This window comes from Microcoleus sp. D3_18_C4, assembly GCF_036702355.1.
In the GTDB taxonomy this organism is placed as follows: domain Bacteria; phylum Cyanobacteriota; class Cyanobacteriia; order Cyanobacteriales; family Microcoleaceae; genus Microcoleus.
Window position 1 is genome coordinate 90,711 of record NZ_JAUBTF010000011.1, and the last position, 54,406, is coordinate 145,116.

Genomic DNA, 54,406 nt, shown 5'->3' on the forward strand with positions numbered 1-54,406 from the left:
TCCTGTCGAACCAGATGAAACAGCAATGAAATCGCAAGTTTCTAATTTACCGTGGTAGCACAACTGAGGTAGCGGGTGAGAGCGTAAATAATTCTCTTTGGTAATTAGGGGCAATTTTTGGAAGTCTTCAAAGGTTTTAATTGAGGCGGGATTGATGTTATGTTCAGTTAGGAAAGTCTGGTAAGCTGGTACTGTGGCAGCGACTTTTTGGAAAAGGGCGATTGCCCCGGATTCGGCAACTCGATTCTGCTGGTGTTGCAATCGTTCCTGAAGCGGCGCCCTTAAAAACTCTTCAAAAGCCCCCATTGCTCGCTGACGCTGTTCTGGCTGCATGATTTGCTCCTTAAAATGGGTATTTAGCACCTCGATCGCTCAAGATTCAATTAGTAGCGCTAACACCCGATCGCACATTGGGCTGGACACTAAAAATTTGAACACATTTTGAGGTCGCTCGAAAATATGGCGCAGTAGATAAACTTCCATAGCACGAAACCGCTGTTTTCACAATAACCACAGGGGATAGCCAAGCTGCCGATCGACTAATAAACACTGATACACTGTGGCAAGATTAATTCAGCGATCGCCCAAAACTCCCAGTCTCAGTCAAGCGTGAAAATCCGACGCAGCAAGTTCCAATGAACAATCCCATCTACCCCGGCATAACTCTCAACAATCACTACCGCATCGTCCGCGAATTGGGACACGGAGGCTTCGGGCGCACCTACCTAGCAGAAGATGCCCACCGATTTAACGAACCCTGCGTTTTAAAAGAATTTGCGCCCCAAGTACATGGAAGTTACGCTTTACAAAAATCCGAGGAACTGTTCGAGCGGGAAGCGGGAGTGCTCTACAAGCTGCAACACAATCAAATCCCGCGCTTTCGCGAACTCTTCCGCGTCAGTATCAGCGATCGAGGCTACCTATTTTTCGTCCAAGACTACGTGCCTGGCCAAACTTACCGCTTTTTGCTCGACGCCCGCAAGCGTCAGGGTTTGCGGTTTATAGAAGCAGAAATCAATCAATTACTGCTGCAGATTTTGCCCGTGCTCGAATACATTCACTCTTTGGGAGTGATTCACCGCGACATCTCCCCGGACAACCTGATTCTGCGGAGTTCTGACGGGATGCCCGTGCTGATCGACTTTGGCGGAGTAAAACAAGTCGCCGCCACCGTAGAGTCTCTATTCGCTGAGGCTAACGGCACTCCCGCCCCCGCGACTCGCATCGGCAAGCTCGGCTATGCTCCCGTCGAACAGATGCAGATGGGCATTGTCTCTCCCCACAGCGATTTGTACGCTCTGGCGGCCACGGTTTTGGTGTTGCTGACTGGGAAGGAACCCCATCAATTGATCGACAGCCATACCCTGAATTGGAACTGGCGGGGGGAATGTTCTCTGTCTCCGAATTTGTCCCTGGTGCTGGATAAAATGCTTGCTCAGCAGCCGAGCCAGCGTTACTCCTCGGCTCGCGAGGTAATGCTCGCTCTCTCCGGCAATCCGCCGTTACAGCCACCTTTGCCACCAGCCCCGGATTTTGGGATCACCCAGCCACCAGATTTCTCGCCTATACCCGTGCCCGCTCCCACACCAAAACTGCCGGGAACTCCGGTGCGAATTGCTGCTATTGGCAATCAGCAAAAGATGCCTGCTTGGAAAATGGTTTTGTTTGTGGTGGCTGTGCTATCAACTATGGGGGGAGTTGGCTGGTTTGCGGGCAATTCTTTGTTAAATCTGCAATCAAAAGTGCAGAAAGTTTCCCAGCCTCCAAGCCCGAAGCAGCAGCAAGAAGATGCTTTGCAAGATCGCTTTGTCAAGCTCAAAATTGACGATCGATTCTATAGCGGTTACGTCAACCTTGTGGACGAGACTTTTTATGCCAAATACCCGGAATTGGGGGGACGATTGTTAAAAGAAGGCGATGAAGATCGCCAATGGCGCGAAAGGTGGCAGAAAATCGGCGACGAGTTGCTCGATAAGCTGGAAAATCTCAGCAGCAACGCTAGAGCGCGGTTGGGCACTTACGACACCACTGATATCGATCGCTGGAAAACTGAGGTTAACAAGCTGAATTTGAGTAGTCGGGCTTTGTACGATTTGGCTGATGCTAGGTTCTTTTATTGGTTTCCACAACAGCCGCGCGATCGCAATATCATTGGTTTGCCGATCGGACAAATTTGGCAAGCAATTACCGCCGACGAACTCGAAGCCTTACAAGCTGGAGCAACTGTTGAAAGCGTTGAATTTGACCGCCTATCGAAGAGCAAAAGCCTCACAGGGAATCTCAAACCCGGAGAAGGGAAAGCTTACATTGCCAGGTTCGCTCAAAATCAAACTTTGCGCGTGAATTTGCAAGCACCGCGCAAATCTACCCTACTGTCAATTTATACTCCGGGGCGGACAAAGGGCGCGCGAGCTTTGCTGGAAGATGCAGAAGGACTTAGTTGGTCTGGATTGCTGGATGATGCTGGTTTTTATGAATTCGTGGTAGTTTCTCAAGCATCTGAGCCGATCGCTTACGAGTTGAACCTGACGGCGGAATAACTGCTATTGACGCTCTCTATCCACCCAGGCAATAATAAGGTAATACCAATCAGGTAAGTTTTCCTGTTCAAACAAAGAATATGCTGAGATTCGCGATCGTAGCTTTAGTGACTTTTGGATTAGTATTAGTGACTGCACTAGGTTTACATCCGGCCAATGCGACAGTCAGCAGTCCCGAATTTTATGCTTGGAACTTTGCCTCTGTAGGCAGTAGCGAGCTGGTTTGTAAAAAGACCGTGGTAGTTCCGCAAGACCGGATAATTCCGTCATCATCCATGCACGCTGTCAGTATCACTTCTGCAATTGTAGATTCCAAGTTTTGCGCGAATTCCACTCAGCCTGTGAATTTAGGCCGTGGATAATAGGATTTCCGGTTATATAGCAATCCTAAATCATGTGTGAACTTCTTACTCCCTCCCCGAACCCAAGGGGAGGGTTGGGGTGGGGTAAAAAAATTACGACTCCGGCAATGATTGCTATAGAACCATAATTAAGTTTTCCGTTAGTCGATTTTAGATGTTAGATTTACTTCACAGATGAATCTGGGAGATTGAACCTTAATCTAAAATTTTTATCTCTCCACTACTGTTGTCTGAAAGCAAGTATATTTTTTTGGATGAATCAGGATGCTGCATCCTGATTCATCCATGGAGAGAAAACTCTAGTTTTTAGTACAAACACGGACTAATTATGAACAATTAACCGGACATCATATAAGTGATAGCCTGAGTAATTTTCGCCATCGGCGCACTGAAACTGTTCGCTAATTTTTTTTATGAAAAATATTGGGTATTTTGTAATAAAAGTTTATCAAAGGAGTCGGGCGCAGCAGTTTTCTGCTCTTGAAAGAGAGCGAAATCTTCCCAATTTAGGCAGTTCTTTGATTGTGACTTAAGAACCGAGGGAAAATATTCAGCCATTTGGCTAATCATTTATTGGCTAATTGGCCCAATTACTAATTCCCTAGTTTGAGTATGCTAGAGTTAGTCAGGTTCAGATATATAGTGCCATCTGTTATCTAAGTATCATGCTCAAAATTTTGGTAATTGAGGACGACGAATTAATCCGGGAAACTCTTCTGCAACTCCTGGAATCTCACAGCTACCGGGTCATTGCGGCAGAGAACGGTCGAGCTGGGGTGCAGATGGCACTTTCGGAGATACCGGATTTAATTTTGTGTGACGTGCAGATGCCGGAACTCGACGGTTATGACGTGTTGCGGACTCTGCGGCAAAACTCGCTAGCTGCAACAATTCCATTTATTTTCCTCACGGCTCAAAGTGACAAAACCGATTTTCGTCGGGGGATGGAATTGGGGGCAGACGATTACTTGACAAAGCCGTTTACCAAAGCTGAATTGCTGGGAGCCATTGCTTCTCGCGTCTTGAAACGGCAAACTATTACTCAACCGCTAACAGTCGCACTTCACCAAGCAGAAGCCAGACTCAAAGATTTAGTTAACGACTCCACCAAGGTTACAACCCTCTCTCCGGAAAAGTTTGCTCTCGAAGCTTTGCTGCGCCACGCTTTGGCACAAGGTGAGTTTCAGGTATACTATCAGCCGCAGGTGAATATTGCGACCGGTCAAGTTATCGGCGCCGAAGCTTTAGTGCGCTGGCAAAATCCCGATCGAGGTATAATTTCTCCCTGCGAATTTATTCCCTTAGCAGAAGAAACAGGTTTAATTATTCAGATTGGGGAGTGGGTACTGCTTTCAGCTTGCGCTCAAGCCGCTAGTTGGCTAGCGGCGGGGTTTTCGCCCTTTACAATATCAGTAAACTTGTCGGCTCGGCAGTTGTCAGACCCGGAACTCAAGGCGCGAATCGTCCAAATATTGGAAACTACAGGCTTAGAGCCTGCTAATTTAGAATTAGAAATGACCGAAAGCGCTTTGGTGGAAAATGCCACAGTAGCAGGCGCTACTTTAAACCAACTAAAAGCTCTAGGAATTCGGATTGCTATTGACGACTTCGGCACCGGTTACGCTACTTTAGGATATCTTAAGCAATTTGCTTTTGACAGTTTAAAGATCGATCGAATTTTCGTCCGTAATGCCAACGAAGATACTCAAAATGCTGCTATTACTACAGCAGTAATTTTACTGGGTCACAGTTTGAATATGACTGTAATTGCTGAGGGAGTGGAAACAGAAGCAGAACTAGATTTTTTGAAACAACATCAGTGCGATATCATGCAGGGGTATCTGTTCAGTCGCCCCGAACCAGCAGCGATAATTGAAAGTATGTTGGTTGCCGACCCGAGTTTGTTCGCGCCGCCCCCAGCAGCACCTGGTCGCGTTGTTCCTTTTGTACCTGTGTCCGAACCCGAAAAATCTAAAAACCTTTCAATGTCGGGTCTAGGAATAGTGTAAGTGTCACCAAAATTTCTGTTTTATAGGATAAAATTCTTTCTTTTACCTTCTATTTTCGGCATAAAAGTTGACGCTTCTTCATAAAAAGTTGTACCTTTTGATGATAGGCCAATCAAAGAAAGAGATTGTTCCCCATATTGCTCTACTGCTTCCCCTTTTAGGCGCTAGGCGCCGCTAATTGGATTATTTGAGAAATTGTGGCGTCTTGAAATTGCAAGCCTTTATTAAGTTGCAGCAGGTAAACTCAATTAAGTTCCTACTTTGGGACTGGCAGTTTCAATAACTGTCCAACTGGAATTGGTGCAAGCCTGTCATGGAAAGAATATTAGTGGTGGACGACGAAGCAGACTGTCAAACAGTCTTAGCAATGTACCTGGAAAGTCAAGGATATCGGGTGGAATGCGCTAATTCAGGGGTTGAGGCGCTCTCGATGTTTGAAAATGCCCCCCCAGATTTGGTAATTTCAGATGTCATGATGCCGGAAATGGACGGGTTTGAGTTTTGTCGCCGTTTGCGAACTACCCGTTTGGGACAGTTAGTCCCCTTTATATTTTTGTCGGGTCAAGGCGAGTTGGAGTCAAAAGTTGAAGGTCATTCGATCGGCGGTGACGATTATCTGGTAAAACCTTTTCAGTCTGAAGAAATTTTAGCTAAGGTAAAAGCGCAGTTAGAGCGCTCTCACCGCATTCACGCCGAAATTGTCCGACTGCTGCAAACTTCTAGCGGTAGGGCGGTGGAACCACAATTTGTGGCAGTATTGCCAGCACCTGCACCTTTGCCTTTAACACCAGCCGAGGAAAGAGTTTTTTGGGAGGTTATCCAGGGTTATACTAACAAACAAATTAGCGATCGGCTGTTTATTAGCCCCCGGACTGTGCAAGCTCATTTAGGCAGCATTTTCAGCAAATTACAGTTAGAAAATCGTGCCCAGCTTGTGAGATTTGCCCTAGAAAGAGGATACAAACCACCTCAAACTTAGCTCGGATCTCAACTTAGGGTGCGCCAGCCAGCCAGGGGATTTTAGATTTTAGATTTTAGATTTTAGATTTACTCCCCAGATGAATCTTGGAACTAGAGTCTAAAATTTTTCTTCCACATTCAAAACACAATAAGGAAAATTAGTTATCACGCAAACCCCTGGCCCCAAATTCGTACCTCGCAAGTTGGCACGTTCCAAATCAGCCTGCCGCACATTATTCGCCGCCTCAATATTTGTCCCGGTCAATTGAGCCCGAGGAAGCCTAGTATTTGACAAAATAGCATTCTGCAAATTAGTATCGCGCACATCCGCGAAAGACATATCCGCTCCGCTTAAATTCGCACGATTCAAATTAACTCTAAACAACAGCGACCGCCTTAAATCGGCATTCGACAAATTAGCTTGCAGCAGATAAGCTTCCCCCAGATTCGCATTAAAAAGTTTAGCACCGCGCAAATCCGCACTCGTCAGATTCGCTCGCCCCAAAAAAGCATTAGACAAATCCGCATTTCGCAGATTAGCACCATTCAATTCAGCACCGTACATCTCGGCATTAACTAAGTTAGCATTTGCCAAATTAGCCTCACTTAAATCCGCTTCTAGCAAATTAGCTTCATAGAGATTTGCTCCGCTTAAATCCGCTCCTCTTAAATTAGCTCTGTACAAGCTAGCCTTGAACAAATCAGCATTTCTTAAGTCACAGCCCTCGCACTCTTTAGTTTCCAGCAATTGCCTAACATGATCGGGATTTTGAGCCTTAACGGGAGCTGTCAGCCCAAACAAAGCTAAACTTGCCGTTACAGTTGCCAAGAGTTTAAGTTTCACAAACAAACCTCACTGCTACTTCAAACAAATTATACTAGCAAACTGTAGAATTTAAACCCATATCCTTCTCTCTTTTCTCTTACTCTGCGTTCTCTGCGCCCTCTGCGGTAAACCCTCAAAAAAATGATTCGCAGCCAAGAATATAGACCTGCTGACAGCAAGGCGGGCAAAGCCCGCCCTACTTAACTTAATTAAGCTTCATCTAAAGCAGCAACACCAGGCAATTCCTTACCTTCAAGTAGCTCCAAACTAGCACCGCCACCAGTAGAAATGTGGCTCATTTGTTCGCCTAAATTCAACTGTTCAACAGCCGCCACCGAGTCACCACCACCGATAATTGTGGTAGTACCAGTTTTAGTAAGTCCAGCCAAAGAATGAGCGATTCCTTCAGTTCCCACCGCAAACTTCTCCATCTCAAACACGCCCATCGGCCCGTTCCAGATGACAGTTTTGCAATCGGCCAAAGCATCTTGGAAAGTTTTTACTGAATCCGGGCCGATATCCAAACCCATCCAACCGTCGGGGATGCTTTCTACAGGAACAGTTTGAGTGTTAGCATCAGCAGCAAACTTGTCAGCAACTACCACATCAGTAGGTAACAGAAAAGCAACTCCCCGTTCCTTCGCCTTAGCTTCCAAAGACTTAGCCAGTTCCAGCTTGTCATCTTCCACCAAAGACTTGCCAACGTTCAAGCCGCGAGCTTTGTAGAACGTGAAAACCATGCCACCGCCCAACAGCAGTTTGTCGCACTTTTCGAGCAGTTTTTCGATGACTCCAATCTTGCTGGAAACCTTAGAACCGCCGATTATAGCAGCTAAGGGACGCTGAGGATTGTCGATCGCACTGCCGAGATATTGCAGTTCCTTCTCCATCAAAAACCCAGCCACAGAAGGACTCAGATACTTAGTAACGCCCTCAGTAGAAGCGTGAGCCCGGTGAGCAGTACCAAAAGCATCATTGACATACAAATCGGCCACAGAAGCTAACTTCTTAGCAAATTCCGGGTCATTTGCTTCTTCTTCTGGGTAGAAGCGGACATTTTCCAGCAACAGCACATCGCCATCTTGCATCGCGGCGACTGTAGCAGCGACTTCATCACCGATGCAGTCGTCAGTCTTTTTGACCTCTTTGCCCAACAATTCCGACAGGCGCACAGCAACCGGCGTCAAGCGCAACTTCTCTGTCACACCCTTGGGACGGCCGAAGTGGCTGCACAAAATCACCTTAGCGCCCTTGGACGCTAAATCTTGAATTGTCGGCAGAGCCGCCCGGATGCGAGTATCATCGGTGATATTGCCGTTGTCGAGCGGCACGTTAAAGTCCGCCCGCACCAATACCCGTTTGCCCGATAAGTCCGATGCCGATAAATTTGCTACAGTTTTTTTTGTCACAGGATTAACCTCCTAATATGTGTGTTTTTGTCGAATTCCGTTGAAATGGCGGCACTGGTAACTTGCACCCCGGCCTCGGACGCATTCAACCGCGCCCGTACAAAAAACGGAAGATGGAACAAACGGCACTGATTGGCTTAACCTAAACATTTTATCGGAGTCCGTGTCCCGGAGATGTGCAGTATGTTCAAGACAGTCTTATTTCCTGTAGATCAAAGCCGAGAAGCCCGCGAAGCTGCCGAAAAGGTGGTCAATATCGTAAAAACCTACGGTTCTCGCTTAGTTATTCTCTCGGTAGTCGAACCCCCAGCCGAGGAGGCCGACGCCCCCGCGCGAGAGGTGATGACTTCCCCCGAAGCAGTCGCTAAACTTCTTTCTGAGGCCCAATCGATGTTTTCCCAGCAGGGAATTGAAGCTGAAATCATCGAACGGGAAGGCAAACCTGCTTTCACGATTTGCGATGTGGCTGACGAAATTGGGGCCGATTTGATTGTGATGGGCTGTCGGGGGATGGGTTTAACCGATGATGGGGCGTCTGACAGCGTTACCAATCGGGTGATCAATCTGTCTCCTTGTGCAGTTTTGATTGTGCCTTAGTTATTAGTTATTAGTCATTAGTCATTAGTCACGTGTTGTATCATGTCCGACTAAATAAACGTAGATTCTTGAGGGGCGGGTTCACCTGTATCTATATATGTAAATCCAGGGTATGCTTAAACCCGCCCTGACACAGCGACTAATGGCTGCTGACTAATGACTGCTGACTAATGACTGCTGACTAATAACTAATAACTAATAACTAATGAAAATTCACTGGTATCCCGGTCACATTGCCAAAGCTGAACGGGCATTAAAAGAACAGTTAAAGCGGGTAGATGTGGTGCTAGAAGTCCGAGATGCCCGCATTCCATTGGCTACTTATCACCCCCAAATGCCGAGTTGGGTGGGCGGCAAGCCGCGAGTCTTGGTCATCAACCGCATGGATATGATTACACCTCGATCGCGCGAGGCGTGGGAAACATGGTTTGAGGCCCAGGGGGAAACGGCGTATTTTACCAATGCCGAGCACGGTCAAGGAGTAGACGCTGTGGCGGATGCCGTGCAGGATGCTGGGGTGCAGCTAAATAAAAGAAGGTTCGATCGAGGTATGCTGCCCCGTCCAGTCCGTGCAGTGGTGATGGGCTTTCCCAATGTGGGAAAATCTGCTCTAATTAATCGGCTGTTAGGGCGGAGAGTGGTGGACAGTGCCCGCAGAGCTGGAGTAACTAAATCGCTCCGATGGATTCGCATTTCTGACGAAATTGAATTATTAGACGCGCCTGGAGTGATCCCAACCCGAATTAACAATCAAGAAAATGCCATAAAATTAGCTATTTGCGAAGATATTGGCGAAGCAGCTTACGACAATCAGGTAGTAGCAGCAGCGATGGTAGATTTGCTCCAAGGGCTGGAGGCGGCTGATGACACGTTGATATCACTATCTGGTTTCAAATCCAGGTATAAATTAGATCCAGCATCTAGTAATGGTGAAGATTATTTGCACGAGGTCGCAAAAGACAAGTATAAAGGAGATGTCGAACGAACGGCGCGGCAGATGTTAAACGATTTTAGAACTGGTGTTTTGGGTCAACTTTCTTTGGAGTTGCCGCCGGCTTGATCAGACTCGTAACCTACAACTAATCAGAAATGGTATTCAATAGAGAGTTGCTGACGCTGATAATGTGAACTTCGTCTCCTATGTGTAATATTTTTTCTGCTGGTTGAGGTGCGAGTCGCGTGTTAACTATCAGCCGACTAAAGTGATTGAAATGCCCTTTTTTTACCAGGTCAGGCATGATTTCCTTCTGCTTGGCTGCTAGTATATTTTTAAAATTTATATCGCTTGCTTGCGCCGCATAATTTCGCGTAGATAAGAGATATGGCTGACCGGGATTAATAGCTTCAAATATTACTGTTCCTATTTTAAATCTAACAATTTCATCGGATTGTGAGAAAAGTTGGTCTTCCCAAAAAGCCGGGACATCTCCTATTTCAATATTAGCTCGCAAGCGCTGGCGCATCTCGTTAACGCAAACTCTCGGAAACCAAGATGCAACTTCGGCAATTGTTTCGGTACTAATAATGCTTGGCCCTGGTGCAGCGAGATTGTCGGGAAAACCAGTCAGCAAGTTTTCAATCAACTTGACGGGGAAACCGAAGTAGTTGCTCAACCAAGATTCTATTCCCAAGCGTTCTCTATCTACATGAAAAAATATTTCTTGTTCAGTGCCTTGAATTTTCAGACCGGCAATTCTCTTTTTGATGTCAAAGGATAAGCGTAGAAAACGGACTCCGCTGTTGTGCTTAGTGTTAACCAATTCTCCTGCTGCATCGCAGATTGCAAAAGAACGATCGCCTTCTAGAGCTCCGCTGGCTAGAATAGTGGCTTGACTGACTGCTATGCCGTCAAGGGACTTGACCGGATAGATATGAATGCTGGCGACGTAGGACATTTCGAGCCATTGGTAAATAATTGTCGTTTTAGATATATTCTAGCATCCCCTGCCGGTAGAAGGATGACGGCAGTTGACTTTACTAAATAAAATATGAATGAAATAAAAATGGGCCACTTTTTTGAATGTTACATTGTGCCGGAACACCTTGTACAGAAAAATCAAAGAAGTCTGACTGAGCTTGTGGTAGATATTATGGTATAAAATAGAAAAAATTGAACCGAGTTTTAAGCAATGACTGAAAGCGGAAGTAGAAGCATGATTTCGCGACGCAATTTAATGTTGAGGGCTGGTGCAGGGATGCTAGCGGCAAGCTTGGCACCTGCGTTTTTACAAGCCGAAGCAGCACAGGCAGAGGCAATCTCTGGCATTACTCCCGACGGTGCTTTCAAGAAATTGATGGCGGGGAATCAACGCTACATTCAGCAAAAACGGACATTTCCCGACCAAGCTCGATCGCGAGTTGTAGAAGTAGCAAAGGGTCAACATCCGTTTGCAACCATCCTGGCTTGTTCTGATTCGCGGGTTGCTCCCGAAATTATTTTCGACCAAGGATTGGGGGATTTATTTGATATCCGAGTAGCTGGCAATTTTCTCGACGATGTGGTGCTCGGAAATATAGAATATGCAACCTTAGAATTAGGCGTGCCCCTATTAGTAATTCTGGGTCACGAACGCTGTGGTGCTGTCAAAGCAGCTTTAGATGGCAAAGCTGTGCCGGGTCACATTAGCACTTTGGTGGCAGCGATTAAACCAGCAGTTGATTCGACCAAAGGTCAAAAAGGCGATGCCTGGGATAACGCAGTCAGAGCTAATGTGAAAATGAATGTAAATAAGTTACAATCCTCCTCGCCTATTTTAGCTAAAGCAGTCAAAGCGGGCAAGCTTAAAGTGGTTGGGGGCCGCTACGATTTGGATAGCGGCAAAGTAGAGATAATTGCTTGATTTTGCTGGTAATTTTCAGAATTTGTAGGGTAGTGCCTTTCTTTGCCTACCCTTGGGGAGCGAGGGGAAACCATAGGGGATTGCCCCTAAGAATTATTGGGTAACGATAAAGTAGATATGCAAGTTTAAAGTAAACCCATTTCTTGCAGTCCCCGGCGCAGGCGTTCTGCTTCAAATGGGCGGCGCTGTTCGTGAAGGGCGATCGCTCTTTTGAATTCTGCTAAACTCTCTGGCATTTTGCCAATTTTCAGCAGCGCTACTGCCAAGTTTTGATGAGCTTCCGCGTGTTCTGGATCGATTTTAATCGCTTGTCTGTAATAGGCGATCGCATCTGCTAAATTTCCGGCTGCCTTCAGCGTCAGTCCTAAATTGTAGTGACCTGCTGCAAAATTGGGGTCAATTTTTAAAGCTGCTTTGTAAGCTTTTTCAGCAGATTTCAAATCTCCTTCCTCTTTGAACAAATTGCCCAAATTATTGTAAGCACCCAACTTGAGCGGCGGGAACACATTGGTATTAATTGCAGCTTGATAATGTTCTTTTGCTTTGGCAAACTGCTGCTGCTGGCGATAAGCAATTCCCAAATGATAGTTCAGTTCGTAAACAATAGAATCATCAATTGCCTCGGCAGTCAAGCCTTTGGTTAATAAATTAATTCCCCGCCCGATTTGCCCGGTTTCTACATACAAAGCGCCTAATTTGCTACAAGCATAAGCATCGTTTGGATAATAAGCGATATAGCGTTCCATTGCTGCTTGAGCTTTTTGGAATTTACTTTTTGCGGCGATCGCATCTTTTTGATAACCAGAGTGCCAAATCGCCACATCGGGGAGAGAAACTATTTTCCATTGTGGTTCCCTCTGCAAAATCTCAGCCACGCTGTCGTCTACCATTGCGTGGTAGGGGCGAGAAAAGCGGATATCGAGGCGATTGCGAAACAAGCGCGACACTAGGGAATAGGGAGATTGAGAGGCACCGATTTCTTGGCGGATGAGATTGATTAGCAGCAGCCGATCGCTCGCAATTGCCTGCTTAATTTGAGGCACAATCTCCGGTACCAAAACCTCATCGGCATCCAACACCAAAATCCAGTCGCCCTGGGCGTGCTTCAGGCACTCATTGCGCGCCGCTGCGAAGTCGTCGCACCATTCAAAGTCATAAACCCTCGCCCCGGATTCTCTGGCAATTTCACGGGTGCGATCGCCCGATCCCGTATCCACCACAACCATTTCGTCAACAACACCCTTAACGCTGTCCAAAGTCCGCGACAGTGTTGCCTCTTCATTCTTCACAATCATGCACAGAGTCAGATCCATCGGGCGCAAACTTTCCTCATTTCACAAAATTATTGTAATTTTTTTACCAGTAAAACACAAAAAGTCCCAGAAAAAATTCTCCTATTTCCTTTTTGCTTTGAGCATAAGTACCTTTCTTCCCTCGAAAAAGTGGGTTAACTCTTTTGAGATATTAAAAAGCCTCAAACTCGGACGATTAATGAGAAATCCTACCACTTCCGGTTCATCCCTGCGGTAGAGGTAAGAGCGGGATAGGGGTTGTTATTCTAAGAACATAAGACAAGGCACAAGAAAAGTTTAAGTATTCAGGAGAAAGAGAAATGGGAATTATTGCTTGGATCGTTTTAGGACTGATTGCCGGTGCGATCGCCAAAGCCATTTATCCGGGAAGTCAAGGCGGCGGTTTTCTGGCAACAACAGGTTTAGGAATTTTGGGCGCGCTAGTGGGAGGTTATCTAGGTCAAGTCTTACTGGGGACGAGCGGGGGAGCATCCTTCGGAGCATTGACTTTACCCAGCATAGCTTTTGCAGTCGTAGGCGCGATCGTTTTACTATTCATCTGGGGATTGTTAACTCAGCGTGCTGCATAACAAATATTGCCAATTCCCAGTCGATCGACTTTTAAGGTATTCATAAACCCGGTTTCTTCAAGAAACCGGGTTTTTCAGTTGTTTGTAGGTGCGTCAGCCTACTTTTACCAAATCCGGGTTAAAAACCCCTATCAGACTCAGCGCTTACAACGGTTCCAGAGCCAAACTTTCGTCCGAACAGAGGGGGACTGAAGAATAAACAGGTAAAAATCCCGGATTTGGTATCATCAATTAATTAATCAATCCGCAAGTTGAAAGGCAAGCGAACATAAATCCCCTGCGGGTCGTTCATAGACTTGATCACAGCCAAGTCATCTTGCATTTTCTTAAATTCCGCCGTTAGCGGGTCGAGTTTGGCGGCTCGTTGCAACACGTGAACGCCGGAAATTCTTTCCAAAATTCGCTCCTCCAAAGTGCGGCGTTTTGGATATTCTTCCAACTTCCAATCGTCGCCGAGTTTAGCTTGCTTAGCAGCTTCTCTCACAGCATCTTCAAGGCCGCCAATTTCATCGACCAAACCCAACTGTTTCGCAGCCGTACCAGACCACACTCTGCCTTGAGCAATTTCTTGTACCTTGTTTTTCGGCAGTTTGCGGGAGTCGGCGACTTTAGTAATAAATCGATCGTAAATGCGATCGACTACCCTCTGAATATTCGCCAATTCTTGAGGATTTTTCGGACGGGAAACCGTGTTAGTATCCGCAAAGCGGGCGGTTTTCACCACGTCCCAAGTTAGGCCGTTGTTAGCAGCCAACTTTTCGACGTTGAGCAACATTCCAAAAACGCCGATCGAACCGGTAATCGTACTGGGTTCGGCAAAAATGCGGCTGGAACCCATCGCAATCCAATAGCCACCAGATGCTGCTAAATTGCCCATCGAAACGATAACAGGTTTCTTTTTCCCCGTCAGCATCACTTCGCGTCCAATGACTTCGGCCGCCGTCGCGCTGCCTCCAGGACTGTTGACCCGCAAAACCACTGCTTTTACGTCGTCATCTTCTCGGATTTTCCGCATTTCTTTAGCGATGCGATCGCCTCCTACTTCAGTCGGGCCCCCTTCGCCGTCTACAATCTCTCCTTCAGCGTAAAGTATAGCAATTTGGTTTTTCTTGTTAGCGCGAGTTGAGTTTTTATCCTCAGCAACTCTTGCGTAGTTTTTCAAACTAATTTGCTTGAAAGATTTGTTTTCGCGATCGGTTCCTGTGAGTTTTTTGAGTTCGGTCGATATTTCGTCAAAGTATACAACTTTATCAACTAACTTGTTTTTGAGAGCTTCGTCAGCCATCAAAGTTCCGCCCTTATCTGCAAGCGCTTGCAGTTGCGGAACAGTCACTTTGCGGCTCGGAGCGACAGTTTTCAGGTATTCTCCCCACATATCTCCGAGCAACTTTTGAGTTTGCTGGCGATTTTCGGGACTCATTTTTGTGAGCAAAAACGGCTCAACGGCTGACTTGTATTTGCCGACGCGAGTCACTTGCACTCCCACGCCGTATTTTTCCAAAGCACCCGTGAAAAACATTCCCTGACTGCTAAAACCGTTGATTTCCAAAGCGCCGTAAGGGTTGACGGCAATTGTATTAGCAACAGAACCGAGGTAATAATCTCGCTCATTCCAGTCCATCTGGTAAGCAAAAATGGGTTTTTTGGCATCTCGGAAACGCTGCAAGGCCGATCGAACTTCTTTGAGATTGGCAAACCCGCTGCTGCTCGAATCCGAGCTGCCTTCGAGATAAATGCCAACGATTTTCGGGTCTTTTTTCGCATATTCGATCGTGTCTAAAACAGTCCGCAGCGTCACTGTATCGCCGGAATCTTCCGAAAGCACTTCTTCAATCGCCGCGCCAGTGCTACGGCTCGGTTTGCTGTCGGTGATATTTGAAGAAAGGTCTAATACCAATACAGACTTATCTTTAACTTGCGGGCCTGAATCTTTAGACGACGATGCCGCCATAGCAATTAGCAGTACCAGTCCCCCCAATCCGATGCTGCCCAGCAGCAGCAGTCCTAGGAAGGTTCCCAGTAAACTTGCACAGGTATATTTTAGGAAATCTTTCATTAGATAATTGGTAATTAGTTATTAGTCAATAGTCAATAGTCAATAGTCATTAGTTAGAGTATATCCGGTGAGAGTGGAATGATACCGAGACGAGCGTCCCGCTCGCACTGGAATCGGAATGATATTTTTCCGATGCCAGCGGAAACGATATTATGGGTAATTCCTGCAACTAGGATTTAGCAATTATCCTCGGTGGTAGTTATTAGCTAATGACTTTTGAGTGCTGACTAATGACTTTTGAGTGCTGACTCACTTTTATCTTAACCTTTCCAAAACCCCAGAATGTTTTAACTCATCCAAATTACGGCAGCCCGTACAGAACATCACGGTGCCGATTTCTGCAATTAAAGCCTCAGCTAGGAGGGCTGCCGCTGATTCCGATTCCGCTGCAGCTTGTAGAAACGGCCGCGCCAGTCCCGCAATATCCGCGCCAAGAGCGAGAGCCTTCGCTGCATCCAATCCATTCTGCAATCCTCCAGAGGCAATCAGAGGAACATCCGGCGCTACGGCGCGGGTGCTGACAATGCACTCGGCTGTTGGTATTCCCCAGTCGGCAAAGGTTGCGCCTAACCTGCGCTGCTTGCCATCTTTAGCTCGCTCTCCTTCTATTTTCGCCCATGAAGTGCCTCCTGCTCCGGCAATGTCGATCGCACCTACCCCGGCTGCGAGCAATTTCTTTGCCATTTTTCCTGAAATACCGTTGCCGACTTCTTTAGCAATAACTGGTACTGGTAATTTATCGCACAATTTGGCAATTTTATCTAGCAGTCCTTTAAAGTTAGTATCGCCTTCGGTTTGAACGCACTCTTGCAGCGGATTGAGGTGCAAAATTAGTGCGTCTGCTTCTAGAATATCAATAATTTTTTGGCACTCTTCCAAACCGTAATTGTAGTTTAATTGAACGGCTCCGATATTGGCAAACAGGAGAATATCGGGAGCGCGGCGACGGACAGCAAATGTAGGAGCGAGTTGAGGATTTTCTACAACGATTCGCTGGGAACCGACTCCCATTGCTAGTTTGTATTCTTGAGCAACATCGGCGAGGCGATAATTGATTGTCTGGGCTAATTCTGTGCCACCGGTCATCGAGGAAATTAGCAGGGGAACGGCTAATTTTTTGCCGAGAAATGTGGAGGTTAAATCGATTTCGGTGCGATCGAGTTCTGGCAAACAGCAGTGATCAAAACGGTAGCGTTCTAGGCCGCTGGTAGTTTCGCGAAATTGTACGTCTTCTTCGAGGCAAATCCGCAGGTGGTCTGCTTTGCGAGTTTCGGTTTGCGAGGGGGAGGTTAGCGGCAAGTTCACAGTGGCTATTTGGGGAAAGAGTTGTGATTTGGGAATATAGCAATTTTATTTCATTTTTGATTTTTTTAATGAACCGCAGAGATCGCAGAGAGCGCAGAGGAGAAGAAAAGAGAGATGTTCGTAAATCCTGCCAGGGTTGCTGTATTATCCAGGAACTGTCATTGGCATTCCGTTATCGGAAGGTTTTAATTTTAGTAAAAAAGGAACTGCTTTTTGCACCCAGGCTTTGACTGACGGGTAATTTGCCGCATCTTCTCCGAAACAAATGTCCAGCATATCGGTGTGAATTATCCCCGGATTTAAAGGAACTGCTGCCATACCTGCGGGCAATTCTTGAGCGAGCGATCGGGTAAGTCCTTCTATTGCCCACTTGGAAGCGCAATAGGGAGCGACTTCCGGCGAAGTTGACCTTCCCCAAGCAGAACTAAAGTTGACAATTATGCCATTTTTTCGAGCAATCATTGCCGGGACAAAGTGGCGAATTACATTAGCTGTACCTTTAATATTAACATCTACTAGCTGGGAAAATTCTTCGCTGCTGACTAACCAAAGCGGCGCGGGATTGTTGATTAAAGCTGCATTGTTGATGAGCAAATCGGGCGGCTCCTTTTTCGCCGTCATAATTTCTGTGGCCCAAGCTTTTACTCGATCGTCGTTGGTGACATCCAAACAAGTAAAATGGTGCGGCGCACTATATTTTTGGTTGAGTTTTTCCACCGCTTCGGCAGAACGGGCGCATCCCACAACTGTATGTCCCAATTCAATAAACTTTTCGGTCATGGCAAGACCGAGACCGCGACTGACTCCGGTAATTACAATTAATTTTGTCATTGATTTGCTGAATTTTGACATTAAGTAATACAATACATATTGACTGGCTAATTGACAAATCGATCGCAGGGAGAAAGCATGAAAGTAAAAGCAGCAGTTGCTCGCAGTGCCGGCCAACCTTTGAGCATTGAAACGGTTGATCTAGATGGGCCGCGGGCTGGAGAGGTGCTGGTGGAAATTAAAGCCACGGGTGTTTGTCACACTGATGCTTATACTCTTTCCGGTGCCGATCCAGAAGGCTTGTTTCCAGCTATTTTAGGCCACGAGGGAGCCGGGATTGTCGCAGAAGTGGGGCCGGGAGTAACGAGTGTCAAAGTGGGCGATCGGGTAATTCCTCTCTACATTCCCGAATGCCGCAACTGCGAATATTGTTTGAGCCGCAAAACCAATCTCTGTCAAGCAATTCGCGTGACTCAAGGCCAGGGAGTGATGCCCGACGGCACCAGCAGGTTTTCCATAGACGGGCAGAAACTTTACCATTACATGGGAACTTCTACCTTTGCTAATTATACAGTATTGCCGGAAATTGCAGTAGCAAAAATTCGCGATGACGCTCCTTTTGATAAAGTTTGTTTGATCGGCTGCGGCGTAACAACTGGCATCGGCGCTGTCATAAATACTGCGAAAGTAGAGCCTGGTTCTAATGTGGTAGTTTTCGGTTTAGGCGGCGTGGGCTTAAATGTAATTCAAGCGGCTCGCATGGTGGGAGCTAACATGATTGTCGGCGTAGACTTGAATCCCGACAAGCGAGAGATGGCGGAAAAATTCGGCATGACTCACTTTGTCAATCCTCGCGAAGTGGAAGGCGATTTAGTGCCTTATTTAGTAGATTTAACCAAAGGTGGAGCTGATTACAGTTTTGAATGTATCGGCAACATTAATGTGATGCGCCAAGCTTTAGAATGCTGCCACAAAGGTTGGGGTGTGAGCGTAATTGTTGGGGTAGCGGGAGCCGGTCAAGAAATTAGCACCCGCCCGTTTCAGCTAGTAACTGGTAGGGTTTGGAAAGGGACGGCTTTTGGCGGCGCGAAAGGCAGAACTGATGTTCCTAAGATTGTTGATTGGTACATGGACGGTAAAATTGATATTGACAGTCTGGTAACTCAGGTAATGCCCATCGACAAAATCAATGAAGCCTTTGAATTGATGCACAAAGGTGAATCAATTCGCACAGTTTTGACATTTTGAACAAAAATCTTTCTCTCTTCTCTCTTCCTCTGCGCCCTCTGCGGTAAAAAAAAATCTAATTCAAAAATGAAATAGAATTAACATGATATCAGAATCCCTTAAACTGCAAAAAGAACAGAAATGTTTCGGTGGCAAACTCGGCTTTTACAGCCATCAATCCTCCGCTTGCAACAGCGAGATGAAATTTGCAGTTTACCAGCCGCCGCAAGCTTTATCTCAACCCGTACCAGTTTTGTATTTTCTATCAGGCTTAACCTGCACAGAAGAGAACTTTATGGCAAAAGCGGGGGCGCAACAATTTGCGGCAAAATACGGGTTAATGCTGGTTACGCCCGACACCAGTCCACGCAATACAGGCATCCCCGGCGAAGATGACGATTGGGATTTAGGAAGTGGTGCGGGTTTTTATGTTGATGCGACAGCCGCACCTTGGAATGCTCACTATCGAATGTACAGTTATGTCGTTGATGAATTGCCGAATTTAATCGCCGAAAATTTTCCAGCGATACCGGAAAAACAGGGAATTTTCGGTCATTCGATGGGCGGACACGGGGCTTTAATTTGTGCTTTGAAAAATGGCTCTCGCTATCTTTCAGTTTCCGCTTTTGCGCCTATTTCCGCGCCAATGCGCTGCCCTTGGGGACAAAAAATATTCGGGTACTACCTCGGTGGCGACAAAGAACTCTGGAAGGCTTGGGATGCTAGCGAATTGGTGCTTGAGGCGCAATACAACTCTCCGATTCTGATTGACTGCGGCACTGCTGACTCGTATCTGGCTGACGGGCAGTTGTTGCCGGAAGTGTTCGCGGAGGCTTGTGCAAAAGCGGGACAGCCACTAACTTTAAGGATGCAGGAAGGTTACGATCATAGCTATTATTTTATAGCTACTTTTATGGAAGATCACATTCGGCATCACGCGGCTGTTTTGTGCGGGTAGTTCCTAGCAGGAAGCCGGCAAGATGCCTGCTCCACAACAACTGGTTCTTAGGCTCTACCGGGGAACCGATATCCAGAGGCTCTGCCTCGAAAGGCTGCCATGAAATGTGGAGGCACAGCCTCCTGATCTGCTTTACCAGGCAGAGCCTGGTAACGAGTGACAAGTAAAATAGGAATTACGCACGGGGGCCCAGAAACCGGGTTTTTCATGCGTCTACTTCGTGGCAGCCCTAGAACAGATAAAATGTGGAGGCAGAGCCTCCTGATCTGCTTTACCAGGCAGAGCCTGGTAACGAGTAAACTCGCTTCTACGAGCACAGGTATTTTCGGTTAATTAAGATCAATCGGAAATACCCAGTCTTTATAATTGCTGTCGCGATTTTCGATAATCCCGGTTAGTTTGTCCAAAATCTTTTCGGTGATGGGTCGATTTGGGGGCAATTGATAGTTTTCTACTCTGTTAATTGGCGTAATTTTGGCTGCGGTTCCGCAGAGAAAAATTTCGTCTGCAATCAACAGTTCCGATCTATCAACGGGTCTTTCTATGACTTCAATTCCTAAGTCTCTGGCGATAGTTATAACGCTGTCTCTGGTAATTCCTTCGAGAATATCTTGCTCGAAACCCGGAGTAACTAATTTACCGTTTCTGGCGACAAATATGTTCATTCCTGAAGCTTCGCTGACTTTTCCCTGAGTATTCATCATAATAGCTTCGTCGAAGCCGGATTGTACTGCTTCTGTTTTAGCTAAAGCTGAGGTGATGTAAGCGCCGCTAATTTTACCTCTTAAGGGCAAACTGCGGTCTTCTTGGCGATACCAAGAGCTAATTCTACAGTTGACTCCTTCTTTGGGCAAATAGTCGGAAAGTTCTAATCCGTAGACAAAAAAGTCTGTGTCTACGTTGTGCAGTCTGGGGGCAATTCCTAAACTGGATGTGTAGATAAAAGGGCGGATATAAAATGATTTTGTGGGTTTGTTTTTTTGGACAAAATCAATAATTATTTGTTGGATTTTGCTGGCGGGTAAATCGCAGTGGAGGAAGCTGGCACTTTGACTTAATCTTTGACAGTGACGGTCTAATCTAAATAGCAATATTCGATCGGCATTTTGGGGGTCGGGAATTCCCCGCAACCCGCCTAAAACTCCGGTTCCGTAGTGCAGTGCGTGGGTTGCTATGGAAATTTTGGCGTCGGTAAAGGGGAGAAATTGGTTTTGAAAGTAGGCAATTGGTAGAAAACTATCCATGATTCAAGCTGGCGATGAGTTGGGCAGTCCGCGAGGAAAGCTGAATTTGGTTATATTACCATAAGTTATACCATTTGAGATTTGAGATTGAGAAGGACTGATTTCATAAGGGTTTGAAGCTCGCCTACAGTTGGATTGTTGTTTAAGACTGGTATTATTCTTTTGTTGTGATATCGATTTATAAAATAATATCAAGAGCGGTCAGTTTGGTTGATAATTGTTTTGGGAAAAAGTGCGATAGACTACAAACAAAAATCAAGCAAGGGGCAACTATGGCACGTAAATGTTTCATTATTGAAATGGGGATGGGTATAGACCAGCACGGGCAGGAACCGACTGTAGCCTGTGCAAGGGCTGTACGAAATGCGATCGCCCATAATGCTTTGCTGGGGGTCTGGGAAGTGGCGGGTTTGACTGACCCCAATCAGATGATTGTTGAGGTAAAGGTGGCTGTTCCTTACCCGGAACAAGTGCGCGCCGAGGAGGTGTTGGCGGTGCTGCCTTTTGGCAGCAAAACTCTGATTGTGGAGCAAGGAGGCATGATTGTCCCAGGAAGGGCGATCGCCTCTCTGAATGATAAAAATGATGAAATGCTAATCGCTGTGGCGGCTGTGACTGTTTTTGTGGACACTGAGGACTAATTAATATCAAATCCGTTAGCATCGGAATAGTAAATTCGAGTTCACTGTTGACTGTTGACGGTTGACTGTTCACTGTTCACGGCGTCAACAGTCACCAGTCAACCGTCAACATCATAAGGAGTGTAACCGGAAATGATCTAATTTGGTGTTGTTTGAATAAATCGCCCGATCGCACTTGCTTGTTTTCGCGATCGGGCGATCGAACGCCTATCTGTTAACAAATGATTAATTTAGACTCTGTTGTAGGGTGCGTCATGAGATATGGCATGAAATATCGTAGAAAATCTGAGGCTTGAGGCACCCTCCAATAGGTTGGTTGCACGGTAAGGTTTATTTGCGCCTACGTACTTAATTTTGAAGTTTTAATTGATAATTTTTAATTTTTCAGGCGACCGGGTATGTAAGCAATCCAGCAAAACCATACGATTAATAACAGCCAGGTTGCTGTAATATTGTTGCCCAACAAGTTGCGGAGAAAATCTTCCATTTTTCTCAAAAATTATAGGGTTTAAAATAATTTATTACTGTTCCCTCTCCGAACACAAAAGGTAGAGTCCGATCGCATAAAAGCCGATCGCACTCTACCTCCTCTACCTCCTATTTGGGCTTGCTGGTATCTGCCAACATTTGGTTAACCATTTGCAAGTGCGCCTGAAGGTTCGGCAACTTCTGGGTGGCCCAAGCCTTCAAGTCTGGATCTTGTCCCTGTTGAGATTGAGCCTGAAACAAAGCAATAGCCTGAGTGTGGCTGTCGATCATAGCCTGCTTGTAAGCGGTGTCAAAACTTGTACCGGATAGTCCGGAAAGTCGATCCATCAAAGCTGTGTTCTGGCTGCTCATTTCGGTTGGCAGTTTTACGCCTTTTTGCATTGCTACCTGCATCAGTTCTTGATTAGCCTGGGTGTGTTCCTCAACCATTTCTTGCCCGTATTGTTTCACACCTGCACTAGAACCGCGCTGCACTGCCAATCTGCCGAGTTCCACTTCCAGCATACCAATTTGACCTGCTTGCATGACAAAGTTTCTGTCTTGGCTGCTGAGAGAATTAGGCGAAGTTTCGCCACCTGTTGGAGTGTTGGGAGAACGGCTGGGAGTGTTGTTGATGGGGCTATTTGGAGAACGGCCGGGAGTGTTGTTGGTGGGGGTATTTGGAGTGTTGGGAGAACGGCCGGGAGTGTTGTTGGTGGGGGTATTTGGAGTGTTGGGAGAACCGCCAGGATTGTTGTTGTTAGGATCTGTAACAGAAGGTCCCGGAGAATTAGGATCGTTTAAGTCGCTATCAGCAAGCTCAAAAACTCGATCGCCCGACTGGTTGAAGCCGTGAGTCTGGCGGTTTAATTCTGCGAATCCCGGCACAGCTATCAAGGAACTAACGCCGGCAATTCCGGCAACTGTTACCAATTTTTTGAACAAACTTTTGCGATTGAGTGAAGTCATGACTTTCTATGCCTCTAAGTTGTTTTCAAAAGTACGTGAAGCGAAGCTATCCCGTAGGGAATCCCCCCAAACTAGCGATGGGATGGCGTACTGCCTTTCCGAAACAAGTTGATCAAACCAAACGCGCCCAAGGCACCCAGCCACCCGAAATTGTTGGGGCTATCGCGCCGAGCACTCAAAACTCCAGAATTAGTATCAGCCGGCGTCGATGTCGTACCAGTTGTACCTGTTGTACCAGTGCCAGTCGTATCGGTTGTACCTGTTGTACCAGTGCCAGTCGTATCGGTTGTACCGCTTGTACCCGTGCCAGTCGTACCGGTTGTACCGCTTGTACCCGTTGTACCCGTGCCAGTCGTATCGGTTGTACCGCTTGTGCCGGTGCCGGTCGTACCAGTTGTACCGCTTGTACCCGTTGTACCCGTTGTACCCGTGCCAGTGGTATCGGTTGTACCGCTTGTGCCGGTGCCGGTCGTACCAGTTGTACCGCTTGTACCCGTTGTACCCGTGCCACTCGTACCGCTTGTACCGCTTGTATCGGTGCCACTCGTACCGCTTGTACCGCTTGTACCGGTGCCACTCGTACCCGTTGTACCGCTTGTACCGGTGCCACTCGTACCCGTTGTACCGCTTGTACCGGTGCCACTCGTACCCGTTGTATCGCTTGTACCGCTTGTACCGATGCCACTCGTACCGCTGGTACCGGTTGTATCCGTGCCAGTCGTACCGCTTGTACCACTTGTGCCAGTACCGCTTGTACCGCTTGTGCCAGTACCGCTTATACCCGTGCCAGTTGTACCGGTACCGCTTGTACCGCTTGTACCGCTTGTGCCTGTGCCGGCACCGCCGCCAGCACCGCCACCAGCACCGCCGCCAGCACCGCCCGACTGGGCTGAAGCAGGCAGTGCTAAGGAAACCGTTGCTAAACCTAAAGTACAAGCGCTTGCTAAAACAACTTTCAACAATTTAGAAGATTTCATGGTAATGCTTGCTTTTGCATAGAGTGCTGCGATCGCTTGTGATGCCAAAACAGCAGGGTTAACTTGACAGCGTAACGTGCAAATTTTATAACCTTTGCTGCGGGATAATGAAGGTAAGGGAGCAAATTTAGTCCCGTTGCCTCGATGATTTTTTCCTGATTAATTACACCGCTACGTTAACAGTTTATAAGCTATTACGTATGCTTCAAGTTCGCCATTCATCTTTAGGAATATTTGACAAAATGGCTTTTTATTTCAGGTGGTGGATGAAATTTGATTGAGCGGCAGACTAGCTAAATTAAAATTTGTATACGGGGGATAAAAAGCTGGTTGATCTGAAAAATTTTGGGTTGAGTAACGAGACATATACGCATCAACCGGCTTTCTGAGACAAGGGCGCTGATATTCCTATAAATTTTCCCCTGCTGCTGGTACTTTGAGGCAGAAATTCTGGATTTTGTCACCGTCACTTTTGGGGTAGCACTCCGCCAGATGAGTTAGTTTAAAATTTTTTTGATCGCTATTTTTCCTTAACTTGCTGCTGACAATTTTTCCCCTGGTAGCATACAGCTCAAACTTTCTCAGGAAACTAAATTATCTCAAAACGCCGATCGCTCTGAGTAGCCCGAACACCTACAACCCCGAAACAGCAAGGCTTTTGACTGGGCTTTGACTTGCGTTAAACAGGAAGGCGAACTGAGGGCTATCCGAGTCGGGCCCGCGGGACATTAAATTAAGCAGGGGTGGCGCACTCGTGAGAATTGCTTGTGAGTGCGATCAGGCAAACTCTGATATAGTAAAGCAAAAGGTATGCCAGAGAGCGCTTGTTCTCTAACACATTTTCCAAGGGGAGATCAACTATGCTGCATCGAATTCTTGCCAGAAGTCGCTATCTAATGTTAATCGCTGTATTCGGTTCTTTTACAGCGTCTGTGACGCTTTTGATCTACGGTGCCCTGGAAACCGTCATTACCATCGGCTACACAGCTACAGTACCGGTTTCCAGCAAAAACTCGAAACAACTGATTCTGTCTTGCATCGAAGTTGTAGATTTGTTTCTCCTCGCCACAGTATTTTACATTACTGCACTCGGACTTTACGAGTTGTTTATTGATGAGCGCATCAAAGTACCCATCTGGCTGGAAATTCACACCATCGACGACCTGAAAACCAAACTCACCAGCGTGATTGTAGTAGTGTTGAGTGTATTGTTTCTCTCGGAGGTAGTTCGGTGGAGCGGTGGGACGAACATCCTTCCCTTGGGAGCGGGGATCGCTTTAGTAATCGCTGCACTGACGTATTTTCTGAGTTCGCAAGTGAAAAAGCCGAAATCCGATTAATGACTGTTTCAGAAAAGAAATTACCCAAATCCGGGCCAACCAGCAACGGCAAGTCAATTCCCTTAGTCGCTCAGAATAAATTTAATATTACATCTGTCTTGGGAAGGAGAAAAATCCGGTTTAAAACTTGCTTTTAGAGAGAGGAAAGTAGTTGCTTCTCGTATATAAGATTAAATTTATGTTTAATAATTAGAGGTCATTATGCCAGAACAACAATTTGACACCTTACCTTCAGAAGCACAAGAACTCCCCCAAGGAGCTAAACAAATTTTTCAGGCTGCTTTTAAGAGCGCTAGCGAAGATGGAATGAGCGCAGATGGTGCTACTAGCGTTGCTTGGAACAGTGTAAAATCTGAATATGTTAAAGGCGAAGGTGGCACGTGGCATCACAAGGGCGACGATACTAACCAAACCCGCAAATCTGTACAGTCTGGTGGCAATTAGTTATCAGCAATCAGTAATATCGTGTCCGCTAACATAACCCCTATCCGTTGTGTAGTGAGGGCTTCATTCCTCAAATTTTGATGAGAATAAAGAATCCTTACTACCAACCAATTGCAGTGACGTTATTCTAGCGGGCATGATATCATCATTCATGAGCAATGTACTCATCACTTGTGGTTAATGCTTTACGTTGATAGTTGTTAGAATCGCGGTGGTATAGAAGTTAATGCAGCCTGTTAATAGGCTGGCGCATATCCCATTGCAGTTCGGCTAAAACGAGCAAGCTAAATACCATTACGGTTCCCGTAAATAGGAAAGACCAACCGCCAGTGTAAGGCAAAATTAAAATCCCCAACAGGTGAAATAAACTTGCTGCTAAAAGCGCGCGCGATCGCACTGCAAATCCAGTCCCTAAATACCCTATTCCGCTCAGGCCCAACCACAGGGTACAGAGATTCGCCAACACTTTTCCCCAACTGAGAAAAATTGCTAAATCGGTCAGCAACAATCCTAATAACATTAGTATTACCCAACCGTAAAGCACCCAAATCAGGCGTTCTATTTTGACCCAAGAGTATGTCATGCTTACCATTGCTGCTGTACCTACGAGGCTGAGGGCTGACCACAAACCAGCTTGCAGCATCCAACTCACCGAAAAAAATTGTGCTGTGCCGAAGATGGCTATTAACAGCAAGCTCCACAGCAAGCAAGTTCGATCGAGACAAGTGTAAAATTGTGAATAAAATCGATCTTTCCCAAGGGGAAACTGAACCTGCCAAAGCCCTTCTAACTCCTGAACCTCAATGTTAATCTGTTTCCGGCGCAGAGGCGGAACTGAATAATTAAAAAAGCTCATATCTGACACTATTAAAACTTACAATTATTTGCTTAGGTACTATCTCACCAGCAATCGCTATAATTGCAATCTGTCAATCGGATTAATCTAGTTAATTTGATAATCTGTCGGCAGTAATAGTTATTTGCTCGCACGAGATCAAACAGGAAGAGATAGATTGCAGAGGAGTTTGATAAAATAGCTCTTGCGACAGATGGCTGGGATATTACTTATTCGATACTTTTAAAATAGTCAACTTTGTTACAGAATTTATGCTCACTTCATCCCATCCTCTGAAACAGGTATTCCACTGCCCGGAAGAATCGGATTTTTACGCGCACTGCTTGGAAAGTTTAGTGTTAAATGCCAGCGACAATTCTCGACTGATCGTAGAGTTTGGTTCAGGAGAGGGAAGTCCAGTTATTAAGTCTTTGCTGAGAAGTGATTTTGATGGGAAAATACAGGGGTTTGAGCTAAATAATGTAGCTTGGAAAATTGCTAACTCACAAATTAAGGAATATCAACTGAGCGAAAAATACACCGTCAACAATTGCTCTTTTTTCGATTCGCCTTTATACGAGTCGGCGGATTGTGTCATATCAAATCCGCCTTACCTGCCGGCGGTGGATGATCAGATTTATCAGCCACTGTTGCACGGCGGGAGTGATGGTTCGACAATTGCTAAGAAACTTTTATCTCTGGGCTGCGATGAAGTTTTGCTGATGGTTTCTAGCTATTCTAATCCTGTGGGTTTGATCGATTATGCCTTGGATCGAGGCTACTCGGTTGCGAATTTTGAAATTGCACCTTTAACTTTTGGCTATTATAGTTCGGAACCCAAAGTGAAAAGCGCGATCGCCACTCTCAGAGAACAGGGAATGGCTTTTTATACGGAAAACATCTATCTGCTGGCTGGAGTTTTGTTTAAGAAGCACCAAAAGTCGCAAAGAGATTTGTCTATCGAGCTCATTCAGTTAATGACAGCATTGTGAAATACAGCGCTGGCAGGTGCATCTTGCGTGTTCCACCATTGTCAGCAACAGGCAAGATGCCTGTTCCACAAGAAATACACTCTTTGTGGAACAGGCATCTTGCCTGTTCCTCAAAGGCTTATTGAGAAAGGTGCAAGATCTAGGGTGCATCCAAGACTTATGCACCCTAGATAGCCCTTAATTCCGTTCTGTGGCTTGGATCGATCGCACCACAGCAGCCCCAGCCCGATCGCCGATCGACTTCTCCTGATCGTACCCCAACACCAGTTCCCAAGCCTCCTGTGGGTATCTATCAACCAGCGGGATCGCCACTTCATCCAACATCCAGCGGCCGTGACGCTCATCTTCTTTGATGTGCAGTTCCCAATAACCCATCGCAGCCTGCGACAGGCCCAGACGCTGGGCGGCGGCTAGATAATTGCGGTAAGCCACGGGCCCCGCGACCTCAAAATAAGTGAGTCCACCGTTGTAGCGCAGAAAATGGCGCTTGCGTTCCGTCAGCAGAAAGTTGTGATTAATGCTTGCGAGCACTTGCCAAGGCACTAAATCGAAGTACGCTTCGGGTTCCGTACTCATCCCGAATTCAGCCAGCATTTGGGCAAAAAAGGTCGAATGCTTGCGGGGGAGACGACCGCCGCCGTATTCTTCGATCAGCACTCGCGTAAGGGTGCACTGAATTTCGTTGCCGGCACCGCCGATGATGCGAGAAACACGGCTGGCTTCCACTAAACCGTCGAAGGAGGCGATCGCCAGCAGGTGTTTGTATCCCTCTTCAGTCATGTGTTCGCGCAAATAGCGATCGAGCTCAGTTAGCGGAGGATCGACATCGGCGGCCGCGCGATCGCGCAGGGCTTGCTTGACATCCGGCAATTTTTGCAGCGCTGCAACGTCGATTTGGGCGATTTCCCACTGCTGCCAAGGTTCCTCAATGCGATCGCGCACGGAACGCAAATAGTGCGATCGCTCATTGTTGTAGCGGCGCAAATCATCGTACCAAAACAAGTTGAGGCGGTTGATGCGGTAAAGTACGCGCTGCAAGAAGCGGTGAGCGGCCTCATCGCCTGGTTCCTGTTGGTAAGCTGCTTGAATTGCATAGGCGATCGCGCTTTCAAAATCGCTGACAAGTAACGGTTTTGCCGCCACCGTCTTGTCTAAATCCTCGACTTCTAGCAAATTGACAAATTGTCGATCGGCTGCTTCATAATTGGGGAGTACGGATTGCTTTTTGGAAAGACTCCGCGAGTCTGAAGAAGGAAGTATCTCTATCGTGTTTTGCATGGAATCAAGTTATGCTAACTCTAATTATTGTGTTGCCTGCCAAAACAGCCAACCGTTGCAGATTGCTGAGGATAATGGCTACTTAATTTCACGATACCGAATCCATCAGCCGCATACACCCTTCCATTGATAGAGATTTGACCGCTACCGCCTCATACCCTTTTCAACTTGTGAGTAAAGGTAACAACGTTTAGGCAATTGGTATTAACTTATATCAGGCATCATTCTCAATCACCTGTTTAGCAACGGGCAAGATGCCCGTTCCACAAGAAAATGGAGTTTTTGTGGAACGGGCATCTTGCCCGTTCTTGAAAACTGTACAACCTATGACTATCAACCTAGGCGATCGCCAAAATACTCCTGATACAACCGACATCTGGGAATGCAATGATTTCCATCCAATTTCACCAACCCCATACTATTTAACTTAAACCCCAATTCTGACCTCAATCTAACTGGCTGGGAAACACTCACAACCTCTCTCATCGCCTCCATTAATTCCGAATATTTCTCTAAATTCCATAAATGTCGCCGCAAATGATCGCTGTAAATTCCCGCTTCAGTTGCAGATTCTTTCACTAACCGCTCTAAAGTCACATCTTGACGCGAAAGATGATACATTCCTAGTCGCACTAAATAGGGATTTCCTCCCACTAGCGCCATCATTTCTGCCACTTCTGTATCACTCCAATTGATTCCGTGTCGCGCTGCTAAGTCTTGCACTTGCTGCGAATTAAACTCAGGCAAATCAATGGGCAACCCCACATTAAACGGCGATTTATTCACATCCAGCGGGATATAAACTTCGGTCGAATGTACCACAATCAAACGCAATCTTTTCCAAATATCTCGCCGTTTTGCTTCTTCGTGTAAAGCTCGCAATAACCCAAAAAAATCGTCGGCAATTTCCGGTGATTCAAACAGGCGATCGCTCTCATCCAAGCCTAACGTCAGAGGTTTTGAGGATTCTGAAAGCAAATACTGTTCAAAATAAGCCTTGCAGCACTGATTGCTGCCAATCAAAGCGGCTAATTCCCAACACTTGGGCAACTGCTCCAGCATTCCTAACTCTTGACCGATGCTAGCACAAAACCACTGCAAAAATGTATCTGAATTAGCGAAGATTTTCCGATTGGCTAGCTGAAAACTCAGCGCTACCGTGCGAGAACCTTGCTGTTCTGCGTGATGCAAAATCCTCGCCATCAAGGAAGTTTTGCCCATTTGTCTGGGTGCTTTTATGCGGATCAGTGCTCCCGGTTGGGCGATCGTCTCGTAACAGCGGGATTCGATCGGAGGGCGATCGATATAAAAACGAGAAGCTATTTCAACTTGTCCTCCCGGCAATTCTGGCGGCGCTGCTGGCAGGGGTTGAATCATTGACTGTTTGGTGCTAGTAATTGCGGTCCATTCTACAGCTAATTCATGGTCGGCAGTTAACGATGTGCGACCTTCTTTGATAATGGTTAAAATTTGTGATAATAACTTAAATGAGTCGCCAACACCGCGCCACAGCCAGGGCTGAATTCCTGCTAAATAGCTCAGTAAATCGAAAGAAAGCGGTGTATTTGATTCAAGTAAAATCGGTAAAATTGCGGGTTTATGAGCAGTTGAATTGTGCAGTTCTTTGGCTAGCTGCACTTGTTCCAATATCATTTCGCTCGCGGCCGATTCTTGGGAAATCAGCAACAACAAATAATCGCAACGCTTTAAATATGAGCCTGAGTCGCTGGTGTTGTTAATAAAAAAGACCTCGTGGCCTCCCGCACTCAAAGCTTGGTGTAACTGCTGAGAAAGCGTATTGTGTGAGGTCGATCGGACGATCGCCACTTTGGCCCTCACCAGCAGTACCTCCTCTGGCTCTGAATTCGCCTCAAAATCGGCTATATCGCGCCATTCCTGCCCCAATCCGCGACAAATTTCGATGAAATTGGCATAATCCACAGGTTTGCCATTCAGAAAATGGCTGACAGTAGATTGGGCCATCCCTAAATCCTCAGCCAGAATTTTCTGACTGGGGAAGCCATTTCTCAGGAGACAGGATTTAACTGCGCGAATGCACTCTTCGCGCACCCTTAGCGATCGTGGCATTGCTTATCACAATCAAAACACTGAAACCATCATAAATGCCAACCGTACCTAAAGTCGATGAAAAGTCGATGAAAAGTCGATGATTTTTCCAATAACTCAGTCGCCAACTCAAATAGCCACCTGATTAGATTAGAAATAACAAGGTTGAATCCCATCAAAACGAGGTAAAAGCATTGTGTATTCTATCTTAATTTGGTCGCTGGCGTCAGCCACTAATCAACCAGGTTTCGCCTTCACCCCGCCCCTATTCTGGTTGCTGATCGGAGTTGTGCTTAGTGCGATGGAGCTATTAATTATCAAAACTCAGCCCCAAAAATACAGATTTTACCTGCTAATGATGGGAGCTTCGGCTTTAATTGAAGCCTTTATTTTGTGGAGAGGAGCTGTAGCATTTCAGTTTAGTTGGGCGAACATAATGTATGAAGATTTTGACTGGCAAATCTTCTACTGGATGGGGATAGCCCTCGCGCTGAGCATCTGGATTCGACCAATTTTTATTGTTCGCAAAAAGTTTGTGATTCCCGAAGCAACGGAAGCGACAACTATCTCCGAAATTTTCCCCGGAGAAACCGGAATGGTGATTTATGAAGGGGCTTCTTGGAAAGCTCGCAACGAAGATTCCCAAGGGGCGATCGCACCCAGACAAAAAGTTTACGTTTTGCGCCGCGAAGGAAACACGCTGATTGTTGTACCTGACAGATTAATTCATATCAACAGCTAAATCTGAGTTAGCTCTTTTATGACTCGGCGATTGAAATCGCTTCTTGCCAAACAAAGTCCCTCTAAGAGACTAAGAAATCACTATCAAATGTCAACTGTCAACTATTTACCAGGAGATTCACTATGTATCAGTATTTTTTGACGGTATTGTTTGCCATCACCGGAGTATCCTTAGCCAACAGCGTAAAAATTGTCCGTCAAGGAGATGAGGCATTAGTTGAAATTTTCGGAAAGTATGATCGAAAAAAGCTCGAACCGGGTATAACATTTTTGATTCCCTTTGTCGAAACAGTCGCCTATAAACAAACTCTGCGCGAGCAAATTTTAAACTTGCCACCGCAAGAATGCACAACGCGCGATCGGGTGGCCATCAATGTTGATTTTATTGTGTACTGGCGAATCATTGACTTAGAAAAAGCTTCCTACAAAGTGCAGAATCTCAAGGAAGCGATGTTAAATATGCTGATTCTTTCAATTCGCACTCACCTTTCTAAATTATCTGTTGAGGAACTCTACACGGCTCGACATGAGATTAATAATGCTTTAGTGGAAGAGTTGGATACAACGACAGATCCTTGGGGTGTGAAGTTTACGAGAGTGGAATTGCGCGATTTTGCGATCGGCAGTAAAGTGATTCAGCCCACATCCATTGACCGGAAAGAAGTACAAAAGCTGCGAGCTTAGAGATTAGTATTCCATCGTTTTCCTCGTTACCAGGCTCTGCCTGGTAACGCAGTTCCAGAGGCTCTGCATCGCCGACTTTAATTCGCATTGTATATACCATTTAAGGAGACAACACCATGACTAACAATCAAGAATCAAGTTTGAGCAATGCAGCTTGTCGCGGTTGCGGATGCTTATTACTTATAGCCGGTATTGGACTAATGAATGGGATAGCTCTGCCATTTTATCTAAATAATACCAATAGAAGCAAGCAGTCGGAAGCAAAACAGTATGTGAGCTCAATGAACAAAGCTCAGCAAGCAGATTTTGCCGAAAAAAGTGTTTTTTCGCGTTCCGTTAATGCTTTGGGACTTGGGATAAAAACGGAGACAACAAATTACAAGTATTCAGTTCGCGTCACAAAGCAAACTGCTTTTAATTATGGAGTCTCCAAGCAACCACAACTTAAGAGTTATGTCGGCGGTGTCTTTCTAGTTCCTGTTAAAGAAGTTGAGCCAAATGCTGCTAAAGATGGAATAACAACAATATCCATATTCTGCCAAGCTGATTCTCCCGGTACAATTAAACCAGCGGAACCCACATATGAAAAGGGTAAAATTGATTGTGGTCAAGGCACAAGACAAGTGACTAAATAATCTAACTCTACGCAATATAATGACAGTCGATTACTAATATCAAATCGGCTTTCACTTGAGATTTACCGGACTAAAGTCTTTACTACAAACAGGGAGGATACAAAACTATGAGTCAACAAAATTCTAACTCAGCTAGCCTTGCATCGAATGTTGGTGGATACTTAGTGTTTTTAATGTTGATTGGAGTATTAGCTTCGGTAGCTCTGCCATCCTTTCAGGCTAAGCTTAGGATCAACAAGCAATCGGAGCCCAAAGATTATATTAGCTTAATCAACAAACGTCAGCAAGCGTATTTTGCCGAAAAAAGTGTTTTTAGCACTTCTGTTAAGGCTTTAAAAATTCGCATTATTAAAACCGAGACAGAAAATTACAAATATTCCCACCATACAAAAAAAGCAACATTTAATTATGGGATATCAAAGCAAAAAGACCTTAAAAGCTATGTCGGGGGAGTCTTTGTAATTCCTGCTACAAAAGTTGAGTCATATTCTTATAAAAATCCAATAACAACCACATCTATATTGTGCCGAGCTGATTCTGCTGGTACAATTAAACCACCAGAACCCACCTATGAAAATGGTAAAATTGCTTGTGCTACAGGCACTATAGAACTGAGACAAACTTATGACTAGAGGCAATATAACGACAGTCGATTACCAATATCAAATCGGCATTCACTTGAGATTTACCGAACTAAAGTTCTTACAACAAACAGAGAGGGTACAAAACAATGAGTCAACGAAATTCTAAATCAGCTAGCCTTGCATCGAATGTTGGTGGATGTTTAGTGGTGATTGGAGTATTAGCTTCGGTAGCTGTGCCATCCTTTCAGGTTAAGCTTAGGAACAACAAGCAATGGGAACCCAGAGATTATATTAGCTTAATTAACAAACGTCAGCAAGCGTATTTTGCCGAAAAAAGTGTTTTTAGCACTTCTGTTAAGGCTTTAAAAATTCGCATTATTAAAACCGACACAGAAAATTACAAATATTCCCACCATACAACAAAAAAAGCAACATTTAATTATGGAGTCTCAAAGCATAAAAATCTTAAAAGCTGTGTCGGTGGAGTTTTTGTAATTCCTGCTCCCAAAGGTGAGTCAAATGCTTCTAAAAATAAAAAAACGACCACATCTATATTGTGCGGAGCTGATTCTGCTGGTACAATTAAACCACCAGAACCAACTTATCAAAATGGTAAAATTGCTTGTGCTACAGGCACCACAGAACTGAGACAAACTTATGACTAGGGGCTAGATCATGACAGTCGATTACCAATATCAAATCGGCGGCAGTCTCCCGCAAAATGCACCTACTTATGTAGTGCGACAAGCTGACTCAGAACTTTATCAAGCCCTCAAAGCCGGAGAGTTTTGTTACGTGCTCAATTCCCGACAAATGGGCAAATCTAGTTTGCTGGTGCGAACTGTACAAAAACTCTCGGCTGATGGCATTGCCTGTGCTACGATCGACCTTTCGGACATTGGCAACCAGCAAGTCTCTCTAGATAAGTGGTACGGCGGCGTCGCTTACAAGCTATTGTGCAGCTTCAACCTGTTTAACCCAGTCGAGTTTATGGCTTGGTGGCGGGAGAGAGAGTTGATGTCGCCGGTGCAGCGCTTAGGAGAGTTAATTGAAGAATTGCTGCTGGTCAAAATTTCTCAAAACCTGGTCATTTTTATTGATGAAATTGATAGCGTTCTGAGTTTCCAAGAACCGCTAGACGATTTTTTTGCATTAATTAGATGTTGCTACAATAAACGCGCTCACAATTCAGAATACCAGCGCATTACATTTGCTTTGCTGGGAGTAGCTACCCCATCGGATTTAATTAGCGATGCAACTCGCACGCCCTTTAATATCGGTTTACCTATTGAATTGCACGGTTTTAAATTACAAGAAGCTCTGCCTTTAGCCAAGGGATTTGAGGGAAAAGTAGACAATCCTCAAGAGGTTTTAAAAGAGATTTTGGACTGGACTGGAGGGCAGCCATTTCTGACTCAAAAGCTTTGCAAGCTGATTTTATACCATTTAAAAAGCTTAGCGTCGGCTTCTATTATATCAGATTCAACGGATGAAAGCAAAACTGAAATTATCCCTACAAAAAAAATATTAATTAGCGAGATAGTGCAATCTCATATTATTGATAATTGGGAATCATCCGATGAACCGGTACACATCAAAACAATTCGCGATCGCCTTCTCAGAAGTCCGCACCGCGCCAGTAGGTTATTAGGACTATACCAAAAAATATTGCCACTTTCAGAACCCCCCGATTGTAGGGGCGCTGCCCCCGTGCCCGCCCTGGTAGGGGGAATCTGGGCGGATGATACTCCCGAACAAACAGAATTGCGGCTGAGCGGATTAGTAGTAAAACGAGCCGGCAAATTAACCGTATCCAACCGCATTTACGCAGCTATATTCAGCCATAACTGGATAGAAAAAGCACTCGGCGACTTGCGCCCCTATGCTGAATCCCTAACAGCATGGATAGCTACAAATTGTCAAGACGAATCTCGCTTGTTGCGCGGTCAAGCACTGGAAGATGCCCGACAGTGGGCGGCAAATAAAAGCTTGAGCACCCAAGATTATCAATTTTTAGGTGCGAGTCAAGAAGCTGAATTTGCCAAATTGCGCGATCGCGAAAAACAAACTCAAGCTGAAATGGAACAACTGCGCCGCGAAAAAAAGTTACTAGAGGAACTAAGCGAAGCACAAAAGCAGAAAAAAGCGATTGCAGTTAAACTTTGGCGCGAGCAACAACTGAGAGTGCAAACAGTTACAGGAGCCGCAGTCATATTAATATCAATCCTGATAGTAACTTTTTGGGTTAAACCGTCAATCGAAGAAAGAAACAACAAAATACTCACTCTCAGTTTGCTATCAGAAACCCTATTTGCTGCGGATAAGAAAGAAGAAGCTTTGCTAGAAAGCATTCGAGCTGTTACAGAAATGAAACGATCGCTCGGAGTGAGTTCAGATATTCAGATGCGAGTGGCGATCGCCCTCGAACAGGCAGTTTACAACTTTCGGGAACGCCGCCGCTTGCAGACTCAAGCCAGTACCCTCGCTTTCGTGAGTTTCAGTCCCGACAGTCAAACAATTGTGACTGCTACCGATGATAATTATATCAAGCTTTGGCAAACTAATGGAACTTTGCAAGCAACATTGACAGGGCATACTGATAAAATTAGAAGGGTAATTTTCAATGCTAGTGGTCAGATAATTGTCTCAGCAAGCGACGACAAAACTGTGAAAATTTGGCAAAGAGATGGCAAATTAATTAATGATTTAAAAGGACACAGCGGTCTAATAACCAGCGTTTCTTTGAGTCCAGATGGTAAAATTATTGCTTCAGCAAGTACCGATGGAACAGTTAAAGTCTGGAAAATAAACGGGGAAAAGTTGTCAAGTTTAAAAGTGGAGCGAGGTGGGATAACTAGCGCCAGTTTTAGCCCAGACGGTCAGATAATTGCTGCGTCTGGCACTGATGGCACTGTTAAACTTTGGAGTTTGAGAAAGATTGTGGAAAAGTTGCAAAAACAGCAGTCAATTGAAGCAAGCACTGATATCAAATTGCTCCGAACTTTACAGATTGGAAGTGATAAAATAATGAGTGTTACTTTCAGTCCAGACGGAGCAATGCTGGCGACTGCAAGTGCTGGGGGAACTGCGAGAATTTGGAGCAAAGACGGCACACCGCTAAGTATTTTAAAGCATACAAGTGGAGTGACAAATATCAGCTTTAGTCCCGACAGTCAAATGTTGCTATCTGCAAGCACAGACAAAATGGTGAGGCTGTGGAACATTGACGGTACATTGCTCAAAACTTTAAAAGGTAACAAGGATGCTGTGTGGAGTGCGAGTTTTAGTCCAGACGGCAAAGCGATCGCTAGTGCTAGTGCTGACGGTACGGTGATGCTGTGGAATTTTAATCTTGACGATTTATTGCAGCAGGGTTGTAATGGAGTCCGCAATTATTTGCAGAAAAATCCGATCGCAAATCCAAACAATCGCCACCTCTGCGACGGGATTGAAACTCAGTCGGAACTCACGCAAAAAAAACCTGGTTAAGATTCAAAATCTTGAGTTTTGCAGCAAAGTATTTGGGCAAAAACTAGCTTTTTGACCAAGAATTGCTTGATGGTACCCACCACGTGATTTATCCGTGGAATCAATCCAAAATCAACAATCGAAAATCCTCAAGCCCCCGCATTTATCCGTGGGGTAAATCTAAAATCTAAAATCTAAAATCTAAAATCTAAAATCGATTGACCGCCCCTGCGTCTAGGGCTGATATCGTTAAAATTGGTAGCAGCTAATAGGTAATAGGTCAACCCGATCGGTGTATTCAACTCTAGAACAAAAGTACCAGCGCCTGCAAAAAGACTTAAGAAACGGAGTCATCGCCCTTGGTGGCATTTTCTGCACGGGTACTCTCTGGTATTGCCTGGTGGAAAAATGGTCTTTGCTCGATGCCGCTTACATGACAGTATTTACCCTAGCAACTGTGGGCTACGGTGAACTTCAGCCCCTCGGTCAACGCGGGCGAATGTTTACCATATGCCTGATTTTGATGGGCGTGATTGTGATTGGTTTCATCGTCAACCGCTTTACAGAAGCGCTGATTGAAGGATATTTTCAAGAAGGAGCAAGAATTAGGCAGCAGCGACGATTGGTAGATTCTTTGATCGGGCATTACATTCTCTGCGGTTTTGGGCGCACTGGCCGCCAAATTGCCTTGGAATTTCAGGCCGAAAACATCTCTTTTGTGGTTATAGATTCGGCGGTGCAGTCGGTTGAGGCAGCTTTGACGCTGGGGTACACTGCTGTCCAAGGAGACGCAACTTTAGACGAAATTTTGCTGAGTGTGGGGATCGATCGCGCAATTTGCATAGTAGCAGCTTTGCCTTCGGATGCCGAGAATTTATACACTGTCATGTCAGCGAAAACTCTGAATCCGAAGGTACGGGCGATCGCCCGCGCCACCACAGAAGAGGCGGTAAAGAAGTTGCAGCGCGGTGGCGCCGATGCCGTTGTATCCCCCTACATTACCGGGGGAAAACGCATGGCGGCGGCGGCTTTGCGGCCTCAAGTTATGGATTTTTTAGATGGTGTTTTGACGGGCACCGAGAGTTCTTTTTACATGGAAGAATTTTTGGTCGATCCCAATAGTTGTGTCTACGTTGGGGAAACTTTGAGAAATGCCAAGTTGCGATCGCAATCAGGGGCCTTGGTTTTAGCGGTGCGGCGCGCTGGCGGGACTTTGATTGTCGGGCCTACTGGAGAAACTGCGATCGAAGGAGGAGATACGCTGATTTGTTTGGGTACTGCTGAACAACTGCGAACTCTCAATCAAATCCTCAGTCCCCTGAGTTTTCGCCTCCCCCGGCCCCCGAACTAATACGATGTCATATCAATTCCGGTTGCACTCCTGTTGACTGTTGACTGTTGACTGTTGACTGTTGACTGTTGACTGTTGACTGTTGAAGGAGAGGTCGAAAAACTGAATTGTTGAGTGTTAAATGTTGACTCGATTTTATTATTCCAATGCAACCGGAAACGATATGATATCAAATCCGTTGGCCTCGGAATTATTCATCTCTCTCTTCCCTTTCTCTGTATCCTCTGTGTCCTCTGCGGTTTCATCATTCCAATACAACCGGAATTGATATGACAACTGACTGTTTGGACATTTGAACAATACCGATGCAACCGGAAACGATATGAATTTAAAAAATTCACCATATCCACCACACAAGGATTTAGGGCAAATAAAAATGCTCTCGGCTACTTTGCCGAGAGCATTTTTGAGCAGTTAAACTGCGTTTTGCTACAGATTTGCAACAATCATAGACAAGTCATAGACAAAAAAATCGCTGAAACTCAAAGCCGATGGTGGGATTTGAACCCACGACCGTTCGATTACGAATCGAATACTCTACCCCTGAGCTACATCGGCACAGACAATTTTGAATTATAGCACAACCTAAGCCAAAAAAGCAAGGAGTTGTAGAATTTAATTCAAAACTCCACAACCCTTAGCTCACAAACAGTTAAACGGTCACTTCCGTGTCAGTTGAGCCGCCTCTGGCCCCGGAATAAACTAAACCCCGCTGCATATCCAGCGTCAGCATAGTTCCGTCCCGAATTACGCGCGTGGCATTCTTTACGCCCACCATCACCGGCACGCCCAAGCGCAAACCGATAATCGCGGCGTGAGAAGTCAAACTGTCCTCCTCCGTCACCACACCTGCGGCTTTCCGAATCATCTCCACAAAAGCGACGCTTGTGTGTTCCACTACCAAAATTTCTCCAGGGTGGAAATTGCCTACATCCGCAGCAGTGCGAGCAACCCTGGCCAAGCCACTCACCGATCCCAAACCGACACCGGTGCCTTTGCCTAAAACTGCTGTCACTACTTCAACTTTGATCAAATCCGTCGATCCGGCAACCCCTTGCAGAGTACCGGCGGTCATCACAACTAAATCTCCGTCGCACACTAACTCTTTTTCCTGGGCGACTGTCATGGCAGAGTGAAATGTCTGGCCGGTGGAGGGCAAATCCAGCACCAGCAAGGGTTTTACTCCCCATACTAATTGCAGTTGTCGGGCTACGTCTACGTGAGGAGTAACTGCCAAAATCGGAGTTTTCGGTCGGAACTTCGAGACATTGCGCGCTGTGGCGCCGGTTTTGGTCAGCGTCATGATGGCCGCCGCGTTCAATTGTTCGGAGATTTGGCTGACTGCTTGGCTGATACCGTTGGGGATCGATCGACCAATATCTTCTACATTCCTAATATTCCGCTTAATTCCTTCTCTCTCCATCCGCACCGCAATTCTTGCCATCGTCGCCACCGCTTCGACGGGGAACTTGCCGACAGCAGTTTCATTTGACAGCATCACCGCATCAGTTCCGTCCAGAATCGCGTTTGCCACGTCGGAAATCTCGGCGCGGGTGGGACGGGGATTGTTGACCATGCTGTCGAGCATCTGGGTAGCGGTAATTACCGGAATACCCAGGCGGTTGGAGGTAGCAATCAGCCGCTTTTGCAAAATCGGCACGTCTTCGGCGGGTAGTTCCACTCCCAAATCGCCGCGGGCGACCATCACGCCGTTGCAAAGGGTGAGAATTTCCTCCATTTGTTCGATCGCCTCGTGCTTTTCGATCTTGGCAATCACCGGTACCTGCTTGCCCGCACTGGCAATGAGCTCTTTAATTTCGAGCACATCTTGGGGATTCCGCACAAAGCTCAGGGCCACCCAATCGACACCTTGGTCGAGGCCGAACATTAAATCTTTGCGGTCTTTATCAGTCAGCGCTTTAATTGACAGGTAAACTCCCGGAAAATTCACGCCTTTGTTGTTGGAAAGCGGCCCGCCGACTACGACGCGGCAGTACAATTCCCGCGCCGCGCGGTCTACTTTTTCGACCAGCATTTCGACTTTGCCGTCGTCAAGCAGAATCACTGAGCCCTCTGGAACTTCGTCTGCTAGGGGGTCGTAGGTGACGGAAGAAATGAGCTCGGTACCTGGAACTTGGCGACTGGTGAGAATGAAAGGATCGCCGTTTTTGACAACTATAGAGCCTGTCTCAAAGCGCCCTAAACGAATTTTCGGGCCTTGGAGGTCTTGGAGGATGGCAACCGGCTGGTTGAGTTCAAAGGATGTTTGCCGGATTAAGCGAATGCTGCGCTGGTGGTCTTCTTCTGTTCCGTGGGAAAAGTTGAGTCGCAAAGTTGTGGCACCTGCTTCTATGAGCTGGCGCAGCACTTGTGGGTCCGAAGTTGCTGGGCCAATGGTGGCGACGATTTTAGTCCGGCGTAGGGCTTTTGGCAATTGCATCAGCGGTGTTCTGGGGAGGCAGGTGGATTTCTTGTTTAAATTTCGGCTAACGTTTCATCTTTGCACTACAAGCAATGACGCTAGTCTCAACTCTTAAAAATTTTGATAGTCGTCAAAAAAGTAGGTATTGAACAATATATAGAATATCTGACTTTTTACCGATCGGTAATCTTTTCTTGGGGAGCGCTCTTTTTTGCAAATTTTTCCGCTCTCTGGCTTGACATAAATACAGACATACCCATTTATTTTATTTGGTCTGCTGAGCTCTTGTGGCTACTCTAGCACTGGTATCCTTGTACAACAGCAATACTTTTTTGCTTGTGCAGACGTTTGTGTCTGGCGATCGAACTCTGTTCTTTCATAAAACTTTACTATTGTCTGGCTTGTATCTTATACTACGCAAGAGTGAAATATTAAGGAGTCTTAACAAAGATGTCGGAGGCAGGACGGCCGCTGACAGTGCCGAAAGAGTTTCTGAGTCCTCCCGGTGACTTTAATCCGACACTGCTGCTGTTTTTGAGTGCAGTAGCGATTATCGTGATTTCTTACTTGGGTTTCTGGTATTGGGAATGGCCCCAATGGTGCTGTTTTTTATTGAACGTGTTGGCTTTGCACATGGCTGGAACTGTGATTCACGATGCGTCTCATAATGCGGCCCATCGCGATCGCACAGTTAATGCTATTTTGGGACACGGTAGCGCGCTGATGTTGGGTTTTGCTTTTCCGGTGTTTACACGGGTACATATGCAGCATCACGCCCATGTCAATGACCCAGATAACGATCCAGACCATTATGTTTCTACGGGCGGGCCTTTGTGGTTGATTGCTGCGAGGTTTTTTTACCACGAGATTTTCTTTTTTAAGCGCAAACTGTGGCGGAAATACGAATTATTGGAATGGTTTCTCAGCCGTTTGTTTGTGATCGCGATCGTGTATATCTCGATTCAATACGGCCATTTAGATTACGTCCTGAATTTTTGGTTTTCTCCGGCTTTGGTGGTGGGGTTGGCCTTGGGGTTATTTTTTGATTATTTGCCGCACCGTCCGTTTCACGAGCGCGATCGCTGGAAAAATGCCAGAGTATATCCTAGTCCTATTCTAAATATCTTGATTTTGGGGCAGAATTATCATCTGATTCATCACTTGTGGCCTTCTATTCCTTGGTACAATTACAAGCCTGCTTATGAGGCTGTGAAGCCGCTGTTGGATGAAAAGGGTTCTCCTCAAACTTTGGGAATATTGGAAGGGAAAAAGGACTTTTGGAGTTTTATATATGACATTTTTTTAGGGATTAGGCTGCATCACAAGAAAGCGTCTGATTGACAAAAAACCCGGTTTCTTTGAGAAGCCGGGTTTTTTTAATACTTACTATACCATTCTTAGGGACATGGCACCGTCCCCATTAGTGTCAAGTTAAGCTCAAACATCGATCGATCCGGGGTGTACTTCATAAACGTGGAATCTACTTGATCGCGCAACTCAGTAGATGTATTGCTTCCTCATGAAGTGTTTTCGACTGCGATCGCAACATCACCAATTCGGAACACACGAGCGTGAAAAATAGCCGCTCTCCCAAAGTCGCCACGCCCACGAAGCGCTCGTTTTCTACCCCTGTCGTTACAACAGGTCCATAGATCGCCTGAAGTTCAACCTCTCCAAACTGTTGCTGAATCATCAATCGTGTGAGATTGCTAATGCATACATCGTAGTCCCATTGGTCTTTAAATATTTGTAGAACGACATCAGGACTGGGATTGGTAGACATCCATTCCTGACCTTGAAAAATTCTTTCAAAGAGCTTGTCTGATGCCATACTTTGATTGAGTTGGTGCTTAACAGAACGGGCAAGATCCCATAAATTGGTATCAGACCTTAAGAGGTGGAATGTACGTTCAGCGACTGCACATAAACTGACATCTTCCTGATTTACAGATGTCAAGTAGGGTCTCAGATTAATCGATGATGTACAGGTGAGGTTTTGCGACTGTTCTGAATGATTTTGGTGGCGGATTGCTAAGAGAAAAGCGCCACAAATCGCAGCATGAACGCTTGTTTGCTCTTGCCGACAGCGAGACATTAGGGACTGTGTTGTTTCGGGTGAAAGCGAACCGGAACTGACATATAGACGGTTATTTTGCCTCGCAGGTTGCACAACTTTGAAGGAACCGCTCATCCTTCTAAATTTAGGCATTGGCTTTAACAAAGAAATTGTTTCAGGAGCTTGGACTGGAACCAAGTCCTCTCGCGCCGGAGGAACAGATAAAGACTGTCCGAAGGCAGTGGGTGTGGCGATCGCCTGCAAAATATCCCGAATTAAGTAAGTAACAGAGATTCCATCTGCGATCGAGTGATGGCACGTTACAATTAATTCTGATAATTCTGCACCATTGCTTGAGTGAACTAAGACGACACGCACTAACGGAGCTTGCGACCAGTCAAAAGCCGTTGCGATTTCTCGCTCAACTTCTCGCTGCCAATGTTGTTCAGATTGTCGCGCAACTACTAGCAGTGGTATGCAGGCAGAGTCTTCAACAAACCAAGGTTGCTCTGCTTCATCAACAGCAATGCGAACTCGGAGTAATGGATGCCGTTGCTGTGCGAGGGTAAGTGCTTGTTGAAGTTGAGGAACACTGAATCTTCCTCTGATTTGTGCAGTGAGAGCGAAATGTAAGGGATGAGCTCGATCGTGGAGCCAGAAGATTTTCTCCCATGCGCCAAGGGGGCGACAGACAGGAACAGCCTGAGTGCGATCGACGGATGGCATACATTAAATCTCCAATTTGGATGTCCCTGAATACAAGGTTTACCAGATCCGATATTGGGATCGAGCGAGATTCGAGATCGTAATTTTGCTCTATTCATAAAACATCTTGATTTAACCTGCAACTTTTCAACCCCTTGAAAGAGAAATTGGTTGATCGCCCTTGCTGAGTTGTGCGGGCGATCCATCGAACAATCGCCAAGTCTATTTTTCCCCAGCCACCGCCACCGCTAAATTCCTATCGGGGCGCAAATTTTGAGCTCCCCGCAAATAAGGATGATAAATTTCAGTATGTGCCGGCCAATTGACGTGAATTAAAAACCGAATGCAGCGTTCCAAAGCACCCTCAACGTGCATTTGCTGTACGTCCAACAAAGGAACATTACACCAGTGAGGACGTTCGCGGGCGATCGCGGCCGGAAACACAGCATCTAAATCGCGAGTAGCAGAAAACGTAGCACTAATAATTAATTCTGGATTTATATCATTTTTTGCTTCTAATTCATCTAACAATTCTCTCACCGCTTCTCGAATTGCTGCCACCGAATTCTCGCTAGCAGTAGTTGCCCCACGAATCCCCCGCACTTGCCACTCCACGCAAATTTCCTCCATATTTTTGTTATTAGTCATTAGTCATTAGTCAGTTGTCAGTTGCTAGTTGTCAGTTGCTAGTTACAATTACCCATTACTAATTACCAATTACCACTGTCAACTGACTACTGCCAACTGCCAACTGACTATTTAATCACGGGCGATACATCCACAGCGGCAAACCGCTAGTAGAAAGCTCGAATTCGAGCAAATTATTGTAAGCTGAAAGCCCGGATATATCCAGACTACTCCCCAAGACACGATTTAGGAAAGGTTTTTGTTTTTCTAGCGTGCAAGACTCGGTTTTTTCCGGGTCGAGGCCTGCGAGTTCGGCGGCAAGGCGGCGAGCGTCCTCTTCTGTTCCCAGTCGATCGACCAAACCCAATTCTAAGGCTTGCTGACCGGTAAAAACCCGACCATCGGCAAAACTTTTCACGTTTTCAACGGTCAATTTCCGGGCTTCAGCAACGGTTCCCACGAATTGCTGGTAGCTGGTGTCGATCAAGTCTTGCAGAATTTGCTGTTCAGGATCTGTCAATTCTCGATCGAATGCCAAGATATCTTTATACGGCCCCGATTTAATCACCTGAAAAGAAACGCCTACTTTTTCTAACAGCCGTTCTAGATTGTTGCCCCGGATAATCACACCAATGCTGCCAGTAATTGTACCGGGATTGGCAACGATATGCTCGGCTCCCATGCCGATGTAAACTCCGCCAGAAGCTGAAATATTGCCGAAACTGGCGACAATTTTGACTTTTTCGCGCAAACGCTTGAGTGCGCTGTAAATTTCCTGGGAATCGCCGACAGTGCCGCCGGGGCTGTCTATCCGCAGCAGCAAGGCGGGAAATTTGCGTTCTTCAACGGTTTTGAGAGCTTCTAGGACTCGTTTACGGGTTTCTCCGGCAATGGCGCCGGTGATTTCGATACGGGCGATTTGTTTGCGGTAGCGAGGCTTGAATGGCCAAATCATGGGCAGTGTACAGGCAATGTTACGGATTTTTGTAGCTAACTTCTTATAGTGTGCCTTATTCATCGGGGTAGATGTTGTGCCATTTAGGAACAGGCAAGATGCCTGTTCCACCTTGATTTTGTGGAACGGGCATCTTGCCTGTTCCAGATGGCCGAGATTTGTGCGATCGCACTTAACCCAACACCAATATATAATTGTAAAAATTGCTTAACAAAACTACATCATCCCCACGAGAATCAATCTCATCAATTATCTGGAGCCCTCCCCATGCAGCTAAAACTTACCGATTCTAAACTGCCTTTTGCCCCGCTGTTGCTAATTGCGCCGTTTTTCCTGTGGGGAACCGCGATGGTAGCCATGAAGGGGGTGATGCCGCACACAACGCCACTGTTTGTGGCATTCGTGCGTTTAGTACCTGCGGGCGTCTTGGTGCTGCTGGCGGCGGCATTCATGGGAAAACCGCAGCCGCAGGGTTGGAAAGCTTGGCTGTGGATTTCGCTGTTTGCTTTGGTTGACGCTACTTTGTTTCAAGGCTTTTTAGCCGAAGGTTTGGCGAGAACCGGTGCGGGCTTGGGTTCGGTGATGATTGATTCTCAACCGCTAGCTGTGGCGATTTTGTGTTTGTGGTTGTTTCAAGAAAAAATTGGTTTTTGGGGCTGGTTGGGATTAGTGATTGGCGTAGTCGGCATCAGTTTAATTGGGTTGCCGGATGGCTGGATTTTGGGGCTTTTTCATCCTGAAAACAGGCAGGTTTCTGGGGGTATCGAACAGTTGTTTCAGGGTGGAGAATGGTTGATGCTGTTGGCGGCTTTGTCGATGGCTGTGGGTACGGTTTTGGTGCGCTGGGTTTGCCGGTATGTTGATCCGGTGGTGGCGACTGGTTGGCACATGATTTTGGGCGGTTTGCCACTGTTGGCAATTTCGGCTGCAACTGAGTCTGAACAGTTTGTGAATATCGATTTTTCGGGCTGGATGGCGTTAGGTTATTCTACTGTGTTCGGAAGTGCGATCGCCTACGGTTTATTCTTTTATTTTGCTTCGAGTGGCAGTTTAACAAGTTTAAGTTCTCTTACCTTTCTTACGCCTGTTTTTGCTTTGCTGTTCGGCAATTTGTTCTTGGGCGAAGTGCTCAATCCGCTGCAATCGATGGGAGTTGGGCTGACTTTGGTGAGTATTTATTTAATTAATCAGCGGGATACTTTGGGTGAGAAATTGCGAAAAGTGCGGCAGGGTGAAGCGAGTGCAGAAGTTGAAGCAACAGGATTGTTAGAGTCGTCTGAGTTGAATTCTGTAGAATTACCCGTGCAGTTGCGGGTTAGCGAATTGGAATCAGAAGTTTAGCGCTTTGAGAAATTTAGGGAGAATTGGTTAATTTTTGAACTAACTGATTTGGAGTTACAATCCTAGGAGTAGTAACCGGAAAATCTCGCGGGTTGCGGGTGACAATGGCATCAATTCGATTGATTACAGCAGTGCTGTACTGAATCGCATCTTCAAAATCCTTGAAGTTGCAAGTTAATGCCATTGAAATAACAGAGTTATCTACTGTTGCTACTTGACAAAATGTGGCTAACTGCCGCAAAAAATCCAGCGTCCAATCGCGGCCTCTGTCTCTGCGGATAATATAGTAAAGGTAGCTAAAAGTTGAGGCTGAAATATAGCCTTGAATTTGTGCTTCTTCAACAAAAGTTAAAATGCGATCGCTCTCAGAAAAGAAAGGTTCTCGATCGAGAGCAACATCTACTATTATATTGGTGTCTATCAGGATTTTCACAAGTTATGTTTCTCTTTTAAATATTCCCATTTTGCTTGTTTGTCTGGATCGTCAAAATCCAGCGGTTCGGGTACAGCATCTCGATCGAATAAACCTTGAAATGCCTTCACGTTAGTTTTAAACTTTTTTTGAGGTGCTTCAGGTGCGATCGCATTTTCTGACGCGCTGGCTTGTTTAACCGTATCAGGTAGCTGCAAGACGATGATTTCTACATCTCCCGGTGGCATATTCACGGGTTCCACAACTACCAAGTGACCAGTTGCATCGATTTTACCTCTAAGTTTGTATGCTTGCATGGTAATCTCCGATAACTATCTTTCTATTATATGACATAACAACCTGCTTCCTTACCAATCCTCTTCATCACCAATCTTAATGTCTCTGCTTTGAATCTCTTCTATAAAAGTTTTTAAAGTGGGATTTTCTGCGTAATGCTTAATCAAAACTTTATGCTTGCGATATTGTTCTGAAATTACTCGATAATATTCAGGATTTTTAGCATTAGCGTCGATCGTAAACTTATGTTTTTTCGCAAGTTGCAGGTTTAAAGTATCGAGGCAGTTCTTAACTTTAGCTTGTTTCTTCTTGTCTGTATAATACAGGGGCAGCAACCAACACTCAATAGAATGTACGGAGATGGCAAATATAATTTGTTGTTGATATCTGCTGTAAAAATTATCGCCGATCGCACTTCTAAACTTTTCAATAACTTTTGCAATTAACTGCTGGGGAGTAAACTCACCGTTTTCATCTTGTTTGGCTACACCATAATCTTCTGAAACATCCATATCTATCTGAATAATGATATAGTCAATAAATTGAAATGCTTCTTGAAATTTTTTTGACCTACAATAATCAAATACTAGAGTCCAGCCGCCGGTTTTGGATTTATCTCTTTTTGGCTGAAGAGGTGTCACCTCTATATATGCACTATTAAAATATCCAGCTAAAATATCTTCTATTACAATTTGGTCAGTCAGTCCCTCTGCAATCAATCCAAAACTAATCATATTAAAAATTCTTAGGAAGTCCGCCGATATAGCCTCTCAAAAATGCCTCTGATAATTCTACTGGTTCTTGGCCCTCTAGAGGTTTGGGGCCCAGAATGCGTCTGGCTTTAGTATAACCTAATTGGTTGCGAGAAATCACAAGCAGTCGCTGTTCGTCATCCTCTAAATCCAAACCGTCCAAAACTGCCGGATTGTGGGTTGTAAAGATAACTTGTTTGTCGTATTTTTTGGCTAATTCAACTAATTCTTGCATTAATCTGCGACACAATCTGGGGTTGAGAGAAGCGTCAATGTTATCAATTGCAAAAAATTTAGGCGTGAGATCGCTAATGAACAAGGCAAAGTAAAAGAGTAAAAATAAAAAGCCTTCATTAGAGCTTTTTTGGTCGAAGTAAGTTAAATCTGTATCTAAATATTTATCTTTAATTTGGAGAGAACTTTGCAGGGGTGATAAATCTTCAGGCACTTCAAAATCTCTAAACCAATCTATCAATCGCAACTTTCCTTTAATTTGATTGAGTTTATCTTGGTTTGTTTCTGAGTTCAAAAACTTTATAAGTTTAAACAAGCCTTCACCATTAATGCCTAATGGTTGAATTTGTCCTTCTTTTTCAAAAGTTCGTAAGGCTTGGTTTTCGGGAGAGTAAATTGTGAAATTAATTAAATTAGCCGGGGAAAGCATTCTGTTTATTGATTCTAACCCCAACAAAAGTTTTTGTATTTTTGGGTTTTGTAATGCATCTTTTTTTAGGCTTTTTATTAAGAGTTCTAGACTTATTTCCTCATGTTGGTTTTTTGGCTTTGTAGATAGAAGATTTTGTGTTTCCATAGACTTGTCAAAATCTTTTGCCAAAAAATGCCGCTCATATAAGTTTTTATCTGCCCACTTTGAATAGGGGGAGTTATCATTTTGTAAAATATAAGTAAAGTTTTCTCCCTCATTTTCTCGGATATCAATTTTGATATCTTTAACCAAATTTTCCATTTCAAAAGCCGATCGCATAAATCGAGGTTCTGTAACTCGAATGCCCCGTGCAGCTAAGAACTCGTTATCAAGTTTATCATTAGCAGCCGCAGAAGCCAGGGCAATCGCCTCTAGGATATTACTCTTGCCGCAGCCATTTTCACCGATCAATACAGTTACTCGTCCTAATTCTAGCTTCAGCTTTTGAATGGACTTATAATTTTCGATTCTGACTTCTCCAATCATAATTCAATCCAATATAATCTTACTGTACTCATTGTATCTCCGATCGCATGAATCTCAAAGAACGCTTGCACAGCCATCTGATTCAAATTGTACGCGATCGCAATCCATACCTCGCATCCGAAGGGCATTTTTATGCCCAGCAATACATCCGCGAACAGTTGGCACAGTGGGGGACTGTAGAAATTGACGACTTTTCCGTGCGCGGCCGAATTCATCACAATTTTATCTTGGATTTACCCCCCCTCAGTCCCCCCCTTGGTAAGGGGGGGAAGCAAGAAGAATCACCCTTTGCTTCGGGGGGGAAGCAAGAAGAATCACCCCTTGCTAAAGGGGGGAAGCAAGACAATCTGGGTATTGAAAAGCAGATTAAGAAGCGGTTGCCGCCGATCATAATTGGTGCTCATTACGATACTGCACCCGGATCACCTGGGGCCGATGATAATGCTACTGGTGTTGCTGTTTTGCTGGAACTCGCAAGGGATATCGCATCTGGACCGCTCAAATATCCAGTGCAATTAGTCGCATTCGATATGGAAGAATACGGTTATTTGGGAAGCAGTCATCATGCAGCTAAATACAAGCAACAGCAAGAGTCAATCCGGTTAATGATTTCTTTAGAAATGTTGGGTTATTGCAACCATAATCCTAATTCTCAAAGTTATCCCGCTGGCTTGAAATATTTTTATCCAAATAGTGGCAATTTTATTGCTTTAATTGGCACTTTGCGGACGGTTCCCGATTTAATTAATTTGAGTGGCAAAATTCGCAAATCTGGTCAGCCCTGCGAGTGGCTGCCGGTGCCGAATCGAGGTTTAATTGTGCCGGATACTCGCCGCAGCGATCATGTTCCTTTTTGGGATAATGGTTATCCGGCTATTATGGTGACTGATACTGCTAATATGCGAAATCCGCATTATCATCGAGAAAGCGATAAGATTGAGACTTTGGATTTGGATTTTCTGGCTGGTGTTTGTCAGGGGTTAGTCAAGGGCATTCGACATCTATAATTAACATGAGCGAGCGCGTGCTAGTTTGAGCTGCCAGAAATTATGAATTTTATGACCCGAAGTTATGAGTTTTATGAATTGACTCGAACAGAAGTTTGTTGAATACTTGTAAATTAATCAAGCAAAAAATTCCCAAAAAAGAGATATGAATCCTACTTATCCCGATCGCACTCGCTGGCAATTCTGGATCGATCGCGGTGGCACTTTTACCGATATTGTCGCCAACAGCCCCGACGGTAAATTAGTCATTCACAAGCTGCTGTCGGAAAACCCAGAACGCTACACCGACGCCGCAGTTCAAGGAATTCGCGATATTTTGAGAATTCCCGCCGACGCAGCTATACCCGCCGCCGAAATTGAAGCGATTAAAATGGGGACGACGGTGGCGACAAATGCTTTGCTGGAACGAAAGGGCGATCGCACAATTCTGTTAATTACTAAAGGTTTCGGCGATGCGCTGAGAATTGGCTATCAAAACCGCCCGAATATTTTCGCCCGCCACATTGTGTTGCCCCAGATGCTGTACGATCGAGTTATTGAAGTTGCGGAACGCTACAGCGCTCAAGGTGAGGAGTTAACTGCTGTCAATCCCGAGTTTATCCCGTCTTTGCAGCAAGCATACGATGAGGGAATTCGTAGTTGTGCGATCGTATTCATGCACGGCTACCGCTACTCGGAACACGAAAAACAAGTTGCTAAAATAGCGAAAGAAATTGGCTTTACTCAAATTTCAGTATCTCACGAAGTCAGCCCGCTGATGAAATTAGTTTCGCGGGGTGATACTGCGGTTGTCGATGCTTATTTATCTCCGATTTTACGGCGTTATGTCGAACAAGTAACCAGTCAGTTAATCGAGGCAGATTCCGGGAACGAGGGATTATTAATGCCCAATGCCCAATGCCCAATGCCCAATGCCCAATTCCCCAAATTAATGTTTATGCAATCGAATGGCGGCTTAGTGGACGCGGCACAATTTCAAGGAAAAAACAGTATTTTATCCGGGCCTGCTGGGGGAATTGTCGGTGCAGTTCAAACGAGCAAAAAGGCAGGTTTTGATAAAATTATTACCTTTGATATGGGCGGAACTTCGACAGATGTTGCCCATTTTAACGGCGAATACGAACGCGAATTTGAGACGGAAATTGCTGGGGTGAGATTGCGATCGCCCGTGATGGCAATTCACACTGTAGCAGCCGGCGGCGGTTCAATTGTCTTTTTTGACGGGGCTCGCTACCGCGTCGGGCCGGAGTCTGCAGGGGCCAATCCCGGGCCCGCTTGCTATCGCAAAGGCGGCCCCTTGACGGTGACTGATTGCAATGTGATGTTGGGGAAAATTCAACCGGATTTTTTCCCGAAAGTATTTGGATTGAATGGAGATTTGCCGATCGCCCCTGACGTAGTAAACCAAAAATTTGGGCAGTTAGCGGGGGAAATTGGGGGCGAGAGGACGGCCGAAGAGGTGGCGGAGGGTTTTTTGGCGATCGCTGTGGAAAAGATGGCGAATGCTGTCAAAAAAATCTCGCTTCAGCGCGGTTACGATGTTTCGGAGTATACATTGTGCTGTTTCGGCGGTGCGGGCGGCCAACACGCTTGTGCGATCGCCGATGCTTTGGGGATGAAACGGGTATTTATTCACCCTTATGCGGGTGTGTTGTCGGCTTACGGTATGGGTTTGGCTGATGTGCGGGCTATTCGCGAAAGGGCGATCGAGCAACAATTAAATGCAGAATTATTACCTAATTTGCATGAGATTTTAACCGAATTGGAGGCTGAGGGAAAGAGGGAATTGAACCGCACAGGCGCAGAGAACACAGAGAATGAGTCAGAGGTTTTAGTTGTTAGCAAGTTGCGCTTAAAATATCAGGGAAGTGACTCGGTTTTGGCGGTTAATTTTGCTGACAATATTGAGGCGATGCAGGCGGAATTTGAAGCAGCCCACCGACAGCGTTACAGTTTTATTATGTCAGAAAAACCGCTGATTGTGGAAGCGGTTTCGGTGGAAGTTGTAGAAAGAATGGATGTGCCGGAAGCATCCACAATTTCCCCCTCTGGTGGGACGCGCATCTTGCCCGTGCAACCAATTTCAACCGTGCAAACCTATGTTGCTGGTGGGTGGCGGGAAACGCCTGTTTATCAGAGAGAGGATTTGCGATCGCACGACTGCATTAGCGGCCCTGCTATGATTGTTGAAGCTACGGGAACTAATATCATAGAACCGGGCTGGGAAGGGGAAATCACCGAAAATAATGATTTAATTTTGAACCGCCGATGCACGCAGATAGAGGCAGATAATATCCGCGTTCATTCGGGTTTATCTGCGGTTAAATCCGATCCGGTTTTGCTGGAAATTTTTAATAATTTGTTTCGGGCGATCGCGGAACAAATGGGCGTCACATTGCAAAACACAAGTTCCTCAGTCAACATCAAAGAACGTCTCGACTTTTCCTGTGCAATTTTCGACAAAAACGGGCAATTAGTTGCCAACGCGCCGCACATTCCCGTACATCTGGGTTCGATGAGCGAAAGCGTTGAAGCTTTAATTTTAGCACAAGGCAATGCGATTCAACCGGGCGATGTTTATGTTTCTAACAATCCCTACAACGGCGGCACGCATTTACCAGATATCACCGTTATTACTCCAGTATTTGATGGTGATTCCTCCCTTCCTTTGTTTTATGTTGCCTCGCGGGGACACCACGCTGACATCGGCGGCATTACTCCCGGTTCCATGCCTCCTAACAGTACAACAGTAACTGAAGAAGGTGTATTGCTTGACAATTTATTGTTAGTAAGCGAGGGCAATTTTCGAGAAAAAGAATTACTAGAACTTCTGACAGCGGGGAATTTTTTTGTTCGCAATTCCGCTCAAAACATAGCCGATTTGCAAGCACAAATTGCTGCTAACAAGCGCGGCGCAGAAGAACTTCTCAAGATGGTAGAACATTATGGATTAGAGACTGTGCAAGCTTATATGGGCTTTGTGCAAGACAATGCTGAGGAGTCAGTGCGGCGGGTAATTGATGTTTTGCAAGATGGCGAGTTTACTTATCCGATGGATAGTGGCGGACAAATTAAGGTAGCGATTACAATTGACAAATCTGCGCGCAGTGCAAAAATAGATTTTACAGGCACTTCTGCTCAACAATCCAACAATTTTAATGCTCCCGCAGCCGTGTGCAAAGCTGCTGTTTTGTATGTTTTCCGCACGTTGGTAGATGACGATATTCCTCTAAATGCGGGCTGTTTGAAACCTCTCGAAATCATCAATCCCGAAGGCTGTATGCTGAATCCTCGCTATCCAGCGGCGGTGGTTGCAGGTAATGTGGAAACTTCGCAGAATATTACCGATGCTTTGTATTGCGCTTTGGGAGTGATGGCTGCTTCTCAGGGAACTATGAATAATTTTACCTTTGGAAATCAGCGCTATCAATATTATGAAACTATTTGCGGCGGTGCGGGTGCGGGTGCAAGTTTTGATGGTACGGATGCGGTTCAAACCCACATGACTAATTCGCGTTTAACTGATCCTGAAGTATTAGAATGGCGGTTCCCGGTGTTGTTGGAAAGTTTTGCAATTCGGGCTAATAGCGGCGGGAATGGATATCATCGTGGCGGTAATGGAGTGGTACGCAGGGTGCGGTTTCGGGATGCGATGACTGCTGGTATTTTATCGGGCCGGCGTGTGATTTCTCCTTGCGGTTTGAATGGGGGTGAAGCGGGGAAAGTTGGACGGAATTATGTTGAAACCGTTGATGGAAAAGTTGAGGATTTGGGGAGTACGGCGAGTGTGGAAATGCAGCCGGGGGATGTGTTTGTCATTGAGACTCCGGGGGGCGGAGGATATGGTTATTTATAGTAGTAATATCAACTCCGGTAGCAGCAGAATTAATATTACCCACAGTCAGGACACGGCAGTGCCCTGTCCTCGGCATCATCCTGATGCTACCGGAAACGATATAAGTAAGCCATAGCTTTTAATTTATCGTGATGAACCGACACGCATTGTTCTGGTGAAGATTCTTTTTTAGGGGAAGTAATATAGCCAGAGTTTTTGATAACTTTTCTGAGGTGTGAAAAGCTCGCTCCCACAAGTGAAAAGTATATACAGCAAATTCCATGTAAATGTGGTACACTACATTCAGTACATCAGCAGAAAAAATGAAAGCTTATTCGATCGAGT

46 protein-coding genes and 1 tRNA gene (1 of these 47 running past the window's edge) are annotated in these 54,406 nt (G+C 45.6%); 24 read left to right on the forward strand and 23 right to left on the reverse strand.

Features of this window, described 5'->3' with window-relative positions; genetic code table 11:
* Positions 1-333, reverse strand: the start of a protein-coding gene (locus QUA90_RS08085; protein ID WP_333444818.1) for a phenylacetate--CoA ligase family protein. Its footprint begins 1,218 nt before the window's first position; the window shows 333 of its 1,551 coding nt (coding positions 1-333); the start codon lies at positions 331-333; its stop codon lies beyond the left edge, outside the window.
* Positions 334-635: 302 nt separating this feature from the next.
* Between QUA90_RS08085 and QUA90_RS08090 the strand changes: the two genes are divergently transcribed.
* The 3 genes from QUA90_RS08090 (at position 636) to QUA90_RS08100 (ending at position 5,890) form a co-directional block, all read left to right on the forward strand.
* Positions 636-2,540 (forward strand): serine/threonine-protein kinase, encoded by a 1,905-nt coding sequence (locus tag QUA90_RS08090; protein ID WP_333083282.1) that lies wholly within the window; start codon positions 636-638, stop codon positions 2,538-2,540.
* A 1,027-nt stretch (positions 2,541-3,567) separates the two neighbouring features.
* Positions 3,568-4,911: an EAL domain-containing response regulator gene (locus QUA90_RS08095; RefSeq protein WP_333321769.1), complete on the forward strand. Its 1,344-nt coding sequence runs from the start codon at positions 3,568-3,570 to the stop codon at positions 4,909-4,911.
* A gap of 313 nt (positions 4,912-5,224) precedes the next feature.
* Positions 5,225-5,890, forward strand: a complete 666-nt coding sequence (locus QUA90_RS08100; RefSeq protein ID WP_333037484.1) for a response regulator — start codon at positions 5,225-5,227, stop codon at positions 5,888-5,890.
* A 99-nt stretch (positions 5,891-5,989) separates the two neighbouring features.
* On the opposite strand, the gene QUA90_RS08105 is transcribed toward QUA90_RS08100, so the two are convergent.
* Together QUA90_RS08105 and QUA90_RS08110 are read right to left on the reverse strand one after the other, a co-directional pair.
* Entirely contained in the window at positions 5,990-6,715 is a 726-nt protein-coding gene (locus QUA90_RS08105; RefSeq protein ID WP_333444820.1) for a pentapeptide repeat-containing protein, read from the reverse strand.
* Positions 6,716-6,906: 191 nt separating this feature from the next.
* On the reverse strand, positions 6,907-8,106 hold the full coding sequence (locus tag QUA90_RS08110; RefSeq protein WP_333052811.1) for a phosphoglycerate kinase: 1,200 nt from the start codon (positions 8,104-8,106) through the stop codon (positions 6,907-6,909).
* A gap of 183 nt (positions 8,107-8,289) precedes the next feature.
* Here QUA90_RS08110 and QUA90_RS08115 point away from each other — a divergent pair, with 183 nt between their 5' ends.
* Positions 8,290-8,703 (forward strand): universal stress protein, encoded by a 414-nt coding sequence (locus tag QUA90_RS08115; protein ID WP_333128466.1) that lies wholly within the window; start codon positions 8,290-8,292, stop codon positions 8,701-8,703.
* Between the two features lie 205 nt (positions 8,704-8,908).
* Positions 8,909-9,763: a ribosome biogenesis GTPase YlqF gene (ylqF, locus tag QUA90_RS08120; protein WP_333389419.1), complete on the forward strand. Its 855-nt coding sequence runs from the start codon at positions 8,909-8,911 to the stop codon at positions 9,761-9,763.
* Between the two features lie 19 nt (positions 9,764-9,782).
* Here ylqF and QUA90_RS08125 read toward each other — a convergent pair whose 3' ends face one another.
* Positions 9,783-10,598, reverse strand: coding sequence for an MOSC N-terminal beta barrel domain-containing protein (locus QUA90_RS08125; protein WP_333444822.1), 816 nt, complete (start codon positions 10,596-10,598; stop codon positions 9,783-9,785).
* 234 nt (positions 10,599-10,832) lie between these two features.
* On the opposite strand from QUA90_RS08125, the gene QUA90_RS08130 reads away from it, so the two are divergent.
* Entirely contained in the window at positions 10,833-11,543 is a 711-nt protein-coding gene (locus QUA90_RS08130) for a carbonic anhydrase (protein WP_333444825.1), read from the forward strand.
* Between the two features lie 125 nt (positions 11,544-11,668).
* Here the strand turns inward: QUA90_RS08130 and QUA90_RS08135 are convergent, their stop codons facing one another.
* A complete protein-coding gene (locus QUA90_RS08135; RefSeq protein WP_333444827.1) occupies positions 11,669-12,856 on the reverse strand; it encodes a tetratricopeptide repeat protein in 1,188 nt (395 codons plus the stop codon).
* A gap of 299 nt (positions 12,857-13,155) precedes the next feature.
* Here QUA90_RS08135 and QUA90_RS08140 point away from each other — a divergent pair, with 299 nt between their 5' ends.
* Positions 13,156-13,425, forward strand: coding sequence for a GlsB/YeaQ/YmgE family stress response membrane protein (locus QUA90_RS08140; RefSeq protein ID WP_333128479.1), 270 nt, complete (start codon positions 13,156-13,158; stop codon positions 13,423-13,425).
* 235 nt (positions 13,426-13,660) lie between these two features.
* Here the strand turns inward: QUA90_RS08140 and sppA (QUA90_RS08145) are convergent, their stop codons facing one another.
* The 3 genes from sppA (QUA90_RS08145) to QUA90_RS08155 form a co-directional block, all read right to left on the reverse strand.
* Positions 13,661-15,481 carry a signal peptide peptidase SppA gene (gene sppA, locus QUA90_RS08145; protein ID WP_333444829.1) on the reverse strand — a complete coding sequence of 607 codons (1,821 nt, stop codon included), beginning with the start codon at positions 15,479-15,481 and terminating at the stop codon, positions 13,661-13,663.
* 255 nt (positions 15,482-15,736) lie between these two features.
* Positions 15,737-16,786, reverse strand: a complete 1,050-nt coding sequence (fni, locus tag QUA90_RS08150) for a type 2 isopentenyl-diphosphate Delta-isomerase (protein WP_333444831.1) — start codon at positions 16,784-16,786, stop codon at positions 15,737-15,739.
* A 144-nt stretch (positions 16,787-16,930) separates the two neighbouring features.
* Entirely contained in the window at positions 16,931-17,617 is a 687-nt protein-coding gene (locus QUA90_RS08155; protein ID WP_333444833.1) for an SDR family oxidoreductase, read from the reverse strand.
* Between the two features lie 78 nt (positions 17,618-17,695).
* Here QUA90_RS08155 and QUA90_RS08160 point away from each other — a divergent pair, with 78 nt between their 5' ends.
* Together QUA90_RS08160 and fghA are read left to right on the forward strand one after the other, a co-directional pair.
* Complete coding sequence (locus QUA90_RS08160) at positions 17,696-18,805, forward strand: S-(hydroxymethyl)glutathione dehydrogenase/class III alcohol dehydrogenase (RefSeq protein ID WP_333388766.1); 1,110 nt, start codon at positions 17,696-17,698, stop codon at positions 18,803-18,805.
* Between the two features lie 82 nt (positions 18,806-18,887).
* Positions 18,888-19,742, forward strand: a complete 855-nt coding sequence (fghA, locus tag QUA90_RS08165) for an S-formylglutathione hydrolase (protein WP_333388763.1) — start codon at positions 18,888-18,890, stop codon at positions 19,740-19,742.
* Between the two features lie 329 nt (positions 19,743-20,071).
* Here fghA and QUA90_RS08170 read toward each other — a convergent pair whose 3' ends face one another.
* Positions 20,072-20,986: a branched-chain amino acid transaminase gene (locus QUA90_RS08170; RefSeq protein WP_333388761.1), complete on the reverse strand. Its 915-nt coding sequence runs from the start codon at positions 20,984-20,986 to the stop codon at positions 20,072-20,074.
* A 272-nt stretch (positions 20,987-21,258) separates the two neighbouring features.
* Here QUA90_RS08170 and QUA90_RS08175 point away from each other — a divergent pair, with 272 nt between their 5' ends.
* Positions 21,259-21,627 carry a Lin0512 family protein gene (locus QUA90_RS08175; RefSeq protein WP_333388759.1) on the forward strand — a complete coding sequence of 123 codons (369 nt, stop codon included), beginning with the start codon at positions 21,259-21,261 and terminating at the stop codon, positions 21,625-21,627.
* A 597-nt stretch (positions 21,628-22,224) separates the two neighbouring features.
* On the opposite strand, the gene QUA90_RS08180 is transcribed toward QUA90_RS08175, so the two are convergent.
* Positions 22,225-23,064 (reverse strand): DUF4142 domain-containing protein, encoded by an 840-nt coding sequence (locus QUA90_RS08180; RefSeq protein ID WP_333444835.1) that lies wholly within the window; start codon positions 23,062-23,064, stop codon positions 22,225-22,227.
* A gap of 71 nt (positions 23,065-23,135) precedes the next feature.
* Positions 23,136-24,041 (reverse strand): hypothetical protein, encoded by a 906-nt coding sequence (locus QUA90_RS08185; protein WP_333444837.1) that lies wholly within the window; start codon positions 24,039-24,041, stop codon positions 23,136-23,138.
* Between the two features lie 860 nt (positions 24,042-24,901).
* Between QUA90_RS08185 and QUA90_RS08190 the strand changes: the two genes are divergently transcribed.
* Together QUA90_RS08190 and QUA90_RS08195 are read left to right on the forward strand one after the other, a co-directional pair.
* Positions 24,902-25,381, forward strand: coding sequence for a YqhA family protein (locus tag QUA90_RS08190; protein ID WP_333444839.1), 480 nt, complete (start codon positions 24,902-24,904; stop codon positions 25,379-25,381).
* A gap of 201 nt (positions 25,382-25,582) precedes the next feature.
* Positions 25,583-25,825, forward strand: coding sequence for a ChaB family protein (locus tag QUA90_RS08195; protein ID WP_333258473.1), 243 nt, complete (start codon positions 25,583-25,585; stop codon positions 25,823-25,825).
* Positions 25,826-26,048: 223 nt separating this feature from the next.
* Here the strand turns inward: QUA90_RS08195 and QUA90_RS08200 are convergent, their stop codons facing one another.
* Entirely contained in the window at positions 26,049-26,681 is a 633-nt protein-coding gene (locus QUA90_RS08200; RefSeq protein WP_333388752.1) for a hypothetical protein, read from the reverse strand.
* Positions 26,682-26,932: 251 nt separating this feature from the next.
* Here QUA90_RS08200 and QUA90_RS08205 point away from each other — a divergent pair, with 251 nt between their 5' ends.
* On the forward strand, positions 26,933-27,652 hold the full coding sequence (locus QUA90_RS08205; protein WP_333444841.1) for an SAM-dependent methyltransferase: 720 nt from the start codon (positions 26,933-26,935) through the stop codon (positions 27,650-27,652).
* 177 nt (positions 27,653-27,829) lie between these two features.
* On the opposite strand, the gene QUA90_RS08210 is transcribed toward QUA90_RS08205, so the two are convergent.
* Positions 27,830-28,930 (reverse strand): iron-containing redox enzyme family protein, encoded by a 1,101-nt coding sequence (locus tag QUA90_RS08210; RefSeq protein WP_333444843.1) that lies wholly within the window; start codon positions 28,928-28,930, stop codon positions 27,830-27,832.
* 333 nt (positions 28,931-29,263) lie between these two features.
* Complete coding sequence (locus tag QUA90_RS08215) at positions 29,264-31,018, reverse strand: AAA-like domain-containing protein (protein ID WP_333444845.1); 1,755 nt, start codon at positions 31,016-31,018, stop codon at positions 29,264-29,266.
* 175 nt (positions 31,019-31,193) lie between these two features.
* On the opposite strand from QUA90_RS08215, the gene QUA90_RS08220 reads away from it, so the two are divergent.
* From QUA90_RS08220 to QUA90_RS08250, 7 genes are all read left to right on the forward strand, one after another.
* Positions 31,194-31,739, forward strand: coding sequence for an NfeD family protein (locus QUA90_RS08220; protein ID WP_333321723.1), 546 nt, complete (start codon positions 31,194-31,196; stop codon positions 31,737-31,739).
* A 122-nt stretch (positions 31,740-31,861) separates the two neighbouring features.
* Positions 31,862-32,422, forward strand: coding sequence for an SPFH domain-containing protein (locus QUA90_RS08225; protein WP_333444847.1), 561 nt, complete (start codon positions 31,862-31,864; stop codon positions 32,420-32,422).
* Between the two features lie 116 nt (positions 32,423-32,538).
* Complete coding sequence (locus QUA90_RS08230) at positions 32,539-33,057, forward strand: type IV pilin-like G/H family protein (RefSeq protein ID WP_333444849.1); 519 nt, start codon at positions 32,539-32,541, stop codon at positions 33,055-33,057.
* A gap of 107 nt (positions 33,058-33,164) precedes the next feature.
* Complete coding sequence (locus QUA90_RS08235) at positions 33,165-33,689, forward strand: type IV pilin-like G/H family protein (protein WP_333444851.1); 525 nt, start codon at positions 33,165-33,167, stop codon at positions 33,687-33,689.
* A gap of 98 nt (positions 33,690-33,787) precedes the next feature.
* On the forward strand, positions 33,788-34,306 hold the full coding sequence (locus QUA90_RS08240; protein WP_333444853.1) for a type IV pilin-like G/H family protein: 519 nt from the start codon (positions 33,788-33,790) through the stop codon (positions 34,304-34,306).
* 10 nt (positions 34,307-34,316) lie between these two features.
* On the forward strand, positions 34,317-37,130 hold the full coding sequence (locus QUA90_RS08245; protein WP_333444855.1) for an AAA-like domain-containing protein: 2,814 nt from the start codon (positions 34,317-34,319) through the stop codon (positions 37,128-37,130).
* A 271-nt stretch (positions 37,131-37,401) separates the two neighbouring features.
* Positions 37,402-38,460 carry a potassium channel protein gene (locus QUA90_RS08250; RefSeq protein ID WP_333444857.1) on the forward strand — a complete coding sequence of 353 codons (1,059 nt, stop codon included), beginning with the start codon at positions 37,402-37,404 and terminating at the stop codon, positions 38,458-38,460.
* Between the two features lie 486 nt (positions 38,461-38,946).
* Here the strand turns inward: QUA90_RS08250 and QUA90_RS08255 are convergent.
* A tRNA-Thr gene (locus tag QUA90_RS08255) sits at positions 38,947-39,018 on the reverse strand.
* A 94-nt stretch (positions 39,019-39,112) separates the two neighbouring features.
* Positions 39,113-40,900 carry a pyruvate kinase gene (gene pyk, locus QUA90_RS08260; RefSeq protein WP_333409464.1) on the reverse strand — a complete coding sequence of 596 codons (1,788 nt, stop codon included), beginning with the start codon at positions 40,898-40,900 and terminating at the stop codon, positions 39,113-39,115.
* Between the two features lie 432 nt (positions 40,901-41,332).
* Here pyk and crtR point away from each other — a divergent pair, with 432 nt between their 5' ends.
* Positions 41,333-42,223 (forward strand): beta-carotene hydroxylase, encoded by an 891-nt coding sequence (gene crtR / locus QUA90_RS08265; protein WP_333080914.1) that lies wholly within the window; start codon positions 41,333-41,335, stop codon positions 42,221-42,223.
* A 139-nt stretch (positions 42,224-42,362) separates the two neighbouring features.
* Here the strand turns inward: crtR and QUA90_RS08270 are convergent, their stop codons facing one another.
* The 3 genes from QUA90_RS08270 to sppA (QUA90_RS08280) all read right to left on the reverse strand — a co-directional run bounded on the left by QUA90_RS08270 (position 42,363) and on the right by sppA (QUA90_RS08280) (position 45,225).
* Positions 42,363-43,664, reverse strand: a complete 1,302-nt coding sequence (locus QUA90_RS08270) for a phthiocerol/phthiodiolone dimycocerosyl transferase family protein (RefSeq protein ID WP_333444859.1) — start codon at positions 43,662-43,664, stop codon at positions 42,363-42,365.
* Between the two features lie 201 nt (positions 43,665-43,865).
* Positions 43,866-44,291 (reverse strand): chorismate mutase, encoded by a 426-nt coding sequence (gene aroH / locus QUA90_RS08275; RefSeq protein WP_333284368.1) that lies wholly within the window; start codon positions 44,289-44,291, stop codon positions 43,866-43,868.
* A 115-nt stretch (positions 44,292-44,406) separates the two neighbouring features.
* On the reverse strand, positions 44,407-45,225 hold the full coding sequence (gene sppA / locus QUA90_RS08280) for a signal peptide peptidase SppA (protein ID WP_333321714.1): 819 nt from the start codon (positions 45,223-45,225) through the stop codon (positions 44,407-44,409).
* 267 nt (positions 45,226-45,492) lie between these two features.
* Here sppA (QUA90_RS08280) and QUA90_RS08285 point away from each other — a divergent pair, with 267 nt between their 5' ends.
* Entirely contained in the window at positions 45,493-46,566 is a 1,074-nt protein-coding gene (locus QUA90_RS08285; protein WP_333444861.1) for a DMT family transporter, read from the forward strand.
* 13 nt (positions 46,567-46,579) lie between these two features.
* Here the strand turns inward: QUA90_RS08285 and QUA90_RS08290 are convergent, their stop codons facing one another.
* Genes QUA90_RS08290 through QUA90_RS08305 form a run of 4 tightly spaced genes read right to left on the reverse strand, consistent with a single transcriptional unit; the run spans position 46,580 to position 49,219 of the window.
* Complete coding sequence (locus tag QUA90_RS08290; protein WP_333444864.1) at positions 46,580-46,999, reverse strand: PIN domain-containing protein; 420 nt, start codon at positions 46,997-46,999, stop codon at positions 46,580-46,582.
* A complete protein-coding gene (locus tag QUA90_RS08295) occupies positions 46,996-47,295 on the reverse strand; it encodes a hypothetical protein (RefSeq protein ID WP_333444866.1) in 300 nt (99 codons plus the stop codon). Before QUA90_RS08295 ends, QUA90_RS08290 begins: the two co-directional genes overlap by 4 nt.
* A gap of 51 nt (positions 47,296-47,346) precedes the next feature.
* Positions 47,347-48,009, reverse strand: coding sequence for a phage tail protein (locus tag QUA90_RS08300; protein WP_333444868.1), 663 nt, complete (start codon positions 48,007-48,009; stop codon positions 47,347-47,349).
* Position 48,010: 1 nt separating this feature from the next.
* On the reverse strand, positions 48,011-49,219 hold the full coding sequence (locus QUA90_RS08305) for an AAA family ATPase (protein WP_333444870.1): 1,209 nt from the start codon (positions 49,217-49,219) through the stop codon (positions 48,011-48,013).
* A gap of 47 nt (positions 49,220-49,266) precedes the next feature.
* Here QUA90_RS08305 and QUA90_RS08310 point away from each other — a divergent pair, with 47 nt between their 5' ends.
* Positions 49,267-50,226: a M28 family peptidase gene (locus QUA90_RS08310; RefSeq protein ID WP_333444872.1), complete on the forward strand. Its 960-nt coding sequence runs from the start codon at positions 49,267-49,269 to the stop codon at positions 50,224-50,226.
* A gap of 145 nt (positions 50,227-50,371) precedes the next feature.
* Entirely contained in the window at positions 50,372-54,082 is a 3,711-nt protein-coding gene (locus QUA90_RS08315; RefSeq protein ID WP_333444874.1) for a hydantoinase B/oxoprolinase family protein, read from the forward strand.
* Positions 54,083-54,406: the final 324 nt, after the last annotated feature.

What these genes read in the sequence shown, in the direction of transcription:
- QUA90_RS08170 (WP_333388761.1), bottom strand. Translation starts at nt 20,986, where the DNA reads ATGGATAGTTTTCTACCAATTGCCTACTTTCAAAACCAATTTCTCCCC.
- sppA (WP_333444829.1), bottom strand. Translation starts at nt 15,481, where the DNA reads ATGAAAGATTTCCTAAAATATACCTGTGCAAGTTTACTGGGAACCTTC.
- QUA90_RS08095 (WP_333321769.1), top strand. Translation starts at nt 3,568, where the DNA reads ATGCTCAAAATTTTGGTAATTGAGGACGACGAATTAATCCGGGAAACT.
- QUA90_RS08270 (WP_333444859.1), bottom strand. Translation starts at nt 43,664, where the DNA reads ATGCCATCCGTCGATCGCACTCAGGCTGTTCCTGTCTGTCGCCCCCTT.
- QUA90_RS08190 (WP_333444839.1), top strand. Translation starts at nt 24,902, where the DNA reads ATGCTGCATCGAATTCTTGCCAGAAGTCGCTATCTAATGTTAATCGCT.
- QUA90_RS08240 (WP_333444853.1), top strand. Translation starts at nt 33,788, where the DNA reads ATGAGTCAACGAAATTCTAAATCAGCTAGCCTTGCATCGAATGTTGGT.
- QUA90_RS08135 (WP_333444827.1), bottom strand. Translation starts at nt 12,856, where the DNA reads ATGGATCTGACTCTGTGCATGATTGTGAAGAATGAAGAGGCAACACTG.
- QUA90_RS08200 (WP_333388752.1), bottom strand. Translation starts at nt 26,681, where the DNA reads ATGAGCTTTTTTAATTATTCAGTTCCGCCTCTGCGCCGGAAACAGATT.
- QUA90_RS08295 (WP_333444866.1), bottom strand. Translation starts at nt 47,295, where the DNA reads ATGCAAGCATACAAACTTAGAGGTAAAATCGATGCAACTGGTCACTTG.
- QUA90_RS08155 (WP_333444833.1), bottom strand. Translation starts at nt 17,617, where the DNA reads ATGACAAAATTAATTGTAATTACCGGAGTCAGTCGCGGTCTCGGTCTT.
- QUA90_RS08115 (WP_333128466.1), top strand. Translation starts at nt 8,290, where the DNA reads ATGTTCAAGACAGTCTTATTTCCTGTAGATCAAAGCCGAGAAGCCCGC.
- QUA90_RS08160 (WP_333388766.1), top strand. Translation starts at nt 17,696, where the DNA reads ATGAAAGTAAAAGCAGCAGTTGCTCGCAGTGCCGGCCAACCTTTGAGC.
- QUA90_RS08215 (WP_333444845.1), bottom strand. Translation starts at nt 31,018, where the DNA reads ATGCCACGATCGCTAAGGGTGCGCGAAGAGTGCATTCGCGCAGTTAAA.
- QUA90_RS08285 (WP_333444861.1), top strand. Translation starts at nt 45,493, where the DNA reads ATGCAGCTAAAACTTACCGATTCTAAACTGCCTTTTGCCCCGCTGTTG.
- QUA90_RS08315 (WP_333444874.1), top strand. Translation starts at nt 50,372, where the DNA reads ATGAATCCTACTTATCCCGATCGCACTCGCTGGCAATTCTGGATCGAT.
- QUA90_RS08225 (WP_333444847.1), top strand. Translation starts at nt 31,862, where the DNA reads ATGTATCAGTATTTTTTGACGGTATTGTTTGCCATCACCGGAGTATCC.
- ylqF (WP_333389419.1), top strand. Translation starts at nt 8,909, where the DNA reads ATGAAAATTCACTGGTATCCCGGTCACATTGCCAAAGCTGAACGGGCA.
- QUA90_RS08175 (WP_333388759.1), top strand. Translation starts at nt 21,259, where the DNA reads ATGGCACGTAAATGTTTCATTATTGAAATGGGGATGGGTATAGACCAG.
- QUA90_RS08185 (WP_333444837.1), bottom strand. Translation starts at nt 24,041, where the DNA reads ATGAAATCTTCTAAATTGTTGAAAGTTGTTTTAGCAAGCGCTTGTACT.
- QUA90_RS08235 (WP_333444851.1), top strand. Translation starts at nt 33,165, where the DNA reads ATGAGTCAACAAAATTCTAACTCAGCTAGCCTTGCATCGAATGTTGGT.
- QUA90_RS08305 (WP_333444870.1), bottom strand. Translation starts at nt 49,219, where the DNA reads ATGATTGGAGAAGTCAGAATCGAAAATTATAAGTCCATTCAAAAGCTG.
- aroH (WP_333284368.1), bottom strand. Translation starts at nt 44,291, where the DNA reads ATGACTAATAACAAAAATATGGAGGAAATTTGCGTGGAGTGGCAAGTG.
- pyk (WP_333409464.1), bottom strand. Translation starts at nt 40,900, where the DNA reads ATGCAATTGCCAAAAGCCCTACGCCGGACTAAAATCGTCGCCACCATT.
- QUA90_RS08140 (WP_333128479.1), top strand. Translation starts at nt 13,156, where the DNA reads ATGGGAATTATTGCTTGGATCGTTTTAGGACTGATTGCCGGTGCGATC.
- QUA90_RS08130 (WP_333444825.1), top strand. Translation starts at nt 10,833, where the DNA reads ATGACTGAAAGCGGAAGTAGAAGCATGATTTCGCGACGCAATTTAATG.
- QUA90_RS08205 (WP_333444841.1), top strand. Translation starts at nt 26,933, where the DNA reads ATGCTCACTTCATCCCATCCTCTGAAACAGGTATTCCACTGCCCGGAA.
- QUA90_RS08300 (WP_333444868.1), bottom strand. Translation starts at nt 48,009, where the DNA reads ATGATTAGTTTTGGATTGATTGCAGAGGGACTGACTGACCAAATTGTA.
- QUA90_RS08310 (WP_333444872.1), top strand. Translation starts at nt 49,267, where the DNA reads ATGAATCTCAAAGAACGCTTGCACAGCCATCTGATTCAAATTGTACGC.
- QUA90_RS08245 (WP_333444855.1), top strand. Translation starts at nt 34,317, where the DNA reads ATGACAGTCGATTACCAATATCAAATCGGCGGCAGTCTCCCGCAAAAT.
- crtR (WP_333080914.1), top strand. Translation starts at nt 41,333, where the DNA reads ATGTCGGAGGCAGGACGGCCGCTGACAGTGCCGAAAGAGTTTCTGAGT.
- QUA90_RS08090 (WP_333083282.1), top strand. Translation starts at nt 636, where the DNA reads ATGAACAATCCCATCTACCCCGGCATAACTCTCAACAATCACTACCGC.
- sppA (WP_333321714.1), bottom strand. Translation starts at nt 45,225, where the DNA reads ATGATTTGGCCATTCAAGCCTCGCTACCGCAAACAAATCGCCCGTATC.
- QUA90_RS08210 (WP_333444843.1), bottom strand. Translation starts at nt 28,930, where the DNA reads ATGCAAAACACGATAGAGATACTTCCTTCTTCAGACTCGCGGAGTCTT.
- fghA (WP_333388763.1), top strand. Translation starts at nt 18,888, where the DNA reads ATGATATCAGAATCCCTTAAACTGCAAAAAGAACAGAAATGTTTCGGT.
- QUA90_RS08100 (WP_333037484.1), top strand. Translation starts at nt 5,225, where the DNA reads ATGGAAAGAATATTAGTGGTGGACGACGAAGCAGACTGTCAAACAGTC.
- QUA90_RS08180 (WP_333444835.1), bottom strand. Translation starts at nt 23,064, where the DNA reads ATGACTTCACTCAATCGCAAAAGTTTGTTCAAAAAATTGGTAACAGTT.
- QUA90_RS08195 (WP_333258473.1), top strand. Translation starts at nt 25,583, where the DNA reads ATGCCAGAACAACAATTTGACACCTTACCTTCAGAAGCACAAGAACTC.
- QUA90_RS08230 (WP_333444849.1), top strand. Translation starts at nt 32,539, where the DNA reads ATGACTAACAATCAAGAATCAAGTTTGAGCAATGCAGCTTGTCGCGGT.
- QUA90_RS08125 (WP_333444822.1), bottom strand. Translation starts at nt 10,598, where the DNA reads ATGTCCTACGTCGCCAGCATTCATATCTATCCGGTCAAGTCCCTTGAC.